Annotated in this window: 44 protein-coding genes and 1 pseudogene (1 of these 45 cut by a window edge); 18 read left to right on the top strand and 27 right to left on the bottom strand. The window is 70.6% G+C overall.

The features are described 5' to 3' along the window. Nucleotides 1-108 precede the first annotated feature (108 nt). Both rpsO and eccD read right to left on the bottom strand, forming a co-directional pair. Complete coding sequence (rpsO, locus tag ICC28_RS15930) at nucleotides 109-396, bottom strand: 30S ribosomal protein S15 (protein WP_030046008.1); 288 nt, start codon at nucleotides 394-396, stop codon at nucleotides 109-111. Between the two features lie 183 nt (nucleotides 397-579). Then, nucleotides 580-2,049: a type VII secretion integral membrane protein EccD gene (gene eccD / locus ICC28_RS15925; RefSeq protein ID WP_188289213.1), complete on the bottom strand. Its 1,470-nt coding sequence runs from the start codon at nucleotides 2,047-2,049 to the stop codon at nucleotides 580-582. Nucleotides 2,050-2,213: 164 nt separating this feature from the next. Here eccD and eccCa point away from each other — a divergent pair, with 164 nt between their 5' ends. The 7 genes from eccCa (at nucleotide 2,214) to ICC28_RS15890 (ending at nucleotide 13,209) form a co-directional block, all read left to right on the top strand. Beyond that, nucleotides 2,214-6,179, top strand: coding sequence for a type VII secretion protein EccCa (gene eccCa / locus ICC28_RS15920; RefSeq protein WP_188289212.1), 3,966 nt, complete (start codon nucleotides 2,214-2,216; stop codon nucleotides 6,177-6,179). A gap of 100 nt (nucleotides 6,180-6,279) precedes the next feature. Next, on the top strand, nucleotides 6,280-6,756 hold the full coding sequence (locus tag ICC28_RS15915) for a hypothetical protein (RefSeq protein ID WP_411158595.1): 477 nt from the start codon (nucleotides 6,280-6,282) through the stop codon (nucleotides 6,754-6,756). Then, nucleotides 6,756-8,306, top strand: a complete 1,551-nt coding sequence (locus ICC28_RS15910; protein WP_188289210.1) for a DUF4398 domain-containing protein — start codon at nucleotides 6,756-6,758, stop codon at nucleotides 8,304-8,306. The genes ICC28_RS15915 and ICC28_RS15910 overlap by 1 nt, the downstream gene beginning before the upstream one ends. A gap of 30 nt (nucleotides 8,307-8,336) precedes the next feature. Then, on the top strand, nucleotides 8,337-9,743 hold the full coding sequence (gene mycP, locus ICC28_RS15905; RefSeq protein WP_188289209.1) for a type VII secretion-associated serine protease mycosin: 1,407 nt from the start codon (nucleotides 8,337-8,339) through the stop codon (nucleotides 9,741-9,743). 53 nt (nucleotides 9,744-9,796) lie between these two features. Continuing rightward, nucleotides 9,797-10,228, top strand: coding sequence for a hypothetical protein (locus ICC28_RS15900; RefSeq protein WP_188289208.1), 432 nt, complete (start codon nucleotides 9,797-9,799; stop codon nucleotides 10,226-10,228). A gap of 10 nt (nucleotides 10,229-10,238) precedes the next feature. After that, a complete protein-coding gene (locus ICC28_RS15895; RefSeq protein WP_188289207.1) occupies nucleotides 10,239-12,566 on the top strand; it encodes a hypothetical protein in 2,328 nt (775 codons plus the stop codon). A 1-nt stretch (nucleotide 12,567) separates the two neighbouring features. Then, nucleotides 12,568-13,209, top strand: coding sequence for a hypothetical protein (locus ICC28_RS15890; RefSeq protein WP_188289206.1), 642 nt, complete (start codon nucleotides 12,568-12,570; stop codon nucleotides 13,207-13,209). Nucleotides 13,210-13,335: 126 nt separating this feature from the next. Here the strand turns inward: ICC28_RS15890 and ICC28_RS15885 are convergent, their stop codons facing one another. Then, nucleotides 13,336-13,650, bottom strand: coding sequence for a WXG100 family type VII secretion target (locus ICC28_RS15885; RefSeq protein ID WP_188289205.1), 315 nt, complete (start codon nucleotides 13,648-13,650; stop codon nucleotides 13,336-13,338). Nucleotides 13,651-13,686: 36 nt separating this feature from the next. After that, a complete protein-coding gene (locus ICC28_RS15880; RefSeq protein WP_188289204.1) occupies nucleotides 13,687-14,019 on the bottom strand; it encodes a WXG100 family type VII secretion target in 333 nt (110 codons plus the stop codon). A 286-nt stretch (nucleotides 14,020-14,305) separates the two neighbouring features. Here ICC28_RS15880 and ICC28_RS15875 point away from each other — a divergent pair, with 286 nt between their 5' ends. After that, nucleotides 14,306-14,614: a DUF397 domain-containing protein gene (locus ICC28_RS15875; protein WP_188289203.1), complete on the top strand. Its 309-nt coding sequence runs from the start codon at nucleotides 14,306-14,308 to the stop codon at nucleotides 14,612-14,614. 38 nt (nucleotides 14,615-14,652) lie between these two features. Here the strand turns inward: ICC28_RS15875 and mycP (ICC28_RS15870) are convergent, their stop codons facing one another. Together mycP (ICC28_RS15870) and eccB are read right to left on the bottom strand one after the other, a co-directional pair. Beyond that, a complete protein-coding gene (gene mycP / locus ICC28_RS15870; RefSeq protein WP_188289202.1) occupies nucleotides 14,653-15,885 on the bottom strand; it encodes a type VII secretion-associated serine protease mycosin in 1,233 nt (410 codons plus the stop codon). 20 nt (nucleotides 15,886-15,905) lie between these two features. Continuing rightward, nucleotides 15,906-17,432: a type VII secretion protein EccB gene (eccB, locus tag ICC28_RS15865; RefSeq protein WP_188289201.1), complete on the bottom strand. Its 1,527-nt coding sequence runs from the start codon at nucleotides 17,430-17,432 to the stop codon at nucleotides 15,906-15,908. 186 nt (nucleotides 17,433-17,618) lie between these two features. Between eccB and eccE the strand changes: the two genes are divergently transcribed. The 3 genes and pseudogenes from eccE to ICC28_RS41510 all read left to right on the top strand — a co-directional run. Further along, nucleotides 17,619-18,953: a type VII secretion protein EccE gene (gene eccE / locus ICC28_RS15860; RefSeq protein ID WP_188289200.1), complete on the top strand. Its 1,335-nt coding sequence runs from the start codon at nucleotides 17,619-17,621 to the stop codon at nucleotides 18,951-18,953. Beyond that, nucleotides 18,950-19,729: a hypothetical protein gene (locus ICC28_RS15855; protein ID WP_188289199.1), complete on the top strand. Its 780-nt coding sequence runs from the start codon at nucleotides 18,950-18,952 to the stop codon at nucleotides 19,727-19,729. The genes eccE and ICC28_RS15855 overlap by 4 nt, the downstream gene beginning before the upstream one ends. Nucleotides 19,730-20,084: 355 nt before the next feature. After that, nucleotides 20,085-20,213: pseudogene (locus ICC28_RS41510) on the top strand (SCO5717 family growth-regulating ATPase); the annotation flags it as partial. Nucleotides 20,214-20,560: 347 nt separating this feature from the next. Here the strand turns inward: ICC28_RS41510 and ICC28_RS41505 are convergent. Together ICC28_RS41505 and ICC28_RS41500 are read right to left on the bottom strand one after the other, a co-directional pair. Continuing rightward, nucleotides 20,561-20,938 carry a hypothetical protein gene (locus ICC28_RS41505; RefSeq protein WP_411158600.1) on the bottom strand — a complete coding sequence of 126 codons (378 nt, stop codon included), beginning with the start codon at nucleotides 20,936-20,938 and terminating at the stop codon, nucleotides 20,561-20,563. A gap of 439 nt (nucleotides 20,939-21,377) precedes the next feature. After that, nucleotides 21,378-21,839, bottom strand: a complete 462-nt coding sequence (locus ICC28_RS41500; protein WP_411158599.1) for a hypothetical protein — start codon at nucleotides 21,837-21,839, stop codon at nucleotides 21,378-21,380. On the opposite strand from ICC28_RS41500, the gene ICC28_RS41495 reads away from it, so the two are divergent. Beyond that, on the top strand, nucleotides 21,828-23,819 hold the full coding sequence (locus tag ICC28_RS41495) for an AAA family ATPase (RefSeq protein WP_411158598.1): 1,992 nt from the start codon (nucleotides 21,828-21,830) through the stop codon (nucleotides 23,817-23,819). The two genes, ICC28_RS41500 and ICC28_RS41495, sit on opposite strands and share 12 nt — an antisense overlap. Nucleotides 23,820-23,893: 74 nt before the next feature. On the opposite strand, the gene ICC28_RS15845 is transcribed toward ICC28_RS41495, so the two are convergent. From ICC28_RS15845 to rimP, 9 genes are all read right to left on the bottom strand, one after another. Next, nucleotides 23,894-24,844 carry a bifunctional riboflavin kinase/FAD synthetase gene (locus tag ICC28_RS15845; RefSeq protein WP_188289198.1) on the bottom strand — a complete coding sequence of 317 codons (951 nt, stop codon included), beginning with the start codon at nucleotides 24,842-24,844 and terminating at the stop codon, nucleotides 23,894-23,896. A gap of 126 nt (nucleotides 24,845-24,970) precedes the next feature. Next, entirely contained in the window at nucleotides 24,971-28,699 is a 3,729-nt protein-coding gene (locus ICC28_RS15840) for a trypsin-like peptidase domain-containing protein (RefSeq protein ID WP_223188939.1), read from the bottom strand. Nucleotides 28,700-29,211: 512 nt separating this feature from the next. Beyond that, a complete protein-coding gene (truB, locus tag ICC28_RS15835) occupies nucleotides 29,212-30,117 on the bottom strand; it encodes a tRNA pseudouridine(55) synthase TruB (protein WP_188289197.1) in 906 nt (301 codons plus the stop codon). After that, nucleotides 30,114-30,560, bottom strand: a complete 447-nt coding sequence (gene rbfA / locus ICC28_RS15830) for a 30S ribosome-binding factor RbfA (protein WP_188289196.1) — start codon at nucleotides 30,558-30,560, stop codon at nucleotides 30,114-30,116. Before rbfA ends, truB begins: the two co-directional genes overlap by 4 nt. Before the next feature lie 49 nt (nucleotides 30,561-30,609). Beyond that, on the bottom strand, nucleotides 30,610-30,903 hold the full coding sequence (locus ICC28_RS15825) for a DUF503 domain-containing protein (RefSeq protein ID WP_188289195.1): 294 nt from the start codon (nucleotides 30,901-30,903) through the stop codon (nucleotides 30,610-30,612). Between the two features lie 134 nt (nucleotides 30,904-31,037). Then, complete coding sequence (gene infB / locus ICC28_RS15820; protein WP_188289194.1) at nucleotides 31,038-34,133, bottom strand: translation initiation factor IF-2; 3,096 nt, start codon at nucleotides 34,131-34,133, stop codon at nucleotides 31,038-31,040. 147 nt (nucleotides 34,134-34,280) lie between these two features. Beyond that, nucleotides 34,281-34,559 carry a YlxR family protein gene (locus ICC28_RS15815; RefSeq protein WP_188289193.1) on the bottom strand — a complete coding sequence of 93 codons (279 nt, stop codon included), beginning with the start codon at nucleotides 34,557-34,559 and terminating at the stop codon, nucleotides 34,281-34,283. Between the two features lie 102 nt (nucleotides 34,560-34,661). Next, complete coding sequence (gene nusA, locus ICC28_RS15810) at nucleotides 34,662-35,648, bottom strand: transcription termination factor NusA (protein ID WP_188289192.1); 987 nt, start codon at nucleotides 35,646-35,648, stop codon at nucleotides 34,662-34,664. A gap of 2 nt (nucleotides 35,649-35,650) precedes the next feature. Further along, nucleotides 35,651-36,160 (bottom strand): ribosome maturation factor RimP, encoded by a 510-nt coding sequence (rimP, locus tag ICC28_RS15805; RefSeq protein ID WP_188289191.1) that lies wholly within the window; start codon nucleotides 36,158-36,160, stop codon nucleotides 35,651-35,653. 196 nt (nucleotides 36,161-36,356) lie between these two features. On the opposite strand from rimP, the gene ICC28_RS15800 reads away from it, so the two are divergent. From ICC28_RS15800 to ICC28_RS15790, 3 genes are read left to right on the top strand one after another with little or no spacing between them, the layout of a single operon-like run. After that, a complete protein-coding gene (locus tag ICC28_RS15800; protein WP_188289190.1) occupies nucleotides 36,357-36,878 on the top strand; it encodes a hypothetical protein in 522 nt (173 codons plus the stop codon). Nucleotides 36,879-36,921: 43 nt separating this feature from the next. After that, nucleotides 36,922-37,389 carry a ferritin-like domain-containing protein gene (locus tag ICC28_RS15795; protein ID WP_188289189.1) on the top strand — a complete coding sequence of 156 codons (468 nt, stop codon included), beginning with the start codon at nucleotides 36,922-36,924 and terminating at the stop codon, nucleotides 37,387-37,389. A gap of 37 nt (nucleotides 37,390-37,426) precedes the next feature. Continuing rightward, nucleotides 37,427-38,329, top strand: a complete 903-nt coding sequence (locus ICC28_RS15790; RefSeq protein WP_188289188.1) for an aminoglycoside phosphotransferase family protein — start codon at nucleotides 37,427-37,429, stop codon at nucleotides 38,327-38,329. Between the two features lie 348 nt (nucleotides 38,330-38,677). Here ICC28_RS15790 and ICC28_RS15785 read toward each other — a convergent pair whose 3' ends face one another. The 7 genes from ICC28_RS15785 to ICC28_RS15755 form a co-directional block, all read right to left on the bottom strand. Continuing rightward, a complete protein-coding gene (locus ICC28_RS15785) occupies nucleotides 38,678-40,381 on the bottom strand; it encodes a proline--tRNA ligase (RefSeq protein ID WP_188289187.1) in 1,704 nt (567 codons plus the stop codon). Between the two features lie 72 nt (nucleotides 40,382-40,453). After that, on the bottom strand, nucleotides 40,454-40,984 hold the full coding sequence (locus tag ICC28_RS15780) for a GNAT family N-acetyltransferase (protein ID WP_188289186.1): 531 nt from the start codon (nucleotides 40,982-40,984) through the stop codon (nucleotides 40,454-40,456). 26 nt (nucleotides 40,985-41,010) lie between these two features. After that, nucleotides 41,011-41,859, bottom strand: coding sequence for a GNAT family N-acetyltransferase (locus tag ICC28_RS15775; protein WP_188289185.1), 849 nt, complete (start codon nucleotides 41,857-41,859; stop codon nucleotides 41,011-41,013). A gap of 194 nt (nucleotides 41,860-42,053) precedes the next feature. Next, entirely contained in the window at nucleotides 42,054-43,211 is a 1,158-nt protein-coding gene (gene ispG, locus ICC28_RS15770) for a flavodoxin-dependent (E)-4-hydroxy-3-methylbut-2-enyl-diphosphate synthase (protein WP_188289184.1), read from the bottom strand. 203 nt (nucleotides 43,212-43,414) lie between these two features. Next, a complete protein-coding gene (locus tag ICC28_RS15765; protein ID WP_188289230.1) occupies nucleotides 43,415-44,707 on the bottom strand; it encodes a M50 family metallopeptidase in 1,293 nt (430 codons plus the stop codon). An 8-nt stretch (nucleotides 44,708-44,715) separates the two neighbouring features. Then, nucleotides 44,716-45,972, bottom strand: coding sequence for a 1-deoxy-D-xylulose-5-phosphate reductoisomerase (gene dxr / locus ICC28_RS15760; protein ID WP_188289183.1), 1,257 nt, complete (start codon nucleotides 45,970-45,972; stop codon nucleotides 44,716-44,718). 166 nt (nucleotides 45,973-46,138) lie between these two features. Beyond that, a complete protein-coding gene (locus ICC28_RS15755) occupies nucleotides 46,139-48,070 on the bottom strand; it encodes an acyl-CoA dehydrogenase family protein (protein WP_188289182.1) in 1,932 nt (643 codons plus the stop codon). Between the two features lie 410 nt (nucleotides 48,071-48,480). Here ICC28_RS15755 and ICC28_RS15750 point away from each other — a divergent pair, with 410 nt between their 5' ends. From ICC28_RS15750 to ICC28_RS15740, 3 genes are all read left to right on the top strand, one after another. Further along, nucleotides 48,481-49,488: a LacI family DNA-binding transcriptional regulator gene (locus tag ICC28_RS15750; protein ID WP_188289181.1), complete on the top strand. Its 1,008-nt coding sequence runs from the start codon at nucleotides 48,481-48,483 to the stop codon at nucleotides 49,486-49,488. Nucleotides 49,489-49,709: 221 nt separating this feature from the next. Beyond that, a complete protein-coding gene (locus tag ICC28_RS15745; RefSeq protein ID WP_188289180.1) occupies nucleotides 49,710-51,752 on the top strand; it encodes a TIM-barrel domain-containing protein in 2,043 nt (680 codons plus the stop codon). A gap of 92 nt (nucleotides 51,753-51,844) precedes the next feature. Then, complete coding sequence (locus tag ICC28_RS15740) at nucleotides 51,845-53,044, top strand: sulfotransferase family protein (protein ID WP_188289179.1); 1,200 nt, start codon at nucleotides 51,845-51,847, stop codon at nucleotides 53,042-53,044. A gap of 27 nt (nucleotides 53,045-53,071) precedes the next feature. Here the strand turns inward: ICC28_RS15740 and ICC28_RS15735 are convergent, their stop codons facing one another. The 3 genes in view from ICC28_RS15735 to ICC28_RS15725 are tightly spaced (at most 38 nt apart) and all read right to left on the bottom strand, a layout consistent with a single transcriptional unit that may run on beyond the window. Next, a complete protein-coding gene (locus ICC28_RS15735) occupies nucleotides 53,072-53,791 on the bottom strand; it encodes a glycoside hydrolase family 12 protein (protein ID WP_188289178.1) in 720 nt (239 codons plus the stop codon). 38 nt (nucleotides 53,792-53,829) lie between these two features. Continuing rightward, nucleotides 53,830-56,022, bottom strand: a complete 2,193-nt coding sequence (locus tag ICC28_RS15730) for a glycosyl hydrolase family 95 catalytic domain-containing protein (RefSeq protein ID WP_188289177.1) — start codon at nucleotides 56,020-56,022, stop codon at nucleotides 53,830-53,832. Continuing rightward, on the bottom strand, nucleotides 56,019-57,671 hold the 3' portion of the coding sequence (locus ICC28_RS15725) for a beta-galactosidase (protein ID WP_188289176.1). Its footprint extends 315 nt past the window's final position; 1,653 of the gene's 1,968 nt are visible here — the last part of the coding sequence; the start codon falls outside the window, past its right edge — the gene reads right to left on this strand; its stop codon occupies nucleotides 56,019-56,021. The genes ICC28_RS15730 and ICC28_RS15725 overlap by 4 nt, the downstream gene beginning before the upstream one ends.

Below are 57,671 nucleotides of genomic sequence, written 5' to 3'. Positions count from 1 at the left end.
TCGTACGTATTGCGTTGTGCTACCACACTACAAAGCGTCTGTGACACTTCGCACGTACAGCAAAGGGAGCGGCCCCCTGTCGATGGGAACCGCTCCCTTCACGGCGTCTTACTTGGCGCCCGCCGCACCGCGACGGATACCCAGGCGGTCAACCAGCGTACGGAAGCGCTGGATGTCCTTCTTGGCCAGGTACTGCAGCAGACGGCGACGCTGGCCGACCAGGATCAGCAGACCACGGCGGGAGTGGTGGTCGTGCTTGTGGGTCTTGAGGTGCTCGGTCAGGTCCGAGATCCGGCGCGAGAGCATGGCGACCTGGACCTCGGGGGAGCCGGTGTCGCCCTCCTTCTGGCCGAACTCGCTGATGATCTGCTTCTTCGTAGCGGCGTCGAGCGGCACGCGTACTCCTCGTAGTCTGTGTGGTGGCCACCGAGTGCCCCCGGTCTGTGTCTCGGGGGAGCTTCCGTTACTCGGGAGGCGGGGATCCGCTGAGCGCGGCCTCCAGAGCGGGGCTCCGGGGGTGCGTACACAAACGGCCGTCACTCAGGGTACCAGTGCACCGGAGTGCCGGTGTCCCGGCCTCTAGCCGACGAGGGAGCGCACTGTGGTGAGGACGCCCAGCGCCGCGAGGCACAGCGGAACGAGGGTGAGCAGGACGGCTCCCTCGGCGAGGTCGAGGAGGCGGCCCCAGAAGGGCGACAGTCCCTTGCGGGGGACGACGAGGGCGATGCCGATGATCAGTGCGGCGCCGGCCGTCACCGCCGCTGTCAGCCAGATCGTCCGCAGGTCGAGGGCTCCACTGTCTCCGTGGAGCACGAACTCGGTCACGGCTTCGGCCGGCGGGTTCAGCGCGAGTCCGAGCAGCAGGAGCCCGATCGCGGCGATGCCCGCGACCAGGGCGCAGACCACCTGGGTGGTGTAGCGGAACAGGCGGGCGCGGACGAGCATGGACAGGCCTGCGGCGAGGGCGAGGAGCCGACCCCAGACGTTGTCCGAGAAACCGAGAACGGCCGCGGCGCCGACGACGACAGCGGCCGTACCGCCCACCAGCCCCAGCAGCATCTCGTGACCGCGCCTGGCCTGGGCGGCGATGCGTTCGGCGTCGAGGGGTTCGGTCTCCGGCACACGGGAGGGGTCCGGGTCGAAGTCGTCGTGGGTGGCCGAGCGCGGGGACGCGTACCCGATGGGCAGCTGGGCGAAGCGCGCCGACAGGCCGGGCAGGAAGGCGACCAGGCCGATGGCGCAGGGTGCGCAGACCGCTGCCGTGGCGGTTGCGGAGGCGCCGGTGACGATGGCGACGAAGGTGGCGATCGTGCCGGCCGCCGCCAGGAGGGTGGCGGCTACGAAGGGCGCGTCCGAGCTGGGGGCGAGGGCGACCAGGGTGACCGAGGCGATCAGTACGGCCACGCACCCCAGCATGAACTGCAGTTTGCCGGGTCCCTGTCCCGCGTCCGGCCCGATGATCCCGGTGCCCGCGATCAGCAGGAGGGGCAGCGCACCGAGCCCCAGGGCGGCGGCCGCGGCACGGTCGGCGTACACACGCGCGCGTACACCCGCGAAGGCAGTCAGCAGCAGGCCGAGACCGCCCGCGATGATGCCGGGCAGACCGTTCATGTCGTGGCGCACGGGTTCGGAGAACCACAGGACGAAGCCGATCAGCAACAGCAGCAGCGCGCCTCCGGCCAGCCCCGCGATGCGCAGCAGGTCGTCGGTCCACAGGTGCCGGTCGCGGACGACGGCCGAGGCGACCGCGTCCGACACGTCGTCGTAGACCGCGGGCGGCAGCGACTCCGCGAACGGCCGCAGGCTGAGCACCTCGCCGTCGAGAACCTGCTCGCCCGCGAGTGTGCGCGCACCGTCGAGGACACGGCCGTCACGACGCACCAGGTGATAACCCGTCGGAGTGCCGACCGCCTGGGTCTGGCCCGTGAGGCGCAGGATCTCCGGGTAGACGTCGGCGACCGGGATGTCCACCGGAAGCGCTACGTCGATACGGCTGTCGGGTGCCACGACAGTGACTCGGCAGAACCCGCTCGCCGTAGTCGTACTCACCTTCACTGACCCCCTGATTCGCGGATGCGCACGCTGCGGAGCGCCACCCTACCGACAAGCGCTGTCAGCAGTGACAAGTAGGATCGCCGCACAGTCGAGGTCGACCGTCACCACGGGGGTGCCGGTGCACAACCGATCGTCCGCATAGGGGGATTGAAGCTCCGGTGAGCCAGATCGTCATGAAGCGCCCGCCGCGTACCCTGCCGCCCGAAGTGCCCTCGGAAGAGCTGCAATTGGAGGCTCCACCCGAACTGCCGCGCGGGCAGCAGGAAGGCATGCTGATGCAGATCCTGCCGACGCTCGGCATGGGCTCGTCGGTGGTGTTCTATTTCGCGTCCCCGAACGCCCATCCGTTCATGCGGATCATGGGCGTGGTGATGCTGGTCTCGACGGCCGCCATGGTGGTGGCGCAAATCATCCGGTACCGCCGCGGTACACAGGGGCAAATGGCCGATGTACGCCGTGACTATCTCCGGTACCTCGCCCAGACCCGCCGTACGGTCCGCAGGACGGCCCTGCGCCAGCGCGACGCGCAGTTGTATCTGCACCCCGCCCCGGAGCAGTTGTGGGCCGTGGTCGCCGAAGGCACTCGGGTCTGGGAAAGGCGCATCGCGGACGGCGACTTCGGGCAGGTGCGCATCGGCCTCGGCCCGCAGCAGCTGGCCACTCCGCTGATCGCGCCCCACACCGCTCCCGTGGACGAGCTGGAGCCACTGTGCGCGGGCGCCATGCAGCGCTTCCTGGCCGTGCACGGCCAGTTGGAAGATCTGCCGGTGGCGGTGTCGCTGCGTGCCTTCTACCACGTGACGGTCTCCGGCGATCCGGAGAGCGCCCGGGCGGTGGCCCGGGCGCTGGTCGCCCAGGCCACCACGCTGCACTCCCCCGACGATCTGGTGCTGGCCGTGGTGACCGCACCGGGTGCCGTGCACCGCTGGGACTGGACGAAGTGGCTTCCGCACTGCCAGGTGCCGGGCCAATACGACGGCTCCGGCACACGGCGCCTCTTCGGAGACGACCTGGGCGAGCTGGAACAGCTGCTGGCGCCCCGTCTGGAGGCACGCCCTCGTTTCAGCCGCGACGGTCAGCCGCTGCTGGACCAGCCCCACGTCCTGGTGGTGCTCGACGGCGGCATGGTGCCGCCGACCTCCGCCTTCGCGGCCGCGGAGGGCCTGCAGGGAGTGACGATCATCGAGGTCGTCTCCGGCGATCTGGACCAGCCGCGCGGGGACCTCTCCGTCGTCGTACGGCCGGAGCGGCTCTGGCTGGACTCGGGCGGGGGCATCGCCTACGAGGGCGTCGCCGACGGGCTGTCCCTGCCGGCCGCCGAGGCGCTCGCCCGGCAGCTCGCGCCGCTGCGCATGGGCAACGGCGGGGACGACGACGAACCGCTGCTCGCCAACCTGGACTTCACCGACTTGCTGGGCCTGGGAGACGCCGCGTCGGTGGATGTCACACGCTCGTGGAGGCCTCGTTCGACCCCGGAGCGGCTGCGCGTACCGATCGGTGTCGGCGAGGACGGCCAGCCCGTGATGCTGGATCTGAAGGAGGCCGCCCAGGACGGCATGGGCCCGCACGGTCTGTGCGTGGGCGCGACCGGTTCCGGAAAGTCCGAGCTGCTGCGCACGCTTGTGCTGGGACTGGCGGTCACCCACTCCTCGGAGACGCTGAACTTCGTCCTCGCCGACTTCAAGGGCGGCGCCACCTTCGCCGGCATGTCGCAAATGCCGCACGTCGCAGCAGTGATCACCAACCTCGCCGACGACCTGACCCTCGTCGACCGCATGGGCGACGCGATCCGCGGCGAGCTGCAACGCCGTCAGGAGCTGCTGCGCTCGGCCGGCAACTACGCCAACATCCACGACTACGAGAAGGCGCGCGCCGCCGGTGCGCCCCTGGAGCCCCTGGCGTCCCTCGTCCTCGTGATCGACGAGTTCAGCGAACTCCTCACGGCAAAGCCGGATTTCATCGACATGTTCATCCAGATCGGCCGCATCGGCCGTTCTCTGGGCGTCCACCTGCTGCTCGCCTCGCAGCGCCTGGAGGAGGGCCGGCTCCGGGGACTGGACACGTATCTGTCGTACCGGATCGGTCTGCGGACGTTCTCAGCCGCTGAATCGCGGGCGGCACTGGGTGTGCCCGACGCGTACCACCTGCCGTCCGTGCCTGGTTCCGGGTACCTGAAGTTCGGCACGGACGAAATGGTCCGCTTCAAGGCGGCGTACGTGTCCGGGACTTACCGCGCGGGCACCCCCGAGGTCGCCCAGAGCAGGATGTCCATCGAGCGTCGGCCCGCACTGTTCACGGCAACGCCGGTCCCCGTGGTCTACGCGGCGCCGGATCCCGGACAGGTGCGGGTCCCCGCGCAACGGCCGGACGACGACGCGTTGGCCGACACCGTGCTGGACGTCATTGTGCAGCGGCTGGAGGGACAGGGCGTACCGGCGCACCAGGTATGGCTTCCGCCGCTGGACCAGGCACCGACGCTGGACCAACTGCTGCCGGCCTTGAGTGTCTCCGCCGACCGCGGTGTCCACGCTTCCGAGTACACCCGGCTCGGTGGCCTGACGGTCCCCCTGGGCCTGGTCGACAAGCCCTTCGAGCAGAAACGGGAAGTCCTGTACCAGGACTTCTCCGCCGCCGCGGGCCACATGATGGTGGTCGGTGGCCCGCAGTCGGGCAAGTCCACGTTCCTGCGCACGTTGGTCGCGTCCTTCGCGTTGACGCACACCCCGTACGAAGTGCAGTTCTACTGTCTGGACTTCGGTGGCGGAGGCCTTGCTTCCGTGGCCGACCTCCCGCATGTGGGTGGCGTGGCGTCGCGATTGGACCCCGAGCGGGTCCGGCGTACGGTCGCGGAGGTCGCGGGCGTTCTCAATCGCCGCGAACAGTTCTTCCGCACGCACGGCATCGACTCCATCACCACGTACCGTCGGCGCCGCGCGGCGGGAGAACTGCCCGGCGAGGCGTGGGGCGATGTCTTCCTGGTCATCGACGGCTGGGGCAACTTCCGCAATGACAACGAAGGCCTCGAAGGTGTCGTGAATGACATCGCGGGTCGGGGTCTGGGCTACGGCATCCACGTCGTGCTGTCCGCATCCCGCTACATGGAAGTGCGGTCCGTGCTCAAGGATCAGATTCTCGGCCGTCTGGAACTGCGTCTCGGCGACGCCATGGACTCCGAGTTCGACCGCAAGGTCGCGACGAACGTGCCGACCGGGGTACCGGGCCGGGGGCAGGTGCCGGAGAAGCTGCACTTCATGACGGCGCTCCCGCGCATTGACTCGGCCTCGAACGCCGATGACCTGGCGGATGCCACGGCCCAGCTCGTGCAGGCCGTGAAGGGCAACTGGCAGGGCCCTGCAGCCCCGACCGTACGTCTCCTGCCGCGCAAGCTGCCCGCCGACCAGCTCCCCAAGGGGTTCGAGTTCCCCCAGTACGGCATCGCGATCGGCATCGACGAGGCCGACCTGGAGCCGGTCTACATCGACTTCGACACGGACCCGTTCCTCCTCGTCTTCGGTGAGAGCGAGTCCGGAAAGACGAACCTGCTGCGCCTGATCGCGAAGCAGATCGCCGAGCGCTACACGCCGGCCGAGGCGAGGATCGTCGTAGGCGACTACCGGCGAACGATGCTGGAGGCAGTCCCCGAGGAGCATCTCCTGGAGTACGCACCCATGGCGTCGGCCATGCAGGTGCACATGGACGCCATCCGCCAGTTCATGGAGATGCGCGCGCCCAAGCCGGACATCACTCCACAGCAGTTGCGCGACCGCAGCTGGTGGAGCGGACCGCAGCTGTTCGTCATCATCGACGACTACGAGCTGGTCGCCACCAACTCGGGCAATCCGCTGTCGCAATTGGTGGAACAACTGCCCTTCGCGCGCGATGTGGGCGTCAAGTTCATCATCGCGCGGAGTGCGGCCGGAGCCTCACGTGCCATGTACGAGTCCTTCATGCAGCGAGTCAAGGAACTGGGCGCGCAGGGAGTCATCCTGTCGGGCGATCCGACCGAGGGCGACATCCTCGGAAACGTCCGGGCACGGCCCATGCCACCGGGGCGTGGCGTGTTCGTGTCGCGAAAGCGCGGGACACCGCTTGTCCAGGTGGGCTTGCTTCCGCAACGGCATTAGAGTGACTGGTCTGGTTTTGACTGAAGTTGAATGAGCTCGGCTGAACGGGGAGGCTGCTGAGGTGGGTTCGAGCGGGGGCGGCAGCGGTGCGGGAGACGGGGTGCCGGACACGGGCAAGGCCTTCGACACGTTGGCCCATGTAAATCCCGCAATGGCGTTGGATATCCAGCACAACGCCATGAAGGAGTTCAAAAAGCGCGTCGACCAGCTGCTGACAGAGCTCGACACGTCGGAGGCCGCGCCGGGCAAGGTCGGCGCGGACCGCCTGACCCGAGCCCATCTGGGCTCCGCCGACTTCAAGGAAGCACAGTTCCTCTACGACTCGTACGCCATCGTCCACGACGAGTTGGAGAACCTCTCGAAGGCGCTCGGCACGCAGATCGAAGCGATGGGGCTGGCGGTGCAGGCGTCTCGGGTCGGATACGAGAATCTGGACGAGGACATTCGGGCTCGGATGAAGGAAGTGAACGCGGAGGCCGAGAAGTACTACGTGGTGGGGCGGGATCCGTACGTGGAGCGGGGCGGGACTCCTCCGTCAAAGGCCGAGTCCGGAGCCGACGAGGGGGACGTCTACTGATGAGTGAGCAGCCGAAGCGGCGCAAACCGAGACTGGCCCGCTCGGATTTCGAGTCCATGACGCACGAGCAGTTGGCGGCGCTGCTCGAATCCGCCAGCGCGGAGAGCGCGTCCCACCTCGCCGTCAAGCTCTCCAAGGCGGCCTCGACGATCACCAAGATCGGCGACGACCTCATGAAGCATGTCAAGGGCTTGGAGTGGCAGGGCGAGGGCGGTGATGCCTTCCGCGACTGGGGCGGGCAGACCGCGAGCGCCACCCTTCGACTCGGCCAGTACTCCGAGGTGGCCTCGCGGTGGATGGCCACGGTGTCGCAGGCCATCACCGAAGCGAAGGCGGCGATGCCCGACACCTCGGAGACGACGCAGGCCCAGTCCGCCCTCAGCGATGCGCGCAAGACGCTTGCGGCGGCTCAGGATCCTGGTGCCCGCAACGATCCGGACGCCCGGAAGCTGGCACAGACCGCCCAGTCGGACGCGACGGCGGCACAGACACGGATCGAGGCTGCACGGGCCGAGGCCGTACAGCAGATGCGGAAGCTGGCGCAGACGTACGAGTACTCGGTGCAGCAGGTGAACAGCGTGACGCCGCCTACGTTTTCACCGCCGGCAGACCATCTCGGATCCAAGGAGTGGCGTGGGGGGACCAGCCAGAGTGTTTCGCTCGGTTCCACCGGCTCTTCCACAACGTCCGCGGCGGCCTACGCCGCAGCCCGTCACGACCTCACAGCGCGCGACACGACATATCCAGGAGCGCAGGCCGCCGCTCAACACGCCACACCAGGACTTGGCAGCCAGCAGGTGCCTCCATCCCGGTCGGCTGCGATGGAAATCGACAGCGTGGGCGTGCTTCCGCAGTCGTCAAACCCTGGCACCGCGCCTTCCAGTACGCCACCGACAGGCGGACCCCACCGCGACCTCTCCACGCCCGGCCAGCCAGGCGTGATCCCGCCCGCTATGAGCAATGGCGGCCGTGCCACACCCCCGCCCTCCCCCGCGCGTGCCCCGTCGTCTTCGCGTCTTCCGCACATGCCCGGGCCAGGGACACCTCCTGGAGGCGCCCCGCCTCGGATGCCGCGTGAAACCGGTATTACAGGAGGGCGGCCCGTGGCATCCGCACCCGGCCGATCGGCCAACAGCCTCCCCGGCGGAACGGTCATCGGCAAAGAGGGCCTACAGGGTCGTTCGCCGATGATGCGCGGTATGACGCCTGGAGTCCCGGCAGGAGGAGGGCCGGGGCACGTGACCAACCCGGCCACCAACCGTCGACTCGCATCGGAAGCCGGCGGAGTCGTCGGTAACCGTCCGGTTCAGCCGAGCCACACCGGCGGGCGTCCGTTCACACCGGGCGGGTCAGGTCTCGTACGTCCGTCGTCCAACGCAGCCGATCCATCACGCGGCGCGGCAGCCGGCCGTACGGGAGCTGCGTCCTCATCGGCTCACACGTCGAGCCGGCGCAAGGACCGGCAGGGGCAGCGACCGGATTACCTCGCCGAGGACGAAGAGACCTGGGTGCGCGATGACCGCCGGAATCTTCCGCCGGTCATCGGCTGAGCCCGGACAAACCCTCATTCAGGAAGGCACATGCTTACCAGGAGCGAGCGAAGGCTGCGCCCCCTGCCGGTTGTGGCAGCCGCTCTCGGCGTACTGCTCGTGGGCGTTGCTGCCACGCCCGCCCATGCGGAATCCGTCCGGGCACGTCAGTGGCACCTCGATGCCATGCAGGCCGATGAGATGTGGGAGACCAGCACGGGGAGCGGCATCACCGTGGCGGTCATTGACTCGGGAGTCGATGACTCGCTGGCCGACCTCAAAGGTCAAGTCATCGACGGCAAGGACTACTCCTCTCAGTCCGGCGACGAACACACCGACCTGGAAGGCCACGGAACCGGGATAGCCGCGCTCATCGCTGCGACTGGTGCTCGCGGTTCACTCGACGGCTCGTACGGGCTCGCCCCCGGGGCGAAGATCCTTCCCGTGCGGATGCGGTATGCCACTGAGGACTTCGGCCAAGTGGACAGCAAGGCCGAGTACTCACGTGTTCTGACGCAAGCGATCCGCTATGCGGCCGACAGCCCGGCTCGGATCATCAACATCTCCATGGGAAGCTCCAACGCACCGGGCAGACAAAACGTCGGGACTCCTGAACTCGCGTCAGCGGTGAGATACGCCCTGGACAAAGGTAAGTTGATCTTTGCTGCCGTCGGTAACAGCGGTAATAAGGCCAACCTGATCGAGTATCCGGCGGCCACCCCAGGCGTCGTAGGTGTGGGCGCAGCGGACCAAGACGCCAAGGCTCTCCCGATGTCTCAGACGGGTCCGCAGGTCGACCTGGCGGCCCCTGGCACCGACATGATTCATGCCTGCACTGATGAAGGAACCCAGGTCTGCCGAAGCAACGGCACGAGCGACGCCACGGCCATCGCCTCCGCGTCTGCCGCCCTCATCTGGGCCAAGCACCCGGACTGGACCAACAACCAGGTGCTTCGGGTCATGTTGAATACGGCAGGAAAGCCCAAGAACGGCGACGAGCGCACGGACTACATCGGCTACGGCGTCGTACGCCCGCGAGTCGCACTCAGCAACCCCGGCGATCCGGGGCCGGCCGACGAGTACCCGCTCCCCGATCTGGCGGCTGCAGCCCCACCGTCCCCTTCTCCAGGCGCCTCCGAGCACAACAGCTCGCCAAGCCCCGGCGAAGCGCGCCGGGAGGAGAAGCACGGCTCCGCATCGGCCGCCGCCAGCGAGGATGACAACACCGCGCTCTGGATTGCCGCAGGAATCGGCGCCGCAGCACTGCTCAGCGCGGCGATCGCCGTGCCGTGGGTGCGCGGACGCCGCCGCTCCGCGCAGGCACCGCCCGCCGCGCCGCAGCCGCCCACCTACTCCCCGTACTCCCCCCAGCAGCAGTACCCGCCCCTCGGCCCGCCGCAGGGGCACGTCACTGGCACACCACCCGAGGGAGCACCCGGCCCAGGCCATCACCGCTGAGCAGCCAAAGGGCGCAACCGATCAGTTACCAGTGACAGCGCGAAGGGATCGACGTGTCGTTCGACGAGATGTGGGGCCAGGCACGCAGCACGGCGGCGGCCCGCCAGCAGAGCAGCATGCAACTCAACCAGCTGCCCGCCGAAGGCGGTGGCGGAGCCGGTGGCAGCAACTACACGGTGACGTCTCCCGACCTCAAGGCGGTCGGAAACGACGCGCAGTCGCTCTTTCACAGCCTGGAGACCGATGCCTTCCACGCGGGAGCCGAGACCGGCACCGCGGCAGACGCCCTCGACTCGGACGGCTTCAAAACGGGATCGGCCCTGTGGACCGCATGGGACCTCTGGCGTTCTCAGGCAGAGGCTCTGCTCAGTGCGTGCGCACACATCCACAACCACCTCGAAGACACAGTCACCACACACGCAAAGCGCGAAGAACTCCTCGCCACCAACCTATCGGTCGAGCAGATCAACAAGCACTTCAAGTGAGGCCTTGACCATGGTTACCTTCAATCAGCTCTATCACGCGCGCCTGGGCAGCCTCAAGAATGCCGTGGACGACTGGACTGAAACCGTCAAGAAACTGCAGACGCTCGAAGAGAGCGCGAGCAACGGCATGCTCAAGAAGGCGGAGAAGGCCGACTGGGCCGGCGAGAACGCGGGCATCACACTGCCCTTCGTGAAGAAGACCGCGAAGGAATTCGGCGACGCCGCCACGGAGGCGGAGAGCATCCGGAACATCCTCCGAGACGCACTCGCGGAGTTCAAGACAGCCAAGCAGAACCTCACTAAAGTCGTCGAGGATGCCCCCGGCAAGGGAATCCGCATCGACGCGGACGGAACCGTCAGCCACCAGGTACACCCGGATCGTCGGAGTAAGGACTACGACGGACCCGAGCCGACGGAAGCCGACTTCGACAAGGTGCGGGCCGACATCAAGGCAGCCCTGGACAGGGCCAACGACGCCGACGAAGTGGCCTCCCGCGCCCTGCGCACCTTGGTCGGTAAGGACAAGAACAACTTCTCCGGTACCGACTACGACTCACTGAAGCAGGCCGGCAGGGCCCAGGACGCCCAGGACGCCAAGGCGGCCGCCAAGATCGCGGCAAAGGGCGACGACGCGTCGGCAGCCGAGATCGATCGCCTGAACAAGTACTTCAAGGACAACAAGGGCGACCAGTACTTCGCCGAGCGCTTCGCCCTTGAAGTGGGCGCCAAGGGGAACCTTGGCTATTGGGTGGACATGGGAGACGCCAGCGATGGTTCTCATCTGGCATCTGACAACCGCGAGGAAATCAAAGAGCTCCAGAAGAACTGGAGTATGACTCTCGCCGCCGCCACGCACTCCCACAGTCCAGCCATGGAGCAATGGAAATCGGACGTGATCAAGTCCGGCGACGACGTCATCAGAAGCCGCGGATCGTCCGCTTACGGTTTCCAGGTCATGAGTAATCTCATGCGTTACGGAAGCTACGATACCAAATTTCTGAACGCCTACGGTGACGCCGTTGTCGTAGCGGAAAACAAGATGACCCACGACGGGCGAATCAAGCCAGGTCAGGCATGGAGCTCAGGACTCGCCCCTTCCCCCAGGCTGAACTGGGACGGAAAGGACCTGGGACGAGACCCCATGGCCGGTTTCATGGAAGCTCTCGGCCACAACGCCAAGGCGTCCACGAGCTTCTTCAACAGCAGCATCGACCTGACCCCGGACAACCCAAGCGACAACAAGAAGGTCGACGCGTTCAAGTACTTCACGGAAGAGCGCGACTGGCCCGGGGACACCTATGAGGACGGTTTCGGAAATAAGTACGGCTATGACAGCCTCGGCCACGCCCTCGAATCAGCAACCACAGGTCACGCTTACGACGCCGCTCCTGATGGATTGAGAGACGCCCGAACCGAGGAAAATGCCAAGGTAATGCAGAAGGTTGTCTCCTTTTACGGGAGCGACCCCAAGCATATGCATGAGCAAGGAATCGCCGACAGTCTTAGCAAGATCGGCACCGCGTACATCGATGAATTCAATCGATCCCTGGAGCAAGAGAGCGCTACCGCCGAGCACGAAGTCGAAAACTCTCCGTTCGGAGCCAACAAGGACGGCAGGTCCCGATTCGGCGAGGAGTACGACACGGCACTACTCTTCACTCGCGGAGACACCGTCGACTTCATGAGTATCGTTGCCCAGAGCGAAGAGGGGCACGGCCAACTCTCTGCAGCCCAGAGTCTCTACACCGCGAGCGTCCTGGACGCTGCCGGCCCGGAGCCGACCACCGGAAAGATCGATCCGGTCGACCTCACAGACGCCAAGACCGCCCTACGTATCGGCAGCGAGGCACACGGAATTCTCGACTACTCGCGCATGGGGCAAATCGACAAGGATTTCGAGAAGGACTCCGAGGAATACAATAAAAAGGTCGCCCAAACGACCGAGTGGATCAAGTTCGGTGCGGGGGTTGCTATTGGTGGTGGTGTTGCCGCCATTACTGGGGGGTTCGCGCCGGCTGCCGTATTGGCCCCGCTGGCCGTGGAGTACGTCGGCGGTGCAGTGGAAACCTATCTGGGAACCGGCATTGACGACCTCTCCGAGAAGTACGCCAAGAAGGGCACCGACCTACTCAAGGAGAAATCCGATGACCTGCGCGACGAAGCACTGCTCATGGGCAAGGACAACGCGCTGATTCCGGCGGAATCCTACGCCTACGCTCCCGGGTGGAGCGACAGCAACAGGAATTATGTCCTTGAAGAACTCACGGCGTCCGTGAAGAACTCTCGTATTCACGCCACAGAAGATCCCCTGCCCGACCCTTACGAAGCGGAAGACTAGAGTGAAGCCCTTCCCTAAAATTGCGGCTCTGGTGGTCGTAGTCACAGCCATCGTCAGCGCCTGCACTAATGATTCTGCGGGCAAGGACGAACCCGAGACCTCCAGTAGATCAGTGTGCAACTCCTTCGCCAAGGCTCCGGAGGCCGCTGCGGCACTGCGAGAAGTAACCGGGACGGATGATTTCCTTGAGAGCCGTTCGGAGCCTGACGAGACTCTGCGATTGCTCCGGGAGGCAGACGGCAAGCTCGAGCATGGCGAGCTCTCGGGCTCACCCTATTGCAGGCTTCAGTCCGCGGAAGACGAAAGTCAGGTTCTCACCATCAGCTTCCGGGAAGCTCTGGCGGTGAACAAGTCCGACGCAGAAGACGAAAAGCATTTCATCTTCTATCAGACCGGAGAGTCCGCCTATTCATCCGAATACACGAGCACCATCTACTTCAAGTGCCGCATGAAGAATCCATCCAAGGAAATCATCATCCACGGCGACCTGGAGCGTGAAAGCAAGGTCGACGTTTCAGCCCAAAGGCTTACCGCCGACAATATCCTTCTCCTTAACGCTGCGGCGCAGAAGGTCTCGACCGAGTTGGGCTGCGCGGACCCCAACCTCGCCGCCGGCATGCCCAAAGCGACGTCTGAACGCTAGGAATACCGCACTGCGGGAACCCTCGAGACCAACTCGTTCTTCGCAGGGAGACGAGTAACCACTACGAGCCCGACGCGCGGCGGGGAAGGCAGCACCTCACCGTCTCCCCCGCCGGTCAGTACAGCCTCAGCCGCCCATCAGCATCCGGAACCGGGCCGCGTTCCCGTGGTCCGTGTCCGAGTAGCCGACGACCGAGTCGTCCAGGAGCTTGGCGATGCGGGCCAGTTTCTGGCACATCTGGTCCATCTCCTCACCGCTGCTGCGCTGAATCTCGCCGTAGGCAACCTTGGCCTCGCCCTCCCAGGTCTCGGCGACGGCCCCGACCCGGCGCATCAGCGCCTCAAGGCCTTGGGAGAGGTCGCCGGCCGTCTTGCGGACGTCGTAAGCGGCCTGGGTGACGGTGTCGTAATTTACGGCTGTGCGGTCGGCGCTGGCGCTCATTGTCAAGTTCCTCCTCGGTGGCGTGGACGCTGTGGGTCAGGCAAGGTCGACGATGCGGCTCTTGACCTGGTACGAGTTGTCCACCTGGCGGATCTCCGCGACACGCTCCTGCTCCTGGGAGACGAAGCCCCCGGCGCTCATGCGCATCACGCTTTCGAGGTCGACAAGGTTGTCCTGAAGCTTCTTCAGGTGCTGGTTCACGCCTCGCTGTACGGAGTCGAACTCCTTGCCCGCCGTGCCCTGCCAGCCTGCCTGGATCATGTCCACCACCTTGTTGAGCGAGGTCACGCGGTCGCTCACCTGTGTGTGGAAGTCACGGATCTTGTCGGCGAGATCGACGAGTTCCGCGTCGCTGAATTTGACGCTCATGGGTTCCTGCCCTCCTCCTGGATCGACGGTGGCCCTCGCCACCGCGACGGGTCGCCGGGGATGGCCCTCCCGGCAGGCCTGGCGGGCAAGATTCGCCACGGCTGCCGCGCAACGCGCGGTCGCAGCGTCGCACCGCCCCCGTGCCGTATCACTCCACTCCTGTGATACCTCCGAACACATTAGTCGCTTGACGTTTCGCTTCCAACTGCAAAGAAGCGCATGGGCAGTTCACGGGCCGATAGTGTGGCCGAGAGATCGTTCGTACGTCATGAAAGGACCGCTCGCCATGGCTGACACACCCGGCACGGAATCAGAGCAGGAACGCAAAGCACGCAAGGAGCGCGAGCGGGACGAGCTGTACGCCCTCGATATCTCCGGGGTCGAATGGCAGTGCGCGCCGGGGACCGAGGAACACGAGGAGCGGGTCGAGATCGCCTACCTCCCAGAGGGCGCGGTGGCAATGCGGTCGTCGCTCGATCCGGACACCGTACTGCGGTACACGGAAGCCGAATGGCGTGCCTTCGTGCTGGGCGCGCGGGACGGGGAGTTCGACCTGGAGCCGACTCCGCGCAACGGGGGCGTCTCCGAGGAGTGAGTGCGGGAGGGGGTACGGCCCTCCCGCACTCCCTTCCGTCAGTTGCCGCGGCGGCGTCTCAGATCCCGCGTGACGACCGCCGCTCCCGCGATCACCGCGACCACGGCCACGGAGATGCCCAGCGCGTAGGTGGCGTAGCGCTCGTCGCGCTCCTCGGATGTCTCCGCCAGTGAGAAGGCGGCCACGTCCGGGGCCGGCGCTTTCGTCAGACCCGGGTCCGGGGTCGGGGAGGAAGCGGGGTTGGCGAGGCCGTCGGACTCCTGGACGGCACGGACGGGGTCGATCACTCCCCAGCCGACGAAGTTGTCGTGGCCGTTGACCGCGCGCTCCGCGGTCTGCTCGATCTGCGTGACGATCTGGGCGGTCGTCCAGTCCGGGTGCTTCTCCTTGAGCAGCGCGGCCACGCCCGCCACGAACGGGGCCGAGAAGCTCGTACCGTTGTCGGTGCAGTGACCGCCGCCGGGGACCGTGGAGACGACGTCGACGCCGGGAGCCGCCACGCCCACGAAGGTGCCGGCCTGGGAGAAGGAGGCGCGTTCGTTGTTGCGGTCGGAAGAGGCCACGGCGAGGACGCCCTCAAAGGCTGCCGGGTAGGTGTTCTTGACCTTGCCGTCCAGGCCGTCGTTACCCGCGGAGGCCACGATCACGACCCCGCTCGCGATCGCCGCACGTACCGCCTCTGCCAGTGCGGAGGTGGCGGACAGGGGCTTCGTCGTGTCCTGAGAAACGTTGATCACGTCGGCGCCCTGGGACACCGCGTAGGTGATCGCCTCGGCCATCGAGTCCGAATCGCCGCTGTTCTCCGCGTCGTTCTGCCGTATGGGGATGATGGTCGCGTTCGGGGCGAGGCCTACGAAGCCCGTGTCGTCGTCTGGGCGTGCGGCGATGATGCCTGCCACCTTGGTGCCGTGTCCCACCTCGTCGTTGGTGGGGTCGCCGTCCCCGCTCTCCGCGAGGAAATCGCGGCCCGCCGCCTTGTCGACAGCCTTCCTCAGCTGGGGGTTCGTGTCGTCGACGCCCGTGTCGATGACCGCCACCCGTACGCCCTTGCCCTTGCTCGTGCCCTGCCAGAGCTGGTCGAGCAGAACCCGTTGCAGCGCCCAGGGGCGGCCCTTGATCGGGTCCGCCGGGAAAGTGCACTGGCCGCTGCCGTCCAGTTGTACGGGTGAGACCGGCCGCCCCGGTGCGGCGCCGAGCGTCGTCAGAAGCACGGCGGCGGCCAGCAGAGTTGTCTTCGTCGTCTGCGACACCCGCACGTCGCTCCTGTCCATGTGCCTGAGCCCCGTCACCGTCACGAACCCTGGGGTTGCCGGGCGCTGTTGGTGTCCAGCCGCGGGCCCTTCGCCAGGAACTCCGACCACACCAGGGGGACCCTTGCCGGTCTGACGTTCTCGTAGCCCAGTTTGACCTGTGCCTCGCTGAGCTTCGGGCTGCCGTCGGGCGTCTTCCGCTCACCGCCGGCACCGATGTCCGACGGCTTGCTGTCGCTGTCACCGTTGGCCTGGACGGCGTACCGCAGTCCGGTGTCCGTGACGAGGAAGAGCGATCCCGCGTCGGTCTCGGTGCCCTGAAGCTGCGTATAGAGCAGGCCGGTTCCCGGCGTCACGTAGGTGCCGGTGCCGTCGGCCGTGATCTCAGCGGGGAAGCGGGCGCCCGCCCACGTGCTGAGCGTGGTCGTGCGGCCGTCGTCCACGTCGCGCAGCACACTGCAGACAGTGTTGCGTCCGGACGTGGCGGAGGCGGAGTTGACCTGACGGGCCTGCTGCTGGGGCCAGTTCGCGGGCTGGCCACCGAAAGGCTCGGTGGCGGCGGTGAAGTCCTGGAGGCCTACGGTGCGGGCCTCGCCGTTCATGTTCAGCACGGCCGTCTGTGGTGAGTTGATCACGAGCCAGGCCGTGAACTCCGTGATCGGTTCCACCTTGCCCGGCATCACCACGTAGTACTTGGTCCCCTCGCCCGTCTCGGTCTTGAGTACCGTGCCGACCTTGTTCTCCTCCGACGACAGGTTGCCCTGCACGCCGGCGGGGGAGCCCACGGTGGGCGGCAGTTCGGGGAAGCTGACAGGGGTCCCCCGGTGGAGTGTCGCGAGCCATTCCTTGGTGACGAGCTGCGGCTTGCGGGAGCCCACGAGTGCGTTCGTCAGGGCGTCGGACTCGTCGCCGGTGATGGCGTACGACGTTCCCCGTCCGTCGACCAGGTAGCGGTCGCCGGTACGGGTCTTGACATACAGAACATCGCCGCCGGAGAGACGGCCGGAGCCGTCGGTCCGCTTCATATCTCGTTCGGCGAATACGAAGGTCGCCTCCTGGACGGTGTCCCCCTTGCCGCCGGGCTGCTCGCACACGGCCCAGCGCTTGGGCTTCCCCGCCTCCTCGGCCGACGGCAAGCGGTCCGGGGCGTAGGGGATGCCGAGGATCGGCCCGCGGGGCAGCTTGCCCGAGTCGAGGATGTCGTCGCCGACCTGGACGACCTGGTAGTCGGCGTCCTTCATGAGGAGCCGGGCGGAGGCGAGGTTCAGTACGGGGTGGAGGCGGGTGTCCTTGCCCGTCTTGAGGACGACGTAGCGAGTCGTGGACTGCTTGCCCACGATCACACGAGTACCGGGATCGTCCCAGTCCTTCGGGGCCGTGGGCTGGAACATGCCCCAGGCCCCGAAGACCGCCAGCGTCAGCGCGCCGACGATCAGGCTGGGCACGACGGCCCTCAGTGGCTTGGGGGCACCTTCCTCCGAACCCGACGGAGTCGGCTGGAGAAAGGCCGCCAGTGTGCGCCGCTTCGCGAACGTGTAGGCGTTGAGTTCGTCCCGCCGTGATGCCATGAGTGACTGCTTCTCCCCGTACCACACCCGGCGGGCCCGAGTCCCCCGCCCCTCGATGTCAGACCGGCCCCCTACTATGCCTGGTATCCGCGGGGACTGGTGGAGCGGGTAGGGTACCTGGGCCTCAAGAGCCTTGTGTGGTGCTGGAATTCCAGCGGGTTGTCAGCAAAACGGGGGGATGGCGTGATGGTTTCCGGAGCGCGGGCCCGGTCGCTTGGCCGGGTGCATACGCGGCGCGGGTCGACGTCCGGGGAATCGGGACCGCGACGGTCCGCGCCGGACGGGCAGACCGCCGGACCGGGCCCACTTCAGGTCAGGACCGGGCGCGGGCAGGGCGGGGCGTTTCGGCTGCAACGGGTCGTCCTGCTGGAACTCGCCGCCGCCGTCATGCTCGTGGGGTGGGCGATCGACCCCGTGGCCCTGGTGCCGGCAGCCGTCGTCGCCGTGGCCCTGGTACTGGTTGCCTTCGTCCACCGTCGGGGCCGTTCCCTGCCCGAATGGCTCACCACAGCACGGGAGCTGCGGGCACGGCAACGCCGGGCCGCCGGCCTTGTGATACCGCCGGGTACGGAACCCGGGCTCGCCCCGGCCGTGGAGTGCGACCCGAGCCTGCGGACTTATGCCTACGGCGGTCGGGAGCGGCGGCCGGTTGGCATCGTCGGGGACGGGACCTTTGTCACCGCGGTGGTGCAGGTGGAGGCCGATGCCACCGCGCTGCGGGCCGAGCGGGGGCGGCGGCCGTTGCCGCTCGCGCTGGTGCGGGATGCTCTTGAGGTGGACGGGATTCGGCTGGAGTCGGCGCAGGTGGTGCTGCACACGCAGCCCGCGCCCGCACTGCATCTGCCGCAGCAGTCGGTGGCCGTCGCCAACTATGCACCGCTGCAGGAGCAGACGGGCGCTCCTGCGGTGCGCATCACCTGGATCGCGCTGAAGTTGGATCCGCAGCTGTGCCCGGAGGCAGTGGCCGCGCGTGGCGGCGGGCTGGTCGGGGCGCAGAAGTGTGTCGTGCGGGTGGCCGATCACCTCGCGAGCCGGCTGACCGGCGCCGGATTCCGTACGACGGTGCTCGACGAGGAGGAGCTGACCTCCGCCCTCGCCACCTCGGCCTGCGCCAATCCGCTGGTGACGGCGGAGGCCGGGCGGGCGGAGACGCAGGAGAGACGGACCGAGGAGTCCAGCCGCAGCTGGCGCTGCGACAACCGCAGGCACACTACGTACTGGATTCGGCGATGGCCCCAACTGGGCGGCGGCACAGGTCCGTCACTGCCCCAGTTCATCGCCTTGGTCACGGCCGTACCGGCACTCGCCACCACCGTCAGCCTCACCCTGACGCGCGGGGACCGGCAGGAGGTGGCGCTGTGCGGGCATCTGCGGGTGACCGGGCGCAGCGCCGACGAACTGACCGCTGCCCGGCGTGCGCTGGAAGGCGCCGCACGGCACGCGGGAGCGGCGCTGGCGCGGCTCGACCGGGAGCAACTGCCCGGCATGCTCGCCACCTTGCCTCTCGGAGGAGCTCGATGACGCCGGCCACGACCACTCGGAGAGGCGCCGGCCCGGAGGGTGCGCAGGGATCCTCCGCGCGGCGGTCGCCCGGCCTTCTGCGCACGGGATTCGGGCTGCGCGGCCCGCGTCACGGGCGCCATGTGCTGTCCGCGGACGACGTGGACGCCCTCGCGCTGCCCATCGGGGACGACGGTGTCGTCGTAGGCATCAGCGACGACGGACAGCCCGCTGTGCTGGGGCTCAACCGGCCGACGCCGTACGACGTCGTCCTGATCGGCGGCCTGTGGACCGCCCAGGTCATCGCCCTCCGGGCGGCGGCCACGGGTGCGCGCGTCGCTGTCGAGACCGGTCGGCCGCAGGCCTGGGTGCAGATGGTGCACGCCATGGGGGGCGGTCAGAACGGGCTGGCCGTGTACGAGGTCGGCCGGGTGCCACCGCAGGGCGCTTCGGCCGGTACGCCGGTACTGGTGGTGCGGGACAGCGGTATCCGGCCGCCGCGCGGACGGGTGGTGTCCGGGCCCTGGCAGTCGGTGCTGACGTTGTTGCCCTATCTCGGGCCTGTGGCCCCGCGACTGATACGGCAGGCTCGGCTGGTCGGCGTGCAGCGGATCTCACCGGACGAGGCCGCGGAACTCGGCCGTGTCATGGCGTTGCCCCGATCCGACGTGGAGGCTCTGCCCACGCTGGGCGACGGTGTCACCCTCTGGTGCGCCGACCGTGACCGGCAGTACGTGATGACGCAGCCCACGGATGCCGAGACCGGATTGTTCGGTACGCCACGAAGGATGGACTGAACAGGGAGTTCCGCCCTGCCTTCCCTTGCTTTCCCCTGCCCTTCCTCCGGACTTTCTGACACTTCGCCTGCCGCTATGGACCGTTTTGCGCTGAGGGAGGAGGACATTTGTGCCGCTTTCTCACGTCCTGCGACGCGATGGGCGGTGACGGAGAGGCAGACGGGCCTGCCGGGGTGACGCTTGTGGTGATTAGGCTGGGAGTCGGCGCGGCGCCAGAACCCGTGGAGCGGGCGTCAGCGTCCCAGGGGGCGAGCCGGTGGCACGACTGCACGGACTGCCTCGAATGAACTTCGGACGACAAACCAATGGTCGCCCCAGCACGGCGTGAGGGTGGTCGACCACACCAGGAGGAACTGTGAGCAGCGATCGGGACGGGATCCGCGGGGGCTGGGCCACGCCCGGCGATGACCAGCCCGATGCCGAGTCCGACATCGAGGTGACGGGCGAGTTCACCATCGACTACGCGCCGCCTGCCTGGTACACCCAGAACGCCTCGGAGAGCTCTGGACGGGGTTCCGGGCAGGGGTCCGGGCAGGGTGCGAGCGCGGGGGACGGCACAGGGGCCGGTGTGCCTCCGGTGAGTGCCTCCCCCTCTCCGGCTTCGCCGCCTTCCTCGCTGCCGGGGCTCGTCCCGCCGGTTCCTCACGCTTCGCCGGCTCCAGGAAGTCCGTTCACTCCACCGCCGCCCGCGCCTGCGCCCGGTGCGCCCTTTACGCCGCCGGCTCCTGCGCCGGGGGCGCCGTTCACGCCGCCCGCACCTGCGCCGGCGAATCCTGTTTCCGTGCCGAAGTTGCCGGTGGGGAGCGGGTTCGAGCCGCAGGGTCGGCCGGTTCAGGAGGAGCCTCCGGCCGAAGCGGAGACGCCTGCCGCGGGTGCCTCCTCCCCCACGGCTGTGCCGAGCATTCCGGTGGGTGGGTTCCAGTCGCCGTGGACCGCACCGGCTTCTTCCGGTCCGCCGGAGGCTGCCGAGGCTCCGGCGGCTTCCGAGGAGACCGAGACCGGGAACGGCGACCTGGAGAGCGGCGCCACCATGCGCTTCTCCGCCGTCGCGCTGAAGCGGGAGATCGCGGAACGTGCGGCCGCGACGGAGACGCCTGAGCCGTCGGCGGACGAGGACATCGTGGACGGGGGTGACAACTCGTCCGGCGCGGAGGCTGTCGTCGTCTCGGGCACGAGCGCCGCGGAGGACGGTGACGGTGCCTCCGACACCGCTGAGAACGGTGACGGTGCCTCCGACGCCGCTGAGACCGATGGGGCCGATGGGGCCAATGGGGCCGTCTCAGCCGGGGTGCCTGTTTCGACTGAGGCGTCCATTTCGGCCGAGGTGTCCGAGGAAGAGTCTGAGGGCGAGGAAAAGTCCGAGAGCGAGTCGGTCGCGGCGGAGGCGGCAGCAGGGGCAGCAGAGGCGGCCGGGGCATCGGAGGCGGAGCCCGAGGGTGGCGCCCAGGATGACGCGAAGGCCGAGGAGGTCGCGCTGGAGGAGGCGGAGCCTGAGAACTCCGTCCCTGCGGTCGCAGAGCCCGAGGACGCAGCGCCGGTAGGTGCAGGCCTGGAGGACACAGCGCCGGTAGGTGCAGGTCCCGAGGACGCAGCTCCGGTGAGTGCGGGCCCCGAGGAGGCCACGCCTTTCGCCGCGGAGTCCGCGGACTCAACCCCGGCAGTCGCGGAGCCCGTGGACTCCGTCCCGGAGGATGCCGCGCCCGAAGACGCAGCAGTCGTTGACGCCGCCGCTCCGGAAGACGCCGTACCCGCTGACGCCGAACCTGCTGACGCCGAACCCCACGACGCCGTCCCCCACGACAGCGCGCCCCAGGACAGCGCCCCCCAGGACTCCGTGCCCGGTGTTCCCGCGGCCCCGCAGGATGCGCCTCCGGCGTGGACTCCCCCGCCGGCGCCGCAGGCCGGGCTGCCGCCGTTGCCGCCGTCCTACCAGCCTGCCGCACCGATGGCGGCGCCCCAGTGGCCCGCGCAGCAGCCGCAGCCGCAGCCGCAGCCGCAGCCGGGGCAGCCTCAGCCTCAGCCGGTCCAGCCTCAGCCGGAGCCCGCGCAGCCTCAGCCGGTCCAGCCGCAGCCGGTGGCCGCCCAAGAGCAGCCGCCCGTGCCCGCCCAACAGCCGCCCTTCCAGCCGCAGGCCCCCCAGCCCGCGCCCGCGGCCTGGTCCCAGCCGCCGCAGGGCCCGGCGCCCGCCCAGCAGGGCGTACCCGGTATGCCGCAGCAGCCGGCCCCGACACCGCCGGGTGGCTACGGCTTCCCGCAGCAGGGCCAGCCGGGGCAGCCGACGCCCGCACAGCAGCCCGCCGCCCCCGCCGTACAGCAGCCGACGGCACCGGCGCCCGCCCCGCAGGGTGGCTACGGCTTCCCCCAGCCGGGACAGCCCACGCCCAACCCCCAAGGGAGCTACGGCTTCCCGCAGCCGACGCCGAACGCGGCGCCCGTAGCGGAGCAGAGCGCACCCGGCAGCCCGCAGCCCCCGGCACCGGCCCCGCAGGGCGGCTACGGCTTCCCGCAGCCCGGCCACGCCCCGCAGCCGGCACCGAGCCCTGCGCCCGTACCGCAGCAGAACGCACCCGCCGGCCCGCAGCCCCCGGCGCCCAACCCCCAGGGCGGCTACGGCTTCCCGCAGCCGGGACAGCCAGGGCAGCCGGGGCAATCGGCGCAGCCCGCCCCCAACTCTCCCGCGCAACCCGGCGGTTACGGCTTCCCGCAGCCGCCCGTTCAGCAGGGGCAGCCCCAGCCTCCGGCCCCTGCGGGGCAGGACGGCGTCCAGGTGCCGAACCAGCCCCAGCAGGCGCAGCACCCGCAGCCGCCCCAGCAGCCCCAGCAGCCCGTTGACCCTCGTGCCGGGGCCGCCTGGCCGCAGCCCATGCAGCATGACCAGCGGCAGCCGACCAACCCGGGGGCGGCGCCGCTCGGTTACACCGCTGCCGTGGAGCTGTCCTCGGACCGGCTGCTCAACAACAAGAAGCAGAAGGCGAAGAGCGGGCGGCCCGCGGCCGCGCCGTCCCGGTTCAAGATCGGCGGCAAGAAGGAGGAGGCCGAGCGGCAGCGGAAGTTGGAGCTCATCCGCACGCCCGTGCTGTCCTGCTACCGGATCGCGGTCATCAGCCTCAAGGGCGGGGTGGGCAAGACCACCACTACCACCGCCCTCGGTTCGACCCTGGCCAGCGAACGGCAGGACAAGATCCTCGCGATCGACGCCAACCCGGACGCCGGCACGCTCGGCCGCCGCGTGCGGCGCGAGACCGGGGCCACCATCCGTGACCTGGTCCAGGCGATCCCGTACCTCAACTCCTACATGGACATCCGGCGGTTCACGTCCCAGGCGTCCTCCGGTCTGGAGATCATCGCCAACGACGTCGACCCGGCCGTGTCCACGACCTTCAACGACGAGGACTACCGGCGCGCGATCGACGTGCTGGGCAGGCAGTACCCGATCATCCTCACCGACTCGGGCACGGGTCTGCTGTACAGCGCCATGCGCGGCGTGCTGGACCTCGCCGACCAGCTCATCATCATCTCGACGCCGTCGGTCGACGGTGCCAGCAGCGCCAGCACGACGCTGGACTGGCTGTCCGCGCACGGGTACGCCGACCTGGTCTCGCGGTCCCTCACCGTGATCTCCGGGGTGCGCGAGACCGGCAAGATGATCAAGGTGGAGGACATCGTCAGCCACTTCGAGACGCGGTGCCGGGGCGTCGTCGTCGTGCCGTTCGACGAGCACCTGGCCGCCGGTGCCGAGGTCGACCTCGACATGATGCGTCCGAAGGTGCGGGAGGCGTACTTCAACCTCGCGGCGATGGTCGCCGAGGACTTCGTACGCCATCAGCAGTCCCACGGTCTGTGGACCAGCGACGGCAATCCGCCGCCGGTGGCGGCCCCGCCGATGCCGGGGCAGCCGGTCCCCGGTCAGCAGCCGATGCCGGGACAGCCGTACCCCCAGGTCCCCGGCCAGCAGCCGGCCCCGGGCCAGCCGTACCCCCAGGCGCCTCAGCCGTACGCCCAGCCGGGCCAGCCGTACCCGCAGGCGGCTCCCGGCCAGCAGCCCTACCCGCCCCAGCAGCCCGGGCAGCCGTACCCGCCCCAGCAGTAGCCCCGTAGGGCGAGGAAAGGGCGCCGGTGCCACGAGGCACCGGCGCCCTTCGGCGTCGTAGGAGCGGGTGTCGGCTACGCCTCCGCCGCCGAGATCAGCTCGCGGCAGCGCTTGACGTCCTCGGTCATCTGCTCCAGCAGCGCCTCGATGGAGTCGAACTTCGCCTGGCCGCGGACGAAGGCCAGGAAGTCGACGGCGACGTGCAGGCCGTAGAGGTCCAGGCCGACCCGGTCGATGGCGTACGCCTCCACCGTGCGCTCGGTGCCGTCGAAGGTCGGGTTCGTGCCGACGGAGATCGCGGCCGGCATGACCTCGTCCTGGGCGTGCAGCCAGCCGGCGTAGACGCCGTCGGCGGGGATGGCGGTGTGCGGGAGGGTCTCGACGTTGGCCGTCGGGAAGCCCAGCTCGCGGCCGCGCTGGGCGCCGCGCACGACCACGCCCTCCACCTGGTGCGGGCGGCCGAGGATCTCGGCGGCGCCCTCGACGTCGCCCTCGCCGACCAGGCGCCGGGTCAGGGTCGAGGAGAACGGCTGGCCGCCGCCCGCCTCGCCGGACAGGCACAGGTCGACGACCTCGACCTCGAAGTCGTACGTCCTGCCCTGCTCGGCGAGGTACGCGACGTCGCCCGCGGCCCGGTGGCCGAAGCGGAAGTTGGGGCCCTCGACTACGGCCTTGGCGTGCAGCCGGTCGATGAGGACCTTCACGACGAAATCGGCCGGGGAGAGGTTCGAGAACTCCGTGGTGAACGGGAGCACCAGGACGGCGTCGACGCCCAGCTCCGCGATGAGTTCGGCGCGCCGGTGGTGCGGGGCCAGCAGCGGCGGGTGGCTGCCGGGCCGCAGGACTTCCCTGGGGTGCGGGTCGAAGGTGACGACCACGGCGGGCAGGCCCAGTTCACGGGCGCGTTCCACGGTGTGCCGGATGATGAGCTGGTGTCCGCGGTGGACACCGTCGTAGGAACCGATGGTGACGACGCTGCGCCCCCAGTCCTGGGGGATGTCCTCCAAGCCACGCCAGCGCTGCACTGTGACCGCTCCTTGTCGAACCCGTGTCCGTCACTACCTTCTACGCAGGTCTAAGGGTGCCATGCCGGGTGCCCCCGTCCCGCATCGGCATGGGGGCTGTGACGGGTCGCACGTGCGGGTGCGGGGTCAGGCGGGGACGCGGTTGCCCGCCAGGTTCTCGATCATCCGGCGGGTGCTGGGGCCCACCACGGCCGCCCAGTCCTGGGGTGCGTCGGTCAGCCAGGCGGCCACGCGGGCGGCGAAGCCGGGGACGTGACGGCCCAGGTCGACGAGGCCGCGGTCGAAGCGGGTCGCGCCGTCCGGGGTGCGGACGAGGAGCAGCCCGGTGCGGTGGACAAGATCCCGCAGGCCCTCGGCGCCCTGTTCCACGGCCGCGCGCAGGACGGCGTCCAGGACGGCGGGGTCGCGTTCGTGGCTCAAGAGGAACTCCAGGAGTTCTCGACGCAACGGGCCGGAATCGGGGGCTCCGGAAGCCGTGAGGACGCCGGCGAGGGCGGCCCGCACCTGTTGCGGTCCGCCGTCCAGCAGTCCGGTGACGAGCGGGAGGAGTACGGCCCGTGCGGCGGGACCGTGGTCCAGCCGCCGGTCGACGTACGCGGCGACGTCCGCGGCGGTCTCGGGGCGCCGCTCCACCGACTCCCGGACCAGCGCGGCCACCCGGCGGGCCAGGCTCGGGGTGGTGACATCGGCGAGCGTGCGCAGCGCGCGGCCCGCGTCGGGCAGGCGCAGCCGCTCCCGGAAGGCGTCCAGGACCGGATCGGGGTGCGTGGTCAGGGCGCCGACCAGCGCGCTCGGCGGGAACTGCGGGTCACCGGAGGCGAAGTGCCGCAGCGCCTGCGGGAGATGACGGGCGCGGGTGTGCGGATCTCGGACGAGGAGGGCGAGGGCGCCGCCGTGCAGGGTGCAGTCGCCGGGGCGGGCGAGCAGGGCCAGGGCGGCGTAGCGCAGCAGTTCGCGGTCGGCGTCGGTGCGCACGTGCGGGGCGGCGCGCAGTCCGTACGCGACCGCCGCCACCCGCCGCGCGGGCCGCTCGTCGTGCGCCCAGCGGTCGACGGCCCGGCAGATCGCCGACGGCTCCTCCTCGGCGAGCACGCCGAGCAGTTCGTCGGCCCGCCGGTGCGCACAGCCCACGAGCACCTCGGTGAGATCGTCCACGGCCCGGTCCCGGTGCGTGTGCAACAGCGCCTGCGCGGCCCGCGCCACGGTCGCGTGCGGCGTCGCGGGCAGCGCCCGGTCGTCGTCGAACCAGCGGGTCAGGTGCGGTTGTACGGCGGTGGCGTCGGCGGCGAGGAGGCGGGCAACGGCGTCGAGGTAGCGGGGGCCGCCGCCGGTCTCGTGCGGTGGCGGGTCGGCGAGGACGAGGCGGCGGAGCAGGTCGAGCCGTTCGCCGTACGGCAGCGGCAGCCCGGTCCAGAAATCGGGCCCGAACTCCGCCGGTACCGGCCGCTGTTGCTGCCGCCAGGTCACGATGCGGTCGGTGAGCAGCCGCAGCACGTCGGCGTACGGCGTGGCGTCGGGTACGCGGGTGAGGGCCTCGGCGAGGAGGCGAGCGGCCCACCAGGAGTGCGGGTCGGCGTCGAGCGCGTACACCAACTCCTGGAGTTTCCGGCCGAGTTGGAGCGGGCCGTGCTGGCGGGCGAGATGGAGCAGGGCTTCGACGACGGGGCCGATGCGATGGCGTGGCACGGGGAGGGGGTGGGCGTCCGCGGGTCGGCGGTGGACCAGGGCGCGCAGGGCCTCGTCCAGGTCGAGGTGCATGCCCTGGATCCAGTCGGCGAGTTCCTCGTGGGCAAAGCGGTAGCCGTTGCCGGCGGGGACGAGGAGGCCCTCGGTGAGGACGGCGGACGCCCAGCCGGTGCCGCCGCCGAGCCGGGCGGGGGCGGGGCCCCAGGGGAAGACCGCCTCGAAGGACTCCCGGTCCAGTTCCCCCTGGCCGGGACCGAGGCTGCGGCGGGCCGCTTCGTGGACCTGGCCGGAGACCTTCGCGGCGAGACGGCGTACGGCGGTGCCGCGCAGGCCGTTCTCGGCGGCCAGGCGGACGGCGATGCGCAGGCACATCAGGTCCAGGTGGGCGGCGAGGACATCGTCCCTGTCGACGCGGGCCTCGGGGGCGTCGGGGAGGGCGGCGCGGACCTCGGCGAGGAGGCGGAGGGTGAGGGGGTGCCGGGCGTCTCGGGGGGTGAGGGTGTGGTCGGGGATGCCGTAGCGGGCGCGGGCCTGGCGGGCCTCGTGGGGGGCGAGGTCGTGGAGGGGGACGCAGGGGGGTAGGCGGGGGGTGGCTGTGTGGGGGGTTTCTCGGGGTGCTTCGTGGGGCGTCTCGTGGGTTGTTCCGTCGGTCGTTCCGGCGGTCGTTCCGTAGGTTGCCCCGCCGGTTGCCTCGCGGGTTGTTCCGCCCCCGCCGCTCCTGCCCGTCCCTCCCCCAGAGGGGGCACCCCCACCGGGGGCTGCGCCCCCGGACCCCCCTTCGGTCCGCACGGGCTCGTCCTCACCCGCCGGACGGACCGAGTACCGCGGCCCTGTGAACAACAACTCCCCCGGGAACTCCGCCCCCGCCCCCTCCCAGTACTCCGCCCGGCAGGCCACCACCAGCCTGGCCCCCGTCTCCCGGAGCCACTGGGCCGTGCCCGTCGTCCACTCCCGCAGGCGGTGGGCCAGAACGGGGGGCATCTCCTCGGGGCCGTCAAGGAGCAGGAGCAGTGGGCGGCCTGCGGTGTGGGCGAGGCCGGAGAGACGTTCGGGGGTGAGGTCGCCGAGGTCGGCCGGCAGGGCTGACCGGGACGCGGCGACGATCCGGGCGGCCCGGGTGAGCGCCCGGCGCGCCGCGTCCGCGACGGAGACGTCCTGGTCCTTGAGATCGGCGCCGCGCAGCCACAGCGTGGGCGCCGGTTCCGGACCGCGGTGGCGGCGTGCGGCGAGCGCCGCGAGTTCCGTCGTACGGCCGCTGCCCGGAGGCCCCACGAGCCCGAGGACGGCCGCGTCGGCTGTCGAGGTGAACGCGGCGAACTGAGCTGCCGTCGACGCCCGTTCCACCGGTTCGACCTCGGCCGGTCCTCCGGCACCGGTCTGGCCGACGTATCCCGCGAGCGCCCCGGGAGGGCCGTCCTGCCCCACCGAGGTGGCGGTCGGTTCCAGTACGCCGGCCAGGTTGAGGTCTGCGCCGTACGCGGGCACGGTGGCCGCGTTCTCGGCGAGCAGGGCGGCGAGGGGGCCGTCCGGGGGCGGACGCAACGGTACGGCGAAGCCGACCTCGCGCCGGCCGCTCCGCAGGGCCGTGCCGAGCACGCCGAGCACCGCGCCGGTCGCGGCGTCCAGTACCGGGCCCCCGGCGGCACCGCCGCCCAGCCGCAGGGCGTCCCGGCCCGCGGTGCCGATCGCGAGCTCCAGGGCGCCGTCGAGGAGGTGGAAGCGGTCGGTGGCCGTGTAGGTCACGGAGGTCGTGCCGAGCACCCGGGCCTCGCGCCAACAGCCGGCCGCGATCCTGACGTACGTGCCGCTCTCGGCGCGATCCCGCGCGGCCACCGGCAGCGGCTCCACGCCCAGCCCTTCGGTCCTGACCAGGGCCAGGTCCGCCTCCGGCAACGCGGTGACGGTCTCGATCCCCACGACACAGCTGCGCTCCCCGGCGGCGCGCAGCACAAGCCGGGGCAGCCCGTCGACGGCCTCGTGGCTGGTGACCACAGTGCCGCGGTGATCGGCCACGAAGCCGAGCCCCCGGGGCCGTCCGGCAAGGTCGTGGATCCGAACCAGCGCATGATCGGGCGCATACCGCCGCCCTTCGGCCGCGTTCGCACCGGGCCCGCCGGCACCCCCGACGCACGCCTGCGCGAACCGCTCCTCCCGCCACTCACCGGCCATCGCGGCCTCCACCTGCGACAAGCCCGCCGGCCGCCTCCCCGGCGCAGTCGTCATGGCTCATACGGCCACCGCGGCCGCTACCGCCGCTCCGGCCACCGACCACCGGCCCGTCACCGAGTCCGCCGGACGCCTCCCCTCGGGCGCGGGTCTCGCCTCCCGCGTCGGCGTCGGGCCGGGCCCCGCCGGAACGGGGCCGTGTGCCGGTGTCGGGCGGTCGTGGGTGGTCGTCGGTTCGCGGGGACCGTCCGGTCATGGTCGAACCTCCCGCCGTGCAGCCGTGCCTGTATTCGACGGTAGGCGGGGGGTGATCAGCGGGACAGATCGCGCGGCGAACGCGCCCCCTTCCGCTCCCTCGGTTCACTCCGAGCGCCTGCCCGGACGGGTGAATGGAAGGGGACGGATGGATACACCCTAGGGGTGGGGGAACCGAGGGGGGACCGTGGAGCGGCGGGCAGCGAACCACCCCGTGCGCGCCGCTCCACGGGCGGGCGAAGGACGTCAGCCGACGGACATCAGCCGAAGACGGCCAGGCTCTTCGCCTTGCCCTTGTGCTCCTCGACGAGGGCGAGGAAGCGGCCCTCGGGGTCGAAGACGGCCACGGCGCCGGATCCCGCGTACTCGTCGGGCATGTCGAGCCGCACTCCGTTGAGGAGGAGGCGGGCCCGCTTGGTGTCCACGTCCCAGCGGGGGAACGCGGCCGCGGCGGCCTCGGCGATCGGCATCACCGTCAGCTCCTGCTGGAGCTGGTCCAGCGTCTTCGCCGCGTCCAGCTTGTACGGGCCGACGCGGGTGCGGCGCAGCGCCGTGAGGTGGCCGCCGACGCCGAGGTCGGCGCCCAGGTCGCGGGCGAGCGCCCGGATGTAGGTGCCGGAGGAGCAGACGACCGACACGACCAGGTCGAGGACGGGGGTGCCGTCCTCGGCGACGGCGTCACGGATGTCGTAGACCGTGAACGAGGAGATCGAGACGGGCCTGGCCGGGATCTCGAAGTCCTCGCCCTCGCGGGCCCGCTTGTAGGAGCGCACGCCGTCGATCTTGATGGCGCTGACCTTGGACGGCACCTGCATGATGTCGCCGGTCAGCTTGGCGATCCCGGCGTCGACGGCGTCGCGGGTGACCTTCGAGGCGTCCGCGCACCCCGTGATCTCGCCCTCAGCGTCGTCGGTCAGGGTCGTCTGGCCGAGCCGGATCGTGCCCAGGTACTCCTTCTCGGTCAGCGCGAGGTGCCCGAGGAGCTTGGTGGCCTTCTCGACGCCGAGGACGAGCACGCCCGTCGCCATGGGGTCGAGGGTGCCCGCGTGGCCGACGCGGCGGGTCCTGGCGATTCCGCGCATCTTGGCGACCACGTCGTGCGAGGTGAAGCCCGACGGCTTGTCGACGATGACAAGCCCGTCGGGCGTCCGGTTCTGCTGGGTCATTCGGCGGTGTCGTCCTCGTCCTCGCCCGGCTTCTTGTACGGGTCCGCCTCACCGGCGTAGGTGGCGCCGGCCGAGACCTCGCGCACCTTCTCGTCGGACTGGCGGGCCTTGTCGAGGAGGTCCTCGATGGTCCGGGCGGTGTCGGGCAGCGCGTCGGCCACGAAGGTGAGCGTCGGGGTGAACTTCACGCCCGCCGCCGCGCCGACCGCGCTGCGGAGCACGCCCTTGGCGCTCTCAAGACCGGCGGCCGCGGCCTTCCGGTCCTCGTCGTCGCCGTACACCGTGTAGAAGACGGTCGCCTCCCGCAGGTCACCCGTGACCCGGGTGTCCGTGATGGTGACGTGCGAGCCGAGCCGCGGGTCCTTGATCCCGCGCTGCAGCTTCTGGGCCACCACCTCCCGGATGAGGTCCGCCAGCCTTTTCGCCCGCGCGTTGTCGGCCACTGGTCCGTCTCCTTAAGTTCTTGCTTCCTGCAAGTTCTTGCTTCTTGCATCAGTCTTCGTCGCTGTGGAGCCTGCGTCGAACCGAGAGCAGTTCCACCTCGGGCCGTCCGGCGACCAGCCGCTCGCAGCGGTCCAGTACGTCGGAGAGGTGTCCCGCGTCCCCGGAGACCATCGCGAGCCCGATCTCGGCCCGGCGGTGCAGGTCCTGGTTGCCCGTCTCCGCCGCGCTCACCGCGTACTTGCGCTGGAGCTCGGCCACGATCGGACGGACGAGAGAGCGCTTCTCCTTGAGCGAGTGCACGTCGCCGAGAAGCAGGTCGAAGGACAGAGTCCCCACATACATGTGTGTATCCGGATGTCCCGCCGGTTCGGGGTACGGGCGCCACGCATCGACGCCGATACGGGAACCGTACACGCAACGGCCGGGGCCGATCGACGGAAATAACTTCCGCCGACCGGCCCCGGTCGCGTGTCAGGTCACGCGCGCGGCTTCTCCCGCATCTCGTACGTCGCGATGACGTCGTCGACCTTGATGTCGTTGAAGTTGCCGAGGTTGATACCGCCCTCGAACCCTTCGCGGATCTCGGTGACGTCGTCCTTGAAGCGACGCAGACCCTCGATGTTGAGGTTCTCCGCGACCACCTTGCCGTCGCGGATGAGGCGCGCCTTGGTGTTGCGCTTGACCTCGCCGGAGCGGATGAGCACACCCGCGATGTTGCCCAGCTTGGACGACTTGAAGACCTCGCGGATCTCCGCCGTACCGAGCTCGACCTCTTCGTACTCCGGCTTGAGCATGCCCTTGAGGGCCGCCTCGATCTCCTCGATCGCCTGGTAGATGACCGAGTAGTAGCGGACGTCCACGCCCTCGCGCTCGGCCATCTGCGCCGCGCGGCCGGCCGCGCGGACGTTGAAGCCGATCACGATGGCGTCCGAGCCCATCGCCAGGTCGATGTCGGACTCCGTGACCGCACCGACGCCGCGGTGCAGGACGCGGATGTCGACCTCTTCGCCGACGTCCAGCTGGAGCAGGGAGGACTCCAGGGCCTCGACGGAACCAGAAGCGTCACCCTTGATGATGAGGTTGAGCTGCTGGACCTCGCCGGCCTTGAGCACCTTGTCCAGGTCCTCGAGCGAGACGCGGCGCGTGCGCTTGGCGAAGGCCGCGTTGCGCTCGCGGGCGGCGCGCTTCTCGGCGATCTGACGGGCCGTACGGTCCTCGTCGACGACGATGAAGTTGTCGCCGGCGCCGGGGACGTTGGTGAGACCGAGCACCTGGACCGGGGTCGAGGGGCCCGCCTCGGACACGTTGTTGCCGTTGTCGTCGAGCATGGCGCGGACGCGGCCGTAGGCGTCGCCCACCACCATCGTCTCGCCGACCCGCAGGGTGCCTCGCTGGACGAGGACGGTCGCCACGGCACCGCGGCCGCGGTCGAGCCGGGACTCGATCGAGATGCCCTGCGCGTCCTGGTTGGGGTTGGCGCGCAGGTCGAGCGAGGCGTCGGCCGTGAGGATCACGGCCTCCAGCAGCGAGTCGATGTGCAGACCCTGCTTGGCGGAGATGTCGACGAACATCGTGTCGCCGCCGTACTCCTCGGCGACCAGGCCGTACTCGGTCAGCTGACCGCGGACCTTGGTCGGGTCGGCGCCCTCGACGTCGATCTTGTTGACCGCGACGACGATCGGGACCTCGGCCGCCTTGGCGTGGTTGAGCGCCTCGACCGTCTGCGGCATGACGCCGTCGTTGGCCGCGACGACCAGGATCGCGATGTCGGTCGACTTCGCACCACGGGCACGCATGGCGGTGAACGCCTCGTGACCCGGGGTGTCGATGAAGGTGATCTTGCGGTCTTCGCCGTTGACCTCGGTCGCGACCTGGTAGGCACCGATGTGCTGGGTGATGCCGCCGGCCTCGCCCGCGATGACGTTCGTCTTGCGGATGGCGTCGAGGAGGCGGGTCTTACCGTGGTCGACGTGACCCATGACGGTCACGACCGGCGGACGGACGACCAGGTCTTCCTCGGTGCCCTCGTCCTCGCCGAACTCCAGGTCGAAGGACTCCAGCAGCTCGCGGTCCTCCTCCTCCGGGCTGACGATCTGAACCGTGTAGTTCATCTCGTCGGCGAGGAGCTGGAGCGTCTCGTCGGAGACGGACTGCGTGGCCGTGACCATCTCGCCGAGGTTCATCATGACCGCGACGAGCGACGCCGGGTTGGCGTTGATCTTCTCCGCGAAGTCGGTGAGGGACGCACCGCGCGACAGGCGAATGGACTCGCCGTTGCCGCGAGGCAGCATCACGCCGCCGACCGACGGGGCCTGCATGGCCTCGTACTCCTGGCGCCTCTGCCGCTTCGACTTGCGACCGCGACGCGCGGGACCGCCGGGACGGCCGAAGGCGCCCTGCGTGCCACCACGGCCACCGGGACCGCCGGGACGGCCACCGAAGCCGGGACGACCGCCGCCACCGGCGCCGGGGCCACCCGGACGACCGGCGAAGCCGCCGCCACCGCCACCGGGACCGCCGGGACGGCCCGCGAAGCCGCCACCGCCGCCACCCGGACGACCGGCGAAGCCGCCGCCACCCGGACGACCGCCGCCGCCACCGGGGCGACCGCCGCCACCGGGACCGCGGCCACCGGGGCCACCGCCGCCGGGACGCGGGCCCGCGGCGGGACGCTGCGGCATCATGCCCGGGTTCGGACGGGGACCGCCGCCGGGACGCGGAGCGCCGCCCTGCGGGCGGGGCATGCCGCCCGGGGTCGGACGCGCGCCGCCCGGAGCCTGCGGACGGGGACCGCCGCCGGCGCCCTGGGGACGGGGACCGCCCTGGCCCTGGCCCTGCGGACGCGGAGCGCCGCCGGGAGCGCCGGGGCCGCCCTGGCCGCCGGGACGCGGGGCGCCGCCCGGACGGGGCGCCTGCGGGCGCGCCATGCCGGTGGAGCCGCCGGAGGTGAAGGGGTTGTTGCCCGGACGGGGACCGGCCGGACGGGCGCCGGGACGCGGGGCCTGACCACCCGGACGCGGAGCGCCGGGACGGTCGCCACGGTCACCGCGGCCCTGGCCGGGACCTGCCGGACGGGCACCCGGACGCGGGGCCTGAGCACCCGGACGCGGGGCGCCCGGACGCGGGCCGGAGCCCTGGGAGGGGGCCGGCGCGGCGGGAGCCGACGGCGGCGCCGTGAACTCGGGCGTGGTCGGAGCCGGGGACGCCGGGGCGGGCCGCGGCGCGGGCTTCGGGCCCGGGGTGGGACGGGGGCCGGGAGTGGCCGGCGCGGCGGGAGCCGCGGGCTTCTCGGCGGCGGCCGGCTTGGGGGCCGGCGGGCGCGGGGCAGCCGGACGGGCGGCCTGCGCGGGAGAGGGGGCTGCCGGCTTGGCCGGGGCAGCCTTGCGTGCGGGGGCGGGCTTGCCGCCTCCGTTGCCCTGCTGGAGGGCGTCTGTCAGCTTGCGTACGACGGGTGCCTCGATCGTCGAGGAAGCCGAACGAACAAATTCACCGAGTTCCTGGAGCTTGGCCATGACGACCTTGCTCTCAACCCCGAACTCCTTGGCGAGTTCGTATACCCGGACCTTAGCCACTTCGCTCCTTTTAGGTCCGGGTTGCAGCCGGACCGTCGCTACTTCATGGGCGTACTCATCGCGTGCTCATCGAGTGCTCATCGCAATCTCGACCTACTTCCAACTCGCGGGGTACCTGGGCCGCACGGGGGTTCCGCGCGACGCTTCTTACGGTGTTGCCTGCTCGACGTAGTGGCGCAACGCCATGGTGTCGAGCGCTCCCGGGGCGCGCAGCGCCCGTGGCAGCGCCCGACGGCGTACCGCCAGGTCGAGACAGACCAGGGCGGGGTGCACATACGCACCCCGGCCGGGCAGCGTACCGCGATGATCGGGGACGCACTCGTCCTTAATCGCCACGATCCGCAGCAAGTCCTTCTTGGCCGCTCGCTCCCGACACCCCACACAGGTGCGCTCAGGGCATGCACGGGCTCGCGTCCGGCCAGACACCCTTAAGTCTACCTCCCCGTACCGACCTCACCCCTTCGGGTCAGGATTCGAACAGTTGCCGCGCACAGAACTGTCGTGATCTCAGCCACCTGCGGCTCAGATCTATTCCCCGGTCTGCTCCGTGTCCGGGCGGATGTCGATCCGCCAGCCGGTGAGCCGGGCCGCGAGACGGGCGTTCTGCCCTTCCTTGCCGATCGCCAGCGACAGCTGGTAGTCCGGCACGGTCACGCGCGCGGAACGGGCCGCCATGTCCACGACCTCCACCTTGGAGACGCGGGCCGGCGAGAGGGCGTTCGCCACCATCTCGGCCGGGTCGTCCGACCAGTCGACGATGTCGATCTTCTCACCGTTCAGCTCGCCCATGACATTGCGCACACGGCCGCCCATGGGGCCGATGCAGGCGCCCTTGGCGTTCAGGCCGGAGCGGGTGGACCGTACGGCGATCTTGGTGCGGTGGCCGGCCTCGCGGGCGATGGCGGCGATCTCGACGGAGCCGTCGGCGATCTCCGGCACCTCCAGGGCGAAGAGCTTCTTCACCAGGTTGGGGTGGGTGCGGGAGAGGGTCACGGACGGGCCGCGGACGCCCTTGGCCACCCGTACGACGTAACTGCGCAGGCGCATGCCGTGCGGGTAGGTCTCGCCGGGGACCTGCTCCTGCACCGGCAGGATGGCCTCCAGCTTGCCGATGTCCACGAGCACGTTCTTGGGGTCGCGGCCCTGCTGGACCACGCCGGTGACGATGTCGCCCTCGCGGCCGGCGTACTCGCCGAGCGTCGCGTCGTCCTCGGCGTCGCGCAGCCGCTGCAGGATGACCTGCTTGGCGGTGGTGGCGGCGATACGGCCGAACCCGGACGGGGTGTCGTCGAACTCGCGGGGCTCCTGGCCCTCGTCGAGGTCCTCGGGGTCCTCCTTCGCCCACACGGTCACATGCCCGGTCTCCCGGTTGAGCTCCACGCGCGCGTGACGGCGGCTTCCCTCGGTGCGGTGGTAGGCGATGAGGAGGGCCGACTCGATCGCCTCGACCAGCAGGTCGAAGGAGATCTCCTTCTCCCGAACCAAGCCCCGCAGGGCACTCATGTCGATGTCCACGGCTACGCCTCCTCCTCTTCCTTAACGTCCTTCTTGTCCTTGCGGTTGAACTCGACCTGGACGCGGGCCTTGGCGATGTCGGCGAAGGCGAGCCTGCGGCTGGTGGCCTTGCGGCCCTTCACACCGGGGACTTCCAGATCGACGCCGTCCTCGTCCACGGCCAGGATCCTGGCGACCAGGTCTCCGCCCTCGGTGAGCCGGAACTTCACCAGGCGGTCGACGGCGCGTACGTAGTGCCGGTGCTCCTTGAGCTCACGCTCCGCACCGGGGGTGCCCACTTCGAGGGTGTACTCGCCCTCGCCCATCGCGTCCGTCTCGTCGAGCTTCGCCGAGAGCGCGCGGCTCACATCGGCGATCCGGTCCAGGTCCGCACCGGTGTCGGAGTCGACGACGACGCTCAGCACTCTCTTGCGTCCGACGGAGTCCACGGCGATCTCTTCGAGATCCAGGCCCTGGGAGGTGACGAGCGGTTCGAGCAGTTCTCGCAGCCTCTCGCTCTGGGTGGTGCTCATCCGGGTGACTCCTCGGCCGCGTGTGCTGTTGTGGGATGGGGCGCGTGTCTGGTCAAAGGGTATCCGGTCCGGGGGTGTGTTGCCGTCCACCGGGCGGCGGACAGGTGCCGGTGAGTGGTCGGGGCCGTGTCCGCGGGTACCGTGATCACGGGCGTGCCGCCCTCTTCCGTCGTACGAGCATCCGAGGACGTCTGTCGTGCCGTTTCCCCCACCGTCGCGCGTGCCCTCGGGGCCGCGGAGAAGGAGCCTGCTCGTCTCGGTCGCCGGTGGTGCCCTGCTCGTGGGGTGTTCCGGCGGATCCGACGACTCCGGTGGCACGGGCGGCAGTCCGTCGGCCGCCGACCGGGCACGCGCGCGTGCGGCGCGGGACAGTGCGGAGCTGGTGGAGCGGTACGACGCCGTGATCGCCGCGCATCCCGCGCTGGCGGAGCGGCTGCGGCCGCTGCGGGCGGAAACGGTACGGCACGCGGAGGCGTTCGGCGGGACGGCCGCGCGGCCGGTCCCGCCGTCCGGGCCGGCCTCGGCACCGGCGGCGCCCGCTGTCGTACCGGCCGACGAGAAGGCGGCCCTCGCCTCCCTCGCCGCCGACGAGCGCGCCCTCGCGGACCGGCGCACCGAGGCGCTGCTCGGCCTGCCCGGCGAGTCGGCCCGGCTGCTGGCGTCCGTGGCGGCGGCCGGGGCGGCGCACGTGTTCCTGCTGACGGAGGGTGCGCGGTGAGCGAGGCGCACGCCCCGCTTCTGCTGACGGGTGGACGGTGAGGATGAGCAAGGCGAAGGACGAGGAGCTGACCGCGCTCCAGGCGGCGCTGGCGGCCGAGCACGCGGCGGTCTACGGCTACGGCGTCGTCGGCGGCCGGATCCATGAGGGGCGGCGCGGCGAGGCCCGCGAGGCGTACGACGCCCATCGGGCCCGGCGGGACGCCCTGGTGCGTGAGGTGCGGGATCTGGGCGGACGGCCGGTGGCGGCGGAAGCCGGGTACGCGCTGCCGTTCGCGGTGCCGGACTCGGCCGCCGCGGTGCGGCTGGCCGCCGAGCTGGAGGACCGGGTGGCCGGGGTCTACTCCGACCTGGTGCGGGCGTCCAGCGGCGAGCGGCGGCGTACGGCGGCGGAGGCGCTGCGGGGGGCGGCGGTGCGGGCGGTGCGCTGGCGCGGCGAGAGCGTAGCCTTCCCTGGGCTCGCCGAACGGGCGGCCACCGCTGCCTCGGCCCCGGCGACGCCCACAAGGTGACGCAAGGTGACGCCTACCCGAAAGGACACACTCGCGTATGGCTTTCGAACCGCCGCAGCGTCTGGTCAGGGCGCTCGGTGAGACGGCACCGGACGCCGGCGGCTGGCTGGAGAAGCTGCCCGAGACGGTGGGGCAGGCCGTCGCGCTACGCGAGTTGACCGTGGAGCGGGTGCAGATGCCCGGCGGGCGCAGCAGCCTCGTCGCGCTGGTGCGCCGGGCGGACGGAACGCCGGCCGTGCTGAAGGTGGCCCCTCCCCGGGCCCGCCCCGAGAGCGAGCGGGCCGCCCTGGCGCACTGGGCCGGCCTGGGCGCCGTACAGCTGCTCGAAGCGGGGACGGTGACCGAGGGGGTGCTGCTGCTGGAGCGGCTGCATCCCGACGTCTCGGTGCGGTCGCTGCCCGAGGCGAAGGCCCTGCTGGAGGCCGCGGGCACGCTGCGGCGGCTCTGGGTGGAGCCCCCGGACGACCAGTCCTTCGAGACGGTGGCCGAGCGGACCGGTCGGCAGGCGGCGGCGATGCGGGCGGGCGCGGAGGCCGAGGCGCAGGTCGCGCCGCTGGTGGAGGCGGCGCTCGCGGCCCGTGCGGAACTGCTGGCCGCGCCCCCGGAACACCGGCTCCTGCACGGCACCTTCCGCCAGAGCAAGGTGCTCGCCGGCGAACGGATGCCGTGGCTGGCCGTGGGCCCGGACCCCGTGGTCGGCGAATGCGCCTTCGACCTCGCCCGCCTGGTGCGCGACCGCGTCGAGGACCTGATCGCCTCACCGTCGGGCGCGGCGACCACCCGCCGCCGGGTGAAACGGCTCGCGGAGTCCCTGGACGTCGACCAGGAGCGCCTGCGGGGCTGGACGCTGTTCCGGGCCGTGGAGTCCGGCGTGCGGGCTCTACGGGTGGGGCGGCCGGGCGACTCGGAGCTGCTGCTGGAGTTCGCGGCGTGGCTGTAAGGCGCCGGAGCCGGCGTCCGGTGCTGCTGCCCCCCGTCCCCCGCTTCGGCCCTGAACGGGCCTCGTCCTCAATCGCCGGAGGGGCTGGTTCCGGCGCTCGCGCGTGAGCTGGCTACCACTGCGGGTCCTCGGGGGATGGCAGCAGCCTGTGCACGCTGCGGGCCGGCGCGAGGCCGCCGGCCATGGGGGCGTGGGATGCCGCTGACCGGCGTAGCGCAGCGGCTTCTTGTTCTCGTCCCACGCCGTCGGTACTTCGACGCGCTCGTGAACCGGCCCTGCGTCGCCACGGCCCGCAGGGCGGCGCCGGACGGGCCGAGGTGGTCCGTCCGGCGTGGTGGGTGCTGTCGGTCAGGCCGTCAGGCGGGCGATGGCTTCCTCGACCGTCAGTTCCTCGCGCTCGCCCGTGCGGCGGTCCTTCAGTTCCAGGACGCCTTCGGCGGCTCGGCGGCCGGCCACCAGGATCTGGGGGACGCCGATGAGTTCGGAGTCGGTGAACTTGACGCCCGGGGAGACACCCGCGCGGTCGTCGCACAGGACGCGCAGGCCGGCCGCGGACAGCTTCTCGGAGACGTCGAGGGCGAGCTCGGTCTGGAGGGCCTTGCCGGCGGCGACCACGTGGACGTCGGCCGGGGCGACCTCCTTGGGCCAGCACAGGCCCTTGTCGTCGGCGGTCTGCTCGGCGAGGGCGGCGACGGCGCGGGAGACGCCGATGCCGTAGGAGCCCATCGTGACGCGGACCGGCTTGCCCTGCTGGCCGAGGACGTCGAGCTTGAGGGCGTCGGCGTACTTGCGGCCCAGCTGGAAGATGTGGCCGATCTCGATGGCGCGGTCCAGCTTGAGGCCGGTGCCGCAGTTCGGGCAGGGGTCGCCTTCCTGGACGACGACGACGTCGACGTACTCGCCGACCTCGAAGTCGCGGCCCGCGACGACGTTCTTGGCGTGCATGCCCTCCTTGTTGGCGCCGGTGATCCAGGCGGTGCCGGGGGCCACGCGCGGGTCGGCGAGGTACGTGACCTTCTCGCCCAGGCCCTGCGGGCCGACGTAGCCGCGGACCAGGTCCGGGCGGTCGGCGAAGTCCGCCTCGGTGACCATCTCGACGACCGCCGGGGCGAAGTGCGCCTCGACCTTGTCCATGTCGACCTCGCGGTCTCCGGGCACGCCTACGGCGACGATCTCGCCGTCGACCTTGACGAGGAGGTTCTTCAGCGTGGCGGAGGCGGGGACGCCGAGGGAGGCGGCGAGGGTCTCGATGGTCGGGGTGTCCGGGGTGGGGATCTCCTCGAGCGCGGGGACGGCCGCGGCGTCCACCGGCTTGAGCTCGTAGGTGATCGCCTCGGTGTTCGCCGCGAAGTCGCAGTTCGGGCAGTCCGCGAAGGTGTCCTCGCCGGCACCGGCCGGGGCGAGGAACTCCTCGGACTTGGAGCCGCCCATGGCGCCCGCGGTCGCGGCGCAGATGCGGTAGTCGAGGCCGAGGCGCTCGAACACCCGCTGGTACGCCTGGCGGTGCAGGGCGTAGGACTGGGCGAGGCCCTCGTCCTCCAGGTCGAAGGAGTAGGAGTCCTTCATCAGGAACTCACGGCCGCGCAGGATGCCCGCGCGGGGCCGGGCCTCGTCACGGAACTTGGTCTGGATCTGGTAGAGGATGACCGGCAGGTCCTTGTAGGAGGACGCCTGGTCCTTCACGATCAGCGTGAAGATCTCCTCGTGGGTGGGGCCGAGGAGGTAGTCACCGCCCTTGCGGTCCTTGAGCCGGAACAGCTCCGGTCCGTACTCGTCCCAGCGGCCGGTCGCCTCGTACGGCTCCCTCGGCAGCAGGGCGGGGAGCATCACCTCCTGGGCGCCGATCGCGTCCATCTCCTCGCGGACGATCCGCTCCACGTTGGCGAGGACCCTCTTGCCGAGCGGCAGCCAGGTCCAGATGCCGGCCGCGGTACGGCGGACGTAGCCGGCCCGGACGAGGAGCTTGTGGCTGAGGACCTCGGCGTCGGCCGGGTCGTCGCGCAGCGTCTTCGCCATCAACTGGGACATGCGCTGGACCGGTGCGTTCGCCATGGTTCTCGTACTCCTGCTGCGTAAGGGTGATGGCAGGAGGTTAGCCGGGGGGTGCGGGGCGGTGGAAATCGGTTAGGGGCGGCGCAGCGGCAGGGGGGCGCCCATCACGGCGTACGGCTTGGGGGCGCTGGGGAAGAGGACGCGGCGGGCGAGGTCCTGGTAGCCGAGGGAGTGGTAGAGGCCGCGGGCGGGGCTGTCGGTGTCGATCGCGGAGAGGATCGAGCGGGGTTGGGTGGCGCCGTCGGTGATCGTGGTGATCAGGGAGCGGCCGACCCCGCGGTTCTGGTAGACGGGGTGGACGTGCAGCTCGGTGATGACGAAGGAGTCGTCGAGCCAGGAGTCGTTGCGCTGGGCGCGGAGGTAGGGCTCCACGACCGTGGACCACCAGTGGGCGCGGTCGTTGGGCATGCCGTAGACGAAGCCGACCAACCGTCCGTCCACGGTGGCGCCGAGGGCGCGGGCGCCGGGGTAGGTCATGTGCCGCAGGACGATCTGGCGGCGTACGGCGACCTCGTCGGCGCCGAGTCCGAAGGCGATGGCCTGGACGGCTAGGGCCTCGTCCACGTGGGCCGACAGGTCGAGGGGGCCGATGACGAGGTCCATGCGGGGAGCGTACAACTCCGTGTGCCTCAGAAGAGCACACTCATGAAGGCACCGACCTCTTCGAAGCCGACTCGGCGGTACGTCCTTCGCGCCGCGGTGTTGAAGTCGTTGACGTACAGACTGGCCACGGGGGCCACGTCCGCGAGGGCGTAGCGCAGGACCGCCGCCATGCCGGGGGCGGCGAGGCCCTGGCCCCGGTACTCCGGCGCCACCCAGACGCCCTGGATCTGGCAGGCCCGTTGCGTCGCGGCGCCGATCTCCGCCTTGAAGACGACCTTGCCCCGGCTGTCGAGGCGGGCGAACGAGCGGCCGGAGCCGACGAGTTCGGCGACCCTCGCCTGGTACAGCAGGCCGCCGTCGCCGGCCATCGGGGAGACGCCGACCTCCTCGGTGAACATCGCCACGCACGCCGGCATGATCGTGTCCATCTCGTCCTTGCGGATGCGGCGGACGTAGGGGTCGGGGGCGATGTCCGCGGGCATGCGGTCGGTGACCATGAGGGGCTGGTGGGCGCGGACGTCGCGGGCCGGGCCCCAGCTCGGTTCGAGCAGCCGCCACAGCTGGGCGGTGGGCTCGGCGGGGCCGACGATGGACGAGCAACGGCGGCCGGCCCTTCTCGCCCGGTCGGCGAAGGCGCGGACGGCCCGCGGGGTGGCGCAGATGGGGACGAGGTTGGCGCCCGCGTAGCAGAGGGAGGTCAGCATGCCGCCCTCGTACCAGCCCCACATCTCGCCGCCGAGCCGCCACGGGTCCAGGCCGGCGACCTGGACCCGCGACGTCACGAAGGCGTTCGCGACCGGCTCGCGGTCGAGTACGGCGAGCGCGGCGTCCAGGTCGCTCGGTTCGAGGACCCGGGTTGTGGTCTGCGTCAACACGGGCGGGCCTCACGGTTCAAGGGGGCTGATCTCCGCACTGTACCTGCGGAAGCTCTGCCGTGGCGCCGCCTGGCTGCGCCGCTGGGCGGGACGCCCATGAGCTCGGGTGGTTGGGGCTTGTCCGGCGGGTGCGGGTGGTGGGGGCCGATCGCGCAGTTCCCCGCGCCCCTTCAGGGCGTACAGCCGCCCCCTCGTCAGCCCGCCACCGACACCGACGGCTCGCCCGAGGTCACGCCGTCCGCCTCCATCTGTTCGGCCAGCTTCATGGCCTCCTCGATGAGGGTCTCGACGATCTTGGATTCGGGGACGGTCTTGATGACCTCGCCCTTGACGAAGATCTGGCCCTTGCCGTTGCCGGAGGCGACGCCGAGGTCGGCCTCGCGGGCCTCGCCGGGGCCGTTCACCACGCAGCCCATGACGGCGACGCGGAGGGGGACCTCCATGCCGGTCAGGCCGGCGGTGACCTCCTCGGCCAGCTTGTAGACGTCGACCTGGGCGCGGCCGCAGGACGGGCAGGAGACGATCTCCAGGCCGCGCTGCTTGAGGTTGAGGGACTCCAGGATCTGGATGCCGACCTTGACCTCCTCGGCCGGCGGCGCGGAGAGGGAGACGCGGATGGTGTCGCCGATGCCCTGGCTCAGCAGCGCGCCGAAGGCCACCGCCGACTTGATGGTGCCCTGGAAGGCCGGGCCCGCCTCCGTCACACCGAGGTGGAGCGGGTAGTCGCACTGGGCGGCGAGCTGCTTGTACGCCTCGATCATGATCACGGGGTCGTTGTGCTTGACCGAGATCTTGATGTCGCGGAAGTCGTGCTCCTCGAAGAGGGAGGCCTCCCACAGGGCGGACTCGACCAGGGCCTCGGGGGTCGCCTTGCCGTACTTCTGGAGCAGGCGCCGGTCCAGCGAGCCCGCGTTCACGCCGATGCGGATCGGGGTGCCGTGCTCCTTGGCGGCCTTGGCGATCTCCTTGACCTTGTCGTCGAACTGCTTGATGTTGCCGGGGTTCACCCGGACCGCCGCGCAGCCCGCCTCGATGGCGGCGAAGACGTACTTGGGCTGGAAGTGGATGTCGGCGATGACCGGGATCTGGGACTTGCGCGCGATGGTCGCGAGCGCGTCCGCGTCGTCCTGCGTCGGGCACGCGACCCGCACGATCTGGCAGCCGGAGGCGGTCAGCTCGGCGATCTGCTGGAGGGTCGCGCCGATGTCGGACGTGCGGGTCGTCGTCATCGACTGGACCGAGACCGGGGCGTCTCCGCCCACCGCCACGGAACCCACCTGGATCTGCCGGCTCTTCCGGCGCTCGGCAACCCTGGTCGGAACGGACGGCATGCCGAGAGAAATCGCAGTCATCTGCTGTGCAACCCCAAGTCGTGGATCAGGCTCCGGTCCCGTCTGCGGCGGGCTCAGGCCTTCGAGATTACGGCACGGGCGATCGTCGAAGCACTCCCCCTGCCTCGAATACGCTCGGCGGGGGGACCCCCACGGCCCGCAAACCCACTCAATGGTGGGCGGCCGGGAACCCAGCGTCCCCGGCCGCCGCGAACTCCGTATGGCTAGGAGATTCTCACCGGGTTGACCACGTCCGCGACCAGGACGAGGAGGGTGAAGCAGATGAAGATCCCGGCCACCACGTAGGCCACCGGCATCAGCTTCGCCACGTCGAACGGGCCCGGGTCCGGGCGGCGCAGCACCTTCGCGGTGTTGCGGCGCAGCGATTCCCACAGGGCGCCCGCGATGTGGCCGCCGTCGAGGGGCAGCAGCGGGAGCATGTTGAACAGGAAGAGGGAGAGGTTGAAGCCCGCGACCAGCATGACCGCCATGGCCAGCTGCTGGGAGGCCGGGATGTCGAGGGTGAAGATCTCGCCGCCCACACGGGCCGCGCCGACCACGCCCATCGGCGAGTCCGCCTCGCGCTCGCCGTCGCCGAAGGCCGCGTCCCACAGGGCGGGGATCTTGCCGGGCAGGGCGGCGAGGGAGTCGACGGCGTCGCCGACCCGGTCGCCCATCCAGGTCACGGAGTCGCCGAAGTCCTGTTTGACGATGCCGGTGGCGGCGCTGAAGCCGAGGAAGCCGGCGGTGACGTACTCGCCCTGGACGATCTGGCCGCTGGAGTCCTTCTTGGCGACCTGGTTGCTGGCGATCTTCGCCTGCAGGGTGACTTCCTTGCCGTCCCGCTCGACGACGATCGGCACGTCCTTGCCGGGGTTGGCGCGGATGAGGTCGGAGAGCTCGTTCCAGTCGTCGGTGCGGACGCCGGCGAAGGAGACGATCCTGTCGCCCGCCTTCAGGCCCGCGGCGGCGGCCGGGGAGGCGGGGTCGGACTTCTTGCAGGTGTCGCGGTTCTCGCTCTGGGCGATGACGCACTGGGAGACCGAGCTGACGCTGGTGGTCTGCTGCGAGATGCCGAAGCCCATCAGCACGGTGAGGAACAGGCCGAACGCCAGGACCAGGTTCATGAACGGGCCCGCGAACATCACGATGACCCGTTTCCAGGGCTTGCGGGTGTAGAACAGGCGGGTCTCGTCACCCGGCCTGAGCTCCTCGAACGCGGCCTCGCGGGCGTCCTCGATCATGCCGCGCCAGGGCGAGGTGGAGCGGGCCTCCAGGCGGCCGTCGGCATTGGGCGGGAACATGCCGATCATGCGGATGTAGCCGCCGAACGGGATCGCCTTGATGCCGTACTCGGTCTCGCCCTTCTTGCGCGACCAGAGGGTGGGGCCGAAGCCGACCATGTACTGGGGCACGCGGATGCCGAAGAGCTTCGCGGTGGAGAGGTGGCCCAGCTCGTGCCAGGCGATCGAGAAGAGCAGGCCGACGGCGAAGACCACTATGCCGAGGATGAACATCAGGGTCGTCATGCACGGGCCTCCGCCGTCTGTGCCGCCAGTTCCCGGGCCCGGGCGCGTGCCCAGGTCTCCGCTTCGAGGACGTCCGCGACGGTGAGGGAGGTTCCCGTGGCGGGGGTGCCGTGCTCCTCGACCACCCGTGTCACGGTCTCCATGATCCCGTTGAACGGCAGCGCGCCGGCCCGGAAGGCCTCCACGCACTCCTCGTTGGCGGCATTGAACACCGCCGGGGCCGTGCCCGCGAGCTCACCGACGTGCCGGGCGAGGTTCACCGACGGGAAGGCGTCGTTGTCGAGCGGGAAGAACTCCCACGTCGAGGCCTTGCTCCAGTCGAAGGCGGGCGCGGCGTCGGGGACGCGCTCGGGCCAGCCCAGGCCGATGGCGATCGGCCCGCGCATGTCGGGGGGCGTCGCCTGCGCGATCGTGGATCCGTCCGTGAACTCGACCATCGAGTGAACATACGACTGGGGATGCACGACGACCTCAATGCGGTCGAAGGGAATGTCGTAGAGGAGGTGCGCCTCGATGACTTCCAGGCCCTTGTTGACGAGGGTCGCGGAGTTGATCGTGATCACCGGGCCCATGGCCCAGGTGGGGTGGGCGAGGGCGTCCTCGACGGTCACCCGGGCCAGGTCCGCCTTGGTACGGCCGCGGAAGGGGCCGCCGGAGGCCGTGACGACGAGCTTGCGCACGTCGGCTCTGGTGCCGGAGGCGAGCGCCTGGAACAGGGCGGCGTGCTCGGAGTCGACCGGGATGATCTGTCCGGGCTTGGCGAGGGCCTTGACCAGCGGACCGCCGACGATGAGCGACTCCTTGTTGGCGAGCGCGAGGGTGCGGCCCGCCTCCAGGGCGGCGAGGGTGGGGGCCAGGCCGATGGAGCCCGTGATGCCGTTCAGCACGGTGTGGCAGTCGGCGGCGGCGACCTGGGTGGCCGCCTCCGGTCCGGCGAGGATCTCGGGGAGCGGCTCGCCCGCGCCGTAGCGCGCCCGGAGGGCCTCCCGCAGCGCCGGTACGGCGTCCTCGCGGGCGACCGCGACCGTGCGCACCCCGAGCCGGTGGGCCTGCTCGGCGAGGAGGGGGATCCGGCCGCCGTTGGCGGACAGCGCGGTGACCCGGAAGCGGTCCGGGTTGCGCACCACGAGGTCGATGGCCTGGGTGCCGATCGACCCGGTGGAGCCGAGGATCACCACGTCCTTGGGTCCGTCTCCCGCGACGGGGTCGTAGACCAGGTGCGGGTCGGCGAGAGGGGCTGGAGAGTCGCTCATCCCTCCATTGTTGCCGGAAGGGGTGTGCGGGTGGACAGGGTGTCCCCCTCATGGGGGTCGAGCTCATGGGGGTCGAGGGGAACGCCCTGTCGGTGGTCGGTCGGCGGATCGGGCGGTGCCGGTCGGCGGATCGAGTGGTGTCGGTCAGCGGATCGAGTGGTGTCGGTCAGCGGATCGGGCGGTGGACGTTGTCGCGTTCGCTCGGGCCGGGGGTCGCGTCGGCGATCCAGGGGCCGTCGTCCGAGGGGTCGATGATGCCCTCCTCCAGCCATGTGTAGGTGCCGGACAGGACGCCCTTGACGACCTTGCGGTCGATGTCGTCGGTGTTGCTCCACAGGCGGCCGAAGAGCTCCTCGACGCGGAGGCGGGACTGGCGGCAGAAGGTGTCGGCGAGCTGGTAGGCCTCGCGGCCGTTCTCGCCCCGGCTGCGCAGGTGCTCGGCGCGTACGCAGGCCGCGCTCATCGCGAACAGTTCGGCGCCGATGTCGACGATCCTGCCCAGGAAGCCCTGCTTGCTCTCCATGCGGCCCTGCCAGCGGGACATGGCGTAGAAGGTGGAGCGGGCGAGCTTGCGGGCGGTGCGTTCGACGTAGCGCAGGTGGGCCGAGAGGTCCACCTCGTGCTTGAACTCGCCGTAGGTGTACGGGAGTTGCCCTTGGCCCGCGACCAGTTTCGGCAGCCACTTGGCGTAGAAGACGCCGGCGCTCGCGCCTGCCTTGGCCTTGTCGGACAGGGACTTGTCGGGGTCGATGAGGTCGCCGGCGACCGTGAGGTGGGCGTCGACGGCCTCGCGGGCGATGAGGAGGTGCATGATCTCCGTCGAGCCCTCGAAGATGCGGTTGATGCGCAGGTCGCGCAGCATCTGCTCGGCGGGGACCGCGCGTTCGCCGCGGGCCCGCAGGGAGTCGGCCGTCTCGAAGCCGCGTCCGCCGCGGATCTGGACGAGGTCGTCGGCCATCAGCCAGGCCATCTCGGAGGCGTACAGCTTGGCGAGGGCGCCTTCGATGCGGATGTCGTTGCGGTCCTCGTCGGCCATCTGCGAGGCCAGGTCGGTCACGGCCTCCAGGGCGAAGGTGGTGGCCGCGATGAAGGAGATCTTCGAGCCGACCGCTTCGTGGTGGGCGAGCGGCTTGCCCCACTGCTCGCGCGCCGCGGACCACTCGCGGGCGATCTTCAGGCACCACTTGCCGGCGGCGACGCAGGAGGCGGGCAGGGAGAGCCGGCCGGTGTTGAGCGTCGTCAGGGCGATCTTCAGGCCCGCGCCCTCGGGGCCGATGCGGTTGGCGGCGGGCACCCGGACCCGGTGGAGGCGGGTGACGCCGTTCTCGATGCCGCGCAGGCCCATGAAGGCGTTGCGGTTCTCGACGGTGATGCCGGGCGAGTCGGTCTCCACCACGAAGGCCGTGATGCCGCCCTTGTGGCCCTCGGACTTCGGGACGCGGGCCATGACGACGAGGAGGTCGGCGACCACGCCGTTGGTGGTCCACAGCTTCACTCCGTCGAGGACGTAGTCGTCCCCGTCCGGCACGGCGGAGGTGGCCAGGCGTGCCGGGTCGGAGCCGACGTCCGGTTCCGTGAGCAGGAAGGCGGAGATGTCGGTGCGGGCGCAGCGGGGCAGGAAGCGTTCCTTCTGCTCCGGGGTGCCGAACAGCTTCAGCGGCTGCGGGACGCCGATGGACTGGTGGGCCGAGAGCATCACGCCGATCGCGGGCGCGGCCGATCCGGCCAGGGCCAGGGCCTTGTTGTAGTACACCTGGGTGAGGCCGAGGCCGCCGTACTTGGTGTCGATCTTCATGCCGAAGGCGCCGAGGTCCTTGAGGCCGTTGACCACCTCGTCGGGGATCCGGCCCTCGCGCTCGATGAGGGCGCCGTCGACCTTCTTCTCGACGAAGTCGCGGAGTTTGACGAGGAACTCCTCGCCGCGCTGGGTGGCTTCGTCGGTCGGCATGGGGTGGGGGTGGATGAGGTCGAGGCGGAAACGGCCGAGGAAGAGCTCCTTGGCGAAGCTCGGTTTGCGCCATTCCTGCTGCCGGGCGGCCTCCGCCACCTGGCGGGCCTCACGTTCGGTGACAGTGGGCTTGGTGGGTGGTGCGGACATGAGGCTCACCTCGCCGCGAATAGGGATCTTGAGGACCGTACGTTACTGACCGGTGCTACTCGATCGTATGTACCCGATCCGGGGCGAGGCCACCACCCTGCGGGCGGCCGTTCGGCCGATGTCGACGGAATACGCCTTGGTGTCAAGGCGTACGGTGCCCTTGCGCGGCACCTCGGGGGCGGGCCGGGCTCCGCGGTGTTGCGCCGGGCATTCTTCCGGGGGACGGTGCGTGTACGTCCGTTGAACGGCGGTCGGCGACCGGGAGGTTGCCGTACCTTTCGGAATTAACTGTCGAAGCGCTTCGACAGCCTATGGACACCTACCCGTGGTGCAGCTACTGTCGGAAACCCCCACCCGCCCGTATTCACAGTGCGCATTGTCGAAGCGCTTCACAAAGCTTGGAGAGCTGGATGGTCACCCTCGCCGAGGTCGCCCAGCACGCCGGAGTCTCGGCGAGCACGGTGAGCTATGTCCTCAGCGGAAAGCGGTCCATCTCCGCGACCACCCGGCTGCGGGTCGAGCAGAGCATCCGCGAGCTGGGATACCACCCGAACGCGGGCGCGCGCGCCCTGGCCAGCAACAGGTCGAACATCATCGCGCTGATGGTCCCGCTGCGCACCGACATGTACGTGCCGGTGATGATGGAGATCGCCATCGCGGTGGCCACCACGGCCCGCACGCACGGCTACGACGTCCTGCTGCTCACCGGCGAGGAGGGCCCCGACGCGGTGCGCCGCGTCACCGGCAGCGGGCTCGCCGACGCGATGATCCTGATGGACGTCCAACTGGACGACGAGCGGCTGCCGTTGCTGCGGGACACCGACCAACCGTCCGTGCTCATCGGACTGCCGTCCGACACCACCGGGCTGACCTGCGTCGACCTCGACTTCCGGGCGACCGGCGCGCTGTGCGTGGAGCATCTGGCGATGCTCGGGCACCGCGACATCGCTGTCATCGGCGAGGCCCCCGCCGTCTACGAACGGCACACCGGCTTCGCCGAGCGCACCCTCGACGGACTGCGTTCGCGCGCCCAGGAGTTGGGCGTGCGGCTGCTGCACCGGCCGTGCGAGGGCGGCTACGACGCGATGGCCGTCACGCTCGCGCGCATCCTCGACGAGCGCCCGGCCACCACCGGGTTCGTCGTGCAGAACGAGTCGGCGGTCGAGCCGCTGCTCGCCCTGCTGCGCCAGCAGGGCCGTGCCGTGCCGGAGGACGTGTCGGTGGTCGCGGTCTGCCCCGACCAGGTCGCCACCCAGGCCTCGGTCCGGCTGACGTCCGTCTCCATCCCCGCCCAGGACATGGGGCGGCAGGCCGTCGAGCATCTCGTCGCCAAGCTGGACGGGCGGGGCAAGGACGAAGTCGTGCTCCTCGCCCCCGAGTTGACGGTCCGCGCCAGCTCGGGGCCGGCCGCCTCCTGATCCTCCCGTACGTCTTTGGCTCTACGACCAGCCCGCCACCCGTACGTCTCCTCCCACACGCCCCTGGCCTTACGACCAGCACGTCTTCCGCACACCCCTGGCCTTACGACCAGTCCGTCTCCCGTACGTCTCCGGCTTAACGACCAGCACGTCTCCCGCACGCCTCCCCCGCGGCTCCTTCGGGGGCGGCTTCCCCCTGTCATCGTTCAGGAGTTCGCCTCGTGAATCAGCCTGCCGAAATCCAGCCGAAGGTCAGTCTCGCCCAGTCCTCCCCCACCGTCGGCACGTTCCGTGAGCGGGACGGTGCGCTGGAGTGGAGCGGCCGGCAGGAGACCGTACGTGTGGAGCCCTGGGGTCCGGACGCGGTGCGGGTGCGAGCCCGGCTCGGCGGGCCGGTCCTGGAGGGGCTGCCGGGCGCGTTGCCGGCGGAGGCCCCCGCGACGCCGTCGACGGTGAAGATCGAGGACGGCACAGGGCGGTTGACCGTCGGCACGCTGACCGTCGAGGTGGACGCCGAGGGCCTGATCCGCTTCCTGCGCACCTCCGACGGCGAGGAGCTGCTGGCCGAGGAGCGCGCCCACTTCTGGTGGCCGGGCTCGCGCCTGTACACGGCCGTCGGCAACGGCCACCACCGCCTGGAGCAGCGCTTCGCCGCCTACGAGGACGAGAAGCTCTACGGCCTCGGCCAGCACCAGCACGGCCGCCTCGACCAGAAGGGCCTGGTCGTGGACCTGGTCCAGCGCAACGCCGAGGTCGGCATCCCGGTGCTCACCTCCAGCCGCGGCTACACCCTGCTGTGGAACAACCCGGCGATCGGGCGGGTGGAGCTGGCGCACAACGGCACCCGCTGGGTCGCCGACTCCGCCCGGCAGATCGACTACTGGATCACCGCGGGCGACCCGGCCGACGCCCAGCGCCGCTACAGCGCGGTGACCGGCCGCACACCGATGCTGCCCGAGTGGGCGGCCGGGTTCTGGCAGTGCAAGCTGCGCTACCGCACCCAGGACGAACTCCTCGGCGTGGCCCGGGAGTACAAGCGCCGGGGCCTGCCGCTGGACGTGATCGTCTGCGACTTCTTCCACTGGACGCACCTGGGCGAGTGGAAGTTCGACCCGGCCGAGTGGCCGGACCCGGCGGCGATGGTCCGTGAACTGGACGAGCTGGGCGTCAAGTTGGTGGTGAGCGTCTGGCCCTCGGTGTCCCCGCTGTCGGAGAACCACCCGGTGATGGAACAGCGCGGCTACTTCATCGGCACCCAGTACGGCCCGATGGCGCACGCCGACTGGCCGGACAAGGAGGTGGCCTCGACGGTCCAGGTCGCCTTCTACGACGCCACCAACCCGGAGGCCCGGGAGTTCGTGTGGTCGAAGATCAAGGCGAACTACGTGGAGCCCTACGGCATCACGGCCTTCTGGCTGGACGCCTGCGAGCCCGAACTGAAGCCGGGCTTCCCGGAGAACCTGCGCTACTGGGCGGGCCCCGGCCTGGAGGTCGGCAACCTCTACCCGACCGAGAACGCCCGCACCTTCTACGAAGGGCTGGTCGCGGAGGGCGAGTCCGAGATCGTCTCCCTCAACCGGTCGGCGTGGGCGGGCAGCCAGCGCTACGGCGCCGCCCTGTGGTCCGGGGACATCGGCACCGACTTCCCGACGCTGCGCCGGCAGATCGCGGCCGGTCTCAACACCGCGCTGTCCGGCATCCCGTGGTGGAACACCGACATCGGCGGCTTCCACGGCGGCGACCCGGACGACCCGGCGTACCGCGAGGTCATGGTCCGCTGGTTCCAGTTCGGCGCGCTGTCCCCGCTGATGCGGCTGCACGGCTTCCGCGATCCGGGCATGCCGCTGGGCCCGGAGATGACCGGCGGCCCCAACGAGGTGTGGTCGTACGGCGAGGAGGCCGGCGAGATCCTGGAGAAGTACCTGCGCCTGCGCGAGCGGCTCAAGCCGTACGTGCTGGACGTGATGCGGGAGGCGCACGAGGAGGGGCTGCCCGTGATGCGGCCGCTGTTCCTGGAGTTCCCGGAGGACCAGGCGGCCTGGTCGGTGGACGACGCCTACCTCTTCGGGCGGGATCTGCTGGTCGCCCCCGTCCTGACGGCGGGCGCCACGGCCCGTACGGCGTACCTCCCGGCGGGCGCCACCTGGACGGACGCCTGGACGGGCGAGACGTACGAGGGCGGTACCTCCGTGACGGTCGACGCCCCCCTGGACCGCATCCCGCTGTTCCTGCGGGACGGGGCACGGCTGCCGGTCGGCGAGTAGCCGTGTGACGGGCGGCCGGTTCCCCTGGGGGAGGGACCGGCCGCCCAACTTCCGTAACCCGGACGTGATTTCGACTGCGTTAGGCTCCCTGAATGTCCTCATCCTCGCTCGCCCTCGCCCTGACCGACCTGCTGCTGCGGCCGGGGTTCGGGTCGCGTCGTACGCCCGACCGGGTCTTCGACCGGATGCTCGGCGAGGCCTTTCCGGGCGGGGCGGCGGAGGCGGACCGGGAGTTCGTGGACGGCTTCCGCTCGCTGCTCGGGTGGTGGGCCGAGGCGGAGCACCTCACACCGGTGGGGTGGCAGTCGGCGCAGCGGCACGTGCGCAGGCATCTCACCAACCGGGCCCGGATCAACAGGCTGATCGCCGAGAACCCCGCCATCGCGGAGGAGCCGATCGAGCGGCCGGTGTTCGTGGTGGGCCTGCCGCGCACCGCGACCACGCTCACCCACGGGGTGCTGTCCCTGTCGGCCGAGCACCGCTGCCCGCTGCTGTGGGAACTGCTCGCCCCCGACCTCGAAGTACCGCCCGCGCGGCGACGCGAGGCGATGGCGCCCGCACGTCAACTGGTGCGCGGCACCAACCTGTTCGCCCCGCGCTTCCGGGACATCCACGCCCTGGTCGTCGAGGGCCCCGAGGAGTGCACCTTCGCCCTGCCGCACGCCCTGATGCCGCTGGCGCAGGCGCGCATCCCCGCGTACCGGGACTGGCACTACGCGCACGACTTCGTCCCCGACTACCGGCATCTCAAGCGGGTCTACCAGGTCCTGCAGTACGGCCGCCCGCGGCGCCGCTGGGTGCTGAAGTCCCCCATGCACCTGGAGCATCTGGCGGCCCTGCGCACGGTCTTCCCCGACGCGACGATCGTGTGGACGCACCGCGATCCGGAGACCGTGATGGGGTCCTTCTGCAGCCTGGTCGAGCACGGCATGTCCCTGAGCGTCCGCCCCCTGGACCCGCACGACATCGGCGCCACCTGGCTGGAGCTGCTCAGCCGGTCCACCGAGCGCGGTATCGCGGCCCGGGCCGGCATCCCCCCGGAGTCCCTGGTGGACGTCCCGTACTCGTGGCTGGGGGCCGACCCGGCCACCGGGGGCGTCCCGAAGCTCTACGCCGCCGTCGGTGCCCGCTGGACCGACGCCGAGGCCGCCCGGCTGCCCGAGGTCGTGGCCCGGCCGAAGGGCTCCCGCCCGCACCGGTACGACCTGTCCCGCTACGGTCTGAGCCGCGCCGACGTCGAGACGGCCTTCGCCGGCTACAACGCCCTGCGGGCCGAGGTGGACCGCGCCTGACGGCACCACCCCGGCCCTGAGAGTACGTCAGCTACTGCTGACGGTCAGGTCGTTGGTCCGGAAGTCCAGACCGCCGGACGACGAGGTGATCTCGAAGCCGAACTGCACGTCGCCGATGGTCTCGTTGCTGGACATCCAGCCCTTGGTGGCGGAGATCCAGGTGAGGATCGGCTTGATGTTCACGGAGCCGGAGTTGGAGTTCGAGGTGCGCAGGAACGAGTACACCTCGTTGGCGCCGTTGTTGCCCTTGTAGACGTTCCAGGTGTGGCCGCCGAGGGTGGCCGAGCCCTGCGAGGTGCCGAGCGGGCCGACGGGACCGCGGTAGTTGACCCAGAGCATGATCTCGTGGTCGTAGTCGGTGTCCCAGATGTCGTACGACGTGTTGTACGCGCCGGACGACGGGACGGTGACGTTGTAGTTGCTGGTGAGGGTGCCGATGGAGGCGATCGTCTTGTTGATCACCTTCTTGGAGTTCGGGTACGACTTGATGCCGCCGGTGTTGGGGTGGTTGGCCCAGACTCCCCAGTTGGTGCCGGAGTTGGCCCAGATGCACTGGCTGCCGGCGCCGGAGCCCCAGATGTTGTTGTAGAGCGTGTAGCCGTTCAGGCTGGTGTTGCCCCACTTGTCGCAGGAGTTCCAGACGGCGGCGTGGGCGGGGGCGGAGGCGAGACCGACGGTGGCGCCCAGCGCGAGGGCCGGGGCCAGCAGGGCCTTGGCGATCCTGCCCGGTGTGCGTGTTGTTGCCATGGCGTCCCTTCCATGGGTGGGGGGGAATTGCGGGGGGATTACCACGTCCCCGGAGCGAGGACGTGGTCTTCTCCGGCGACGAGGTCGAGCGGTCTCGCGCCGGTGGAAGTCCTGATGAGGTCGACACGGACGGTGCGCGTGGGGCGTATCACCGCGGTCGCCTCCTCGGGGGTCCAGCAGAGGTCGATCGTTGCCCCGAACCGGGTTCGCACGCCGCGGAGTTCGCCGCTCGGACACGTCGGCGGCAGTGCGGGCAGCAGGACCAGGCGGTCGGGGGTGGACTGCACGAGCATCTCGATCAGCACGGCGGGCAGGGCGTGGGCGGCGTCGGCGTTGTAGACGTCGCGGTTCGGGTAGTGCGCGCTCATCAGGGAGTCGTGGAAGAAGTCGCCGTCCAGGACCCGGCCGAGGGCGTCGGCGACGCGTTCGCCGTCGCGCAGGCGGGCCGCGACGAGGGCGTGGTGGAGGTGGCCGTGGGCGGAGTCGTTCTCGGCGCCGCGCAGTTGGAGGGCGCGGTGGGCGGCCTCGGCGAGGTCCGGGGTGTCGTAGGGGTTGATCTCGTCGAGCGGCCAGACGCCGTAGAGGTGGCTGAGGTGGCGGTGGTCGTAGGTGTCCGCCAGGCCGGGGTGGGCCCATTCGGCCAGGGCGCCGTCGTCGTTGATCCGGTGCGGGGGGAGTTTCGAGGCCAGCGCTCGCCAGCGGTCGGCGTGTTCGGGGTGGTACGCGGCGGCCGTGTGCAGTGCGTGCCGGGCCGCGGAGAGGTCCATGGCCGCGTTGACCGTGCCCCAGCTCGCGTTCGCGGGGCGGTTCTCGGGCGAGTAGGAGGGGACGACGACCAGGCGGCCGTTGTCGTCGGTGCGGGTGAGGAAGTCCTCGTAGAAGCGGGCGACTTCGGCGAGGGCGGCGGCCGTGCGCGGGTCGGGGGCGCCGCGCGTCTCGTCGTGGTCGACGAGCGGTTTGAGCAGCCAGTCGGCGCCCGCGGTCCACAGGTGCAGCGGGTACTCCCGGCTGAAGTGGTACGCGTGGCCGGACTCGCCGTCGGTGTGCGCGGGCGCGACGACTCCTCCGGTGCCGAAGATCGCTCGGGCGTTGTCCCGCCAGTCGGGCAACTGGTGGTCGATCAGTCGGGCCAGGGCCTCGGTGACTTCGGGGAGCGCGGCGGCGGCCGCGGAGGCGGTCTGGAGGTTGAGGTTGGCGTTGGTGGTGAAGGCGCCGGACCAGGCCGTGTCCCAGTCGCCGGTCCACAGGCCGACGAGGCGGGGCGGGCGGAGGCCGCTGCCGGACAGCAGGTGGTAGCGGCCGGCCGCGAAGAGCCGCTCCGGCAGGGCCGTGCCACGAGTGCGCTTGAGCAACTCGGAGCCGGGCAGTGCGCGTTCGGCCGGATCGCCGCCGAGGTCGAGGGTGACGCGCTCGTAGGCGGTGCGGTGCAGGGGCAGATGGCGGTCGAGGAGGGCGTCGTAGGGACTCTCGGTGTCGGGGAGGAGGTCGCGCAGGGTGCGTCCGCCCTCCAGCACGTCGAGTTCGCCGGTGTGCCGGCGGACCCGGGTGACCAGCAGGACCGACGCGGCCCCCGTGACGCGGACGCCGGGCGGTACGAGGGTCGAGGTGCCGCCCGTGACCACGACGAAGGTCACGCCGGTGTACGCGCGCTCGCTGCCCGGGTAGCGGGCGCGCAGGGACAGCAGGGCGCCCTCGGGGGTGAGTACGGCGCCGTGGCCGACGCCGAGTGCGGCGGGGGCGCCGGGGAGGTGGTGGTCGAGGCGGATGTCGAGGGCCGGCCCGGGAGAGGTGACCCGCTGGACGATCACGTCGTCCGCGCGGGAGACGAAGACGCTGCTCGTCCAGTCGGCGCTCACGGCGGTGGCCTCGCCGGTGGTGAAGTCGAGGTGGCGGCGGTAGCCGTGGGTGTCGCCGGGCGGCCTGCTCAGCCGGATCGCGAAGGCCGGATGGAAGGGCTGCACCCACTGCAGGGGGCGGCCGTCGGTGAAGCTCTCGGCGGCGGTCGTCTCGCCCGCGAGGAGCCGGTCCTGGAGGGTGGGGAGTTCGGCGGCGAGCCGCGGCGGGCGGGCGTGCTCGCTGCCGTTCGGGCGGACGAGGCTGTGGTGGGTGACTATCACCCGGTCGTCGTTCGGGTCGCCGAACACGAGGGCGCCGTGGTGGCCGTTGCCGCTGAGGAAGGCGTCCTCCCAGCGGGCGGCGGGGGCGGGTTCCCAGGTGCCGTGGACGGTCATGGCGCGAGTACCGCCGCTCCGAAGCGGCCGAGCGTGATCTCGTCCGTGACGGTCGTCCCGGTCAGCAGGTCGCGGTGGGTGCCGGGCACGGCGACGGTGACCGGCTCGCGGCCGTGGTTGAGCACGAACAGCGCCTCGCCCCGGCGTACCGCCTCGACCTGCTCGGGCAGCCCGTCGAGCACGGGCCGGACGCCCGCGCCCGCGGCGATCCCGGCCAGCAGTTCGCGCAGGTCCCGCGGTTCGGGGAGCGTGGAGACGTACCAGGCGCGCCCCTTGCGCAGCACGGCGGGCAGCCCGTCGAGTTCACCGCTCTTGTACGGCACGGTCTCGTCGGCGGTGCCGTCGGCCTCCAGTTCCTCGGACCACAGGGTCCCGCGGAAGCCCTCGCAGGTGACGGTCTCCCCCGCCTCCAGCGGCCACCACTCGTGCAGGGTGCGGATGCCGAACAGCTCGCGCAGCCGGGCGTCCATGCCGCCGGGGCGCACCCGGTCGTCCTCGTCGGCCACGCCGGTGAGGAAGCCGCTCACGAGGGTGCCGCCCTGGCGGACGTAGGCGAGGAGGTTGTCGATCGCCGTGTCGGTGAGGGCGTACAACTGCGGGACGACGACCAGCCTGTAGCCGGTGAGGTCGTGCTCGGGGTGGGCGAAGTCGGTGGTGAGGTGGGACTCCCACAGGGCGCGGTGCCAGGCGCGCAGGACGTCCTGGTAGGCCGCCTGGCTGGACAGGCGGCCGTCCTGGTCGCCGGCCCACCAGGAGTGCCAGTCGTGCAGGACGGCGATGTCGTTGGCGGTGTGCGTGCCGCTGACGCGGGCGCCGATACGGGCGAGTTCGGTGCCGAGTTGCCTGACCTCCTGGTACGTGCGTCCCTGCTCGCCCGCGTGGCTGACCATGCCGGAGTGGAACTTCTCCGCGCCCTGGCGGGACTGGCGCCACTGGAAGTAGCAGACCGCGTCCGCGCCCCGGGCGACGGCCTGGAGGGACCAGAGCCGGTTCAGGCCGCGCGGCTTGGGGTGGTTCACGCCCCGCCAGTTCACCGGCCCGGCCGCCTGCTCCATCAGCATCCACGGGCCGCGCGCCTGGGAGCGGGTCATGTCCTGCACCAGGGCGCCGTGCTGGGCGCCGATCGGGTCGCGCGGGTCGGGGTAGAGGTCGACGGAGACGACGTCCTCCTCCTCGGCCCAGCGCCAGGCGTCCTGTCCGAACCACAGCGGCATGAAGTTGGTGGTGACCGGCAGGTGCGGGGTGTGGTGGCGGACGATGTCCCGTTCCGCCAGGTAGCACTCCAGGAGCATGTCGGAGGTGAAGCGGCGGAAGTCCAGCACCTGGGTGGGGTTGCGCATGTAGTGGGGCAGGCGGGGCGGGAGGATGCCGTCCCAGGTGTCGTAGCCCTGGCTCCAGAAGGCGGTGCCCCAGGCGGTGTTGAGGGCGTCGAGGCTGCCGTACTTCGCGCGCAGCCAGGTGCGGAAGCGGGCGGCGGCCTCGTCGCCCCAGTCGTAGGTGCAGTACTCGTTGTTGATGTGCCACATCGTCAGCGCCGGGTGGCCGGCGTAGCGGGCGGCCAGGTCCTCGGTGATGGCGGCGGCGTGGCGGCGGTAGGTGGCGCTGGAGTGGGAGAAGTGCTGGCGGCCGCCCCACCACTCGGTGCGGCC

Origin of the sequence: Streptomyces sp. TRM68416 (assembly GCF_014596915.1) — a bacterium.
Taxonomy (GTDB): domain Bacteria; phylum Actinomycetota; class Actinomycetes; order Streptomycetales; family Streptomycetaceae; genus Streptomyces.
The sequence above is the reverse complement of the archived record's forward strand: the minus strand, read 5'-3'. Positions and strand labels throughout refer to the sequence as shown.

Excerpts from the sequence above, each read along its gene's own strand:
- ICC28_RS15785 (WP_188289187.1), bottom strand. The coding sequence starts at position 40,381 with ATGGCGAACGCACCGGTCCAGCGCATGTCCCAGTTGATGGCGAAGACG.
- ICC28_RS15780 (WP_188289186.1), bottom strand. The coding sequence starts at position 40,984 with ATGGACCTCGTCATCGGCCCCCTCGACCTGTCGGCCCACGTGGACGAG.
- ispG (WP_188289184.1), bottom strand. The coding sequence starts at position 43,211 with ATGACTGCGATTTCTCTCGGCATGCCGTCCGTTCCGACCAGGGTTGCC.
- ICC28_RS15855 (WP_188289199.1), top strand. The coding sequence starts at position 18,950 with ATGACGCCGGCCACGACCACTCGGAGAGGCGCCGGCCCGGAGGGTGCG.
- ICC28_RS15750 (WP_188289181.1), top strand. The coding sequence starts at position 48,481 with ATGGTCACCCTCGCCGAGGTCGCCCAGCACGCCGGAGTCTCGGCGAGC.
- mycP (WP_188289202.1), bottom strand. The coding sequence starts at position 15,885 with ATGGACAGGAGCGACGTGCGGGTGTCGCAGACGACGAAGACAACTCTG.
- ICC28_RS15755 (WP_188289182.1), bottom strand. The coding sequence starts at position 48,070 with ATGTCCGCACCACCCACCAAGCCCACTGTCACCGAACGTGAGGCCCGC.
- ICC28_RS15895 (WP_188289207.1), top strand. The coding sequence starts at position 10,239 with ATGGTTACCTTCAATCAGCTCTATCACGCGCGCCTGGGCAGCCTCAAG.
- rimP (WP_188289191.1), bottom strand. The coding sequence starts at position 36,160 with ATGAGCACCACCCAGAGCGAGAGGCTGCGAGAACTGCTCGAACCGCTC.
- mycP (WP_188289209.1), top strand. The coding sequence starts at position 8,337 with ATGCTTACCAGGAGCGAGCGAAGGCTGCGCCCCCTGCCGGTTGTGGCA.
- ICC28_RS15885 (WP_188289205.1), bottom strand. The coding sequence starts at position 13,650 with ATGAGCGCCAGCGCCGACCGCACAGCCGTAAATTACGACACCGTCACC.
- dxr (WP_188289183.1), bottom strand. The coding sequence starts at position 45,972 with ATGAGCGACTCTCCAGCCCCTCTCGCCGACCCGCACCTGGTCTACGAC.
- ICC28_RS15910 (WP_188289210.1), top strand. The coding sequence starts at position 6,756 with ATGAGTGAGCAGCCGAAGCGGCGCAAACCGAGACTGGCCCGCTCGGAT.
- ICC28_RS15730 (WP_188289177.1), bottom strand. The coding sequence starts at position 56,022 with ATGACCGTCCACGGCACCTGGGAACCCGCCCCCGCCGCCCGCTGGGAG.
- ICC28_RS15740 (WP_188289179.1), top strand. The coding sequence starts at position 51,845 with ATGTCCTCATCCTCGCTCGCCCTCGCCCTGACCGACCTGCTGCTGCGG.
- ICC28_RS15840 (WP_223188939.1), bottom strand. The coding sequence starts at position 28,699 with ATGGCCGGTGAGTGGCGGGAGGAGCGGTTCGCGCAGGCGTGCGTCGGG.
- ICC28_RS15875 (WP_188289203.1), top strand. The coding sequence starts at position 14,306 with ATGGCTGACACACCCGGCACGGAATCAGAGCAGGAACGCAAAGCACGC.
- eccB (WP_188289201.1), bottom strand. The coding sequence starts at position 17,432 with ATGGCATCACGGCGGGACGAACTCAACGCCTACACGTTCGCGAAGCGG.
- ICC28_RS15880 (WP_188289204.1), bottom strand. The coding sequence starts at position 14,019 with ATGAGCGTCAAATTCAGCGACGCGGAACTCGTCGATCTCGCCGACAAG.
- ICC28_RS15765 (WP_188289230.1), bottom strand. The coding sequence starts at position 44,707 with ATGTTCATCCTCGGCATAGTGGTCTTCGCCGTCGGCCTGCTCTTCTCG.
- ICC28_RS15825 (WP_188289195.1), bottom strand. The coding sequence starts at position 30,903 with ATGTATGTGGGGACTCTGTCCTTCGACCTGCTTCTCGGCGACGTGCAC.
- ICC28_RS15735 (WP_188289178.1), bottom strand. The coding sequence starts at position 53,791 with ATGGCAACAACACGCACACCGGGCAGGATCGCCAAGGCCCTGCTGGCC.
- ICC28_RS15790 (WP_188289188.1), top strand. The coding sequence starts at position 37,427 with ATGGCTTTCGAACCGCCGCAGCGTCTGGTCAGGGCGCTCGGTGAGACG.
- ICC28_RS15795 (WP_188289189.1), top strand. The coding sequence starts at position 36,922 with ATGAGCAAGGCGAAGGACGAGGAGCTGACCGCGCTCCAGGCGGCGCTG.
- eccE (WP_188289200.1), top strand. The coding sequence starts at position 17,619 with ATGGTTTCCGGAGCGCGGGCCCGGTCGCTTGGCCGGGTGCATACGCGG.
- truB (WP_188289197.1), bottom strand. The coding sequence starts at position 30,117 with ATGACCCAGCAGAACCGGACGCCCGACGGGCTTGTCATCGTCGACAAG.